Raw genomic sequence first — 55,606 nt, forward strand, 5'->3', positions numbered from 1 at the left:
CTGATCCGCAAGAACCACGGCTGCACCCATTTCATCGTCGGCCGCGACCATGCCGGCCCCGGCAAGAACTCAGCCGGCGAGGATTTCTACGGCCCCTATGACGCGCAGGAGCTGTTCAAGGAATACGAGGACGAGATCGGCCTCGAGATGGTGCCGTTCAAGCACATGGTCTTCGTCCAGGAGCGCGCCCAGTACGAGCCCGCCGACGAGATCGAAGAGGGCGTGACCGTTCTGAACATCTCGGGCACCGAGCTGCGCCGTCGCCTGGCCGAGGGGCTGGAGATCCCGGAATGGTTCTCCTTCCCCGAAGTGGTCTCCGAGCTGCGCCGGACCCGTCCGCCGCGGGCGAAACAGGGGTTCACCGTCTTCTTCACCGGGCTTTCGGGCTCGGGCAAGTCGACCATCGCCAATGCGCTCATGGTCAAGCTGATGGAGATGGGCGGGCGTCCGGTGACGCTTCTGGATGGCGACGTGGTGCGCAAGCATCTGTCTTCCGAGCTGGGCTTCTCGAAGGAGCATCGTGACATCAACATCCGCCGGATCGGCTATGTCGCCTCCGAGATCACCAAGAATGGCGGCATCGCCATCTGTGCGCCGATCGCGCCCTATTCGGCGACGAGACGGGCGGTGCGCGAGATGATCGAGGCCTATGGCGCCTTCTGCGAGGTGCATGTGGCCACGCCGCTGGAGGAATGCGAGAAGCGCGACCGCAAGGGGCTCTACAAGCTCGCCCGCGAAGGCAAGATCAAGGAATTCACCGGGATCTCGGACCCCTATGAGGCCCCGGCGGATCCCGAGGTCGCGGTCGACACGACCGGCATCGACGTCGACAACTGCGCCCAGCAGGTGATCCTCAAGCTCGAACAGATGGGCCTGATCGCCGGCCGCTGAGGACTTGCTGCTGAAGCCCGCGGGGAAAAGAGCCCGCAGGGACAGGACAGCGACGCGCCGCCCCGAAAGGGCGGCGCGTCTGCGTTTCGGGCCGGCGGGGCGCTGCCTCGCGGCCACCGTCCCGCGTGACATCTCGCCGGACCTGTCGGGTGCCGACGGGGCGACCGCGCCGCTTTCGCCTCCGGGCATGCGGCAAGCGCGTGTTGGGGGTATTTTCGCCAAGAAGAAGGGCCCACTTGACCCGCCCCGCCTGATCCGGGCTGCCCCGGGCCGGGCCGAAAGGCTGCTGTTCCATCCGCAGGGGCGGGGAGAGGCATCCGTTCTTTTCGGGCCGCTCTTGTTGCCCAGTTCCGGACGATGGCCTAATGCTTGGGCAGAACCGGGAACAAGGGAGTTCCGATCCGATGAGCGAAGACCGTCCGTACGGGTTCGATACGTTGCAGATCCATGCCGGGGCCAAGCCCGACCCGGCCACCGGCGCCCGCCAGGTGCCGATCTTCCAGACCACCTCCTATGTCTTCCGCAACGCCGAGCATGCGGCGGCGCTGTTCGGGCTGAAGGAAGTGGGCTTCATTTATTCGCGGCTGACAAACCCGACCGTGCAGGTTCTGGCCGAGCGGGTGGCGGCGCTGGAAGGCGGCGCGGGCGCGGTCTGCTGTTCCTCGGGCCATGCGGCGCAGATCATGGCGCTCTTCCCGCTGATGGCGCCGGGCCGCAACGTGGTCGCCTCGACCCGGCTTTACGGCGGCACGGTCACCCAGTTCAGCCAGACCATCAGGCGCTTCGGCTGGTCGGCCAGGTTCGTCGATTTCGACGATCTCGACGCGGTCGCGGCTGCCATCGACGACGATACCCGCGCGGTGTTCTGCGAGTCGGTCGCCAATCCGGGCGGCTATGTCACCGATCTCGACGCGATCTCGAAGATCGCGGACGCGGCCGGGCTGCCGCTGATCGTCGACAACACCTCGGCCACGCCCTATCTCTGCCGCCCGATCGAGCATGGCGCGACGCTGGTCGTGCATTCCGCCACCAAGTATCTGACCGGCAACGGCACGGTGACTGGGGGCGTGGTGGTCGATTCCGGCAAGTTCGACTGGTCGGCGAGCGACAAGTTCCCCTCGCTCTCCGAGCCCGAGCCCGCCTATCACGGGCTGAATTTCCACGCGACCTTCGGGCCCGCCGCCTTCACCTTCCATTCGATCGCCGTGGGGCTGCGCGATCTCGGGATGACGATGAACCCGCAGGGCGCCCATTACACGCTGATGGGCATCGAGACCCTCAGCCTGCGGATGGAGCGGCACTGCGCCAATGCGGTCAGGGTCGCAGGCTGGCTCGAGGCCCATCCCAAGGTGGCCCGCGTCACCTATGCCGGGCTGCCCTCCTCGCCCTATGCCGAGCGTGCGAAACGGATCTGCCCCAAGGGCACCGGCGGGCTGTTCACCTTCGCGCTGAAGGACGGCTATGACGCCTGCGTCAGGTTCGTCGATGCGGTGCAGCTGTTCAGCCATGTGGCGAACCTGGGCGATACCCGGTCGCTGGTGATCCATTCGGCCTCGACCACCCATGCCCAGCTGACCGAAGAGCAGCAGATCGCCGCGGGCGCCAATCCCGATGTGGTGCGGGTGTCGATCGGGATCGAGGATGCCGATGACCTGATCGCCGATCTCGAGCAGGCTCTGGCGCAGATCTGAGCCCGTAAGCCGACCGCGCCCGAACCCGGACGCGGTCGGCCTCCTGCGCCTTACTCGGCCGCGTCGCCGAGTTCGAAGACCATAGTCACCGTCGCATCGAGTGCAAGCTCGCCCTCGGCCATCGGCATCGAGTCGGCCATGGATTCGAACGACATCTTCATCCGCATCGGCATCGGCTGGCTCGCCCCCTGCTCGACGATCGAGACCAGCGAGCCGAGGCTCTGCCCCGAGGCGGAGGCGAACAGCTCTGCCTTGCGCCGTGCCTCGGCCACCGCGGCCCGACGCGCCTCGTCCAGGACCGGTCCGGGTTCCTGCAGGCCGAAGCTCAGACCGTCGAGCGTGTTGGCGCCGGTCCCGATCACCGTGTCGAGCAACGGCCCGAGCCCGTCCAGTTCCCGCACTCTCACGGTCACCCCGTTGGCAGCACTGTAGCCGGTGATCCGGGGACGCTTGCCATCTGCGCGGTCGCCCCAGACCGGCGACAGGTTCAGCCCCGATGTCTGGATGTCGCGCGCCTCGATACCCGCGGCCTGCAATTCGGCCATCACCCGGCCGAGATCGTCCGAAACCAGGGCCATGGCCTCGGCAGCGGTGTCGGCCTCATGACCGACGCCCAGCCTCAGCGTCGCCATGTCGGGCGTTGCGGTCGCGGTGCCGGTTCCGGTGACGCTCAGTTCGGGGGCGGCATCGGCCGCGATCGGCGCGACCAGCGCCGAAACGACAAGGGCAAGCGGGGCAAGAGGGACAAGACGCATGAAAACTTTCCTCGTTCTTTCTGTCATCCTTAATTGGTCTTCGAACAGACCGGGACAAGACGCCCCCGGCTCCGACATGCCGTGCCCCCTTCTTCCGGTCGGCGGTTTCCTGCTATAGTCCGCAGGATCGAGCTATGGGACCGGGGCATAACCGGTGTAGAGAGCCGCAATGAAACCAGATTTCGCGCTGACGCTCGCCGAGGACGGGATCGGCCTTCAGCACCGCGCCAAGGCGGGCTGGCGGTCTCTGGGCGAGGTGTCCCTGCACGACCCGGGCCTGGACCAAACGCTGCGCCTTCTGCGCGCGACCGCGGGCAACCTTGCCGAGGGCCGGCCCCTGGTCGCGCTGGTGATACCCGACAGCCAGATCCTTTACACGGAGCTTCCGGTCGAGGGCGAGAGCCGGGCCGAGAAACGTGCGAGCCTTCTGCGCGGGCTTGACGGGCTGACGCCCTATCCGGTCGAGGAGCTGGTCTTCGACTGGCAGGAGACCGGCGGCAGGGCCCGGCTGGCGGTGGTCGCACGCGAGACGCTGGCCGAGGCCGAGGCCTTCGCGCAGGCCCATCAGTTCGATCCGGTCAGTTTCGTGGCCCGGCCGCCCGCCGCACAATTCGAGGGCGAGGCATCCTTCGGCCCGACCGCCGCAGCCGCAACGCTGCTGGCAGCGGACGCACCGGCGGCCCCCAAGGCCAGACCGGACAAGGCCCCGCGCCCCGCCCCCGAAGCAAGGCCCGTGCCGGAGGCCAAAACAGCCCCCGAGGCCGCCCCCGCTTCCGGTGCAGAGGCCGCGCTCAAGACAAAGCCGGCAGCCAAGGCCGGCACCCCACCCAAGGCAGCCCCCACCCGGGAGGCAGAGCCTGCCCCAAAGGTCGTCTCCACCCAAAAGACAGGGCCCGCGCAAAGAACAGAAACCCGAGCGCAGGCCAAGCCCGCACCTGCCCCCGGGGCGCAGGACAAACAGGTTGCACCACCGCCTGCGCCTGCCGTCGATCCAGCCCCGGCGGCCGTCTCCGTGCCTGCACCCCCGGCTGCCAGTCCGACTCCATCGGCGCCAATCTCACCTGTTCCCGCCTCTCCTTCCGCCCCCCGCCCGCCACAAGCGGAGGCCCCCGCCGGGACGGAACAATCCGCAGCGCGCCCCGCTGCGGGGACCGGGCGCCGCCCTGCCGGGTCGGTCCGTCCGGAGCCGCAGCCGATGCGCGGGCTCGACCTGAGCGCCGCCGCGCGCCCCTCGGCCGGGCCGGAGCCGATGCAGATCGTCAAACTGGGCGGGGCGGGGATTGCGGTCGTTGCGGCCATCGCCCTGGGGGCGATCCTGCTGCCTCGGGACCCGACACCCGCTCCGGATACCGGCACCACCGCGGGTCTTGCCCCGCCCTCCGGGGCAGAGCGCTCGCAAGCCGGGGCACCGGACCGGCAACCGCCTGAAGACCGCTCCTCGGGGCGCGCGTCCGGTGACGCGCCGCACCAGCAGGCAAGCGGCAATGCACCGCGTGCCGATAGCGCCACTCCGGACTCGCCCGTGCCGGCCCCGCTGTCAGAAGCCGAAGCGCTCGAGGCCTATGCCAGTACCGGGATGTGGCAGCGCGCCCCGGACCCGATGAGCGCACCGGCGCAGGACCGGATCGGAGATCTGTATGTCTCCGACATCGATCGGGCGGTCCGGCCGCCCGAAGCCGGCATGCTGCCCGATCCGCAGATTGCCCGCAGAGACGACCAGCCGCTGCCGATGCAGGCCGACCCGCCCGGGCCCGACCAGACCTTCGAACTCGACGAACACGGTCTGGTCGAGGCCACGCCCGAAGGCGCGCTGACACCGGATGGCGTGACCGTGTTCCGCGGCAAGCCTGCGGCGGTGCCGCGGGCCCGTCCCGCCGATCTCGTGCCCGAACCCGAGCCGATTGCGGTGCCCGCTCCCGGCGATACCGCCGATGGTGCCGAGATTACCACCGATGGCGTACCGGTCTACGATGTCCGCCCCGAAACGACCCCCCCGGGCCGCCCCGGCGATCTGGGCCCGCCGGCCGGAACGGCCGCCGACGCGCCCGAAGATCCGCATGTCGACGCTCCAGACGACCGCGCCGAAGCCCTGGGCGACGACGCCCCAGCGGCCCAGAACGCGGCGCTCCCCGAGGAGAGCGCTCCGCGGCCATCGGCGCGCCCTGCGCCTCAGACGGCCGAGGCGCCGCCGCCTGCAGTGGTCGCGGCCGACCCCGCCTTGGCCGCCCGGATCGCAAGCTACTCGCCCCGCACCCGGCCCGCATCCGTTCTGGCCCGGGCCGAAAACCCGGCCACCGCTGTTCCCGGCACGCCTCCGCGGGCACGGCCAGAAGACCTGGCGCCCGCGCCAGCGCCCGACACCGATGCCGCTGTGACGGCCGCACTGGAAGACCTCGCCGACGGCGAGGACGAGGCTGCGGACTCCGACGAACTGCCCGACAACGCGCTCAGCGCCTCGCTCCGCCCGGCCTCGCGCCCTTCGGATTTCGAGGACAGGACGGTGCAGGCCGTTGCAGCCCCGGTGCAACCGGCCATTCCCACAGCCGCATCGGTCGCCCGGCAGGCCACCCTGCCCGATGCCATCAATCTTCGTAATCTAAACCTGATCGGCGTCTACGGAACCTCGGCCGACCGCCGCGCGCTGCTGCGGCTGCCCTCTGGCCGCTTCGTGAAGGTCAAGGTCGGCGACACCGTCGATGGCGGCCAGGTCGCGGCCATCGGCGAAACCCAGCTGCGCTATGTCAAGCGCGGCCGCAATATCGTACTGGACCTGCCGGGCGGCTGAGCGCGCGCTCCCGGCCCCAGCTTTCCTGCCTGCGCCCCCGCCGGGACGCCGCCCCCTTCCTCACTCATGCTTGACCGAGACGCTCTCGGACCCGAGGATTCCAGACGACATGGACAGCTTTCTGCTTCCCGCCCTGATCTGCCTTGCCGCAGCGGTGATCGCCGTTCCCCTCGCCGCGCGGCTGGGGCTCGGATCGGTTCTGGGCTATCTCGCGGCCGGCATCGCCATCGGCCCGTCGCTCGCCCTTCTCGATGCCGAGGTCGAGGACATCCGCCATGTCGCCGAATTCGGCGTGGTGCTGATGCTGTTCTTGATCGGCCTCGAGCTCGAGCCGAGAACGCTCTGGCGGATGCGCACCCGGCTGGTCGGGCTGGGCGGCCTTCAGGTGACGCTGACCACGCTGGCGATCATGGCCGCCGCGATCCCGGCGCTGGGGCTCGACTGGCGTCCGGCGCTGGCGGTGGGGCTGGTCTTCGCCCTGTCCTCGACCGCGATCGTGCTGCAGACCCTGTCCGAGAAGGGGCTGATGCCCACCAATGGCGGGCGGGCGAGCTTTTCGGTGCTGCTGGCGCAGGATATCGCGGTGATCCCGATGCTGGTGGCGCTGCCCTTGCTGGTCGCCGCGCCGAAGGCCAGGATCGCCCCCGACGGCTCGGTGATACGCCCGGCGATCGAGGCCGCACCGCATGGCGGCAGCTTCTCGCTGGTGGCGGGCCTGCCCGCCTGGGGCGTGGCGCTGGTGACGCTGGGCGCGGTGGCGGCGGTGATCCTCGCCGGGCATTACCTGATCCGTCCGGTCTTCCGCTTCGTCAACATGGCGCATCTGCGCGAGATGTATACCGCGCTGGCGCTGCTTCTGGTGATCGGCATCGCGGTCCTGATGGGGATGGTCGGGCTCTCGCCCGCGCTTGGTACCTTCCTCGCGGGCGTGGTGCTGGCCGATTCCGAATTCCGCCACGATCTGGAAAGCAATATCGAGCCGTTCAAGGGCCTGTTGCTGGGGTTGTTTTTCATCACCGTGGGCGCGGGCATCGACTTCAAGGTGCTGCTGGCCGACCCGGCCGGGATCTTCGCGCTGGCGCTTGGGGTGATGGTCGTCAAGGGGCTGGTGCTGGCGGTGCTGGGCCGGCTCTTCGGGCTGAAGGGGCGCGACCGCTGGCTGTTCACCCTGGGCCTGGCCCAGGCCGGTGAATTCGGCTTCGTGCTCCTCGGGCTTGCCGTCCAGCAGGACGTGCTGTCCCAGCGCCTGACCCAGACGCTCCTGCTGGTGATCGCGCTGACCATGCTGATGACGCCGCTTTTCTTCTTCGTCTACGAGATGCTGTCGAAGCGCTTCGCGGTGGCCGGGATCGGGACCGACCGCGCCCCCGACCGGATCGACGAGCGCAACCCGATCCTGATCGCCGGGATCGGCCGGTTCGGACAGGTGGTGCAGCGCATGCTGCAGATGTCGGGCTATCCCGCGACCATGCTCGACGACGACCTCCCCACCATCAACCTGATGCGCAAATTCGGCATCAAGGGCTTCTTCGGCAACCCGACCCGGCCCGAGACGCTGATGGCCGCGGGGCTGGGCACGGCGCGGGTCTTCGTGGTGGCCCTCGACGATCCGGCGGCCACGACGCGGGTGGTGCGCTATGCCCGGGGGGTGCGGCCCGATCTGACCATCATCGCCCGCGCCCGCGACCGCGCCCATGTCTACGAGCTTTACCGCGCCGGGGCCGACAAGATCGTGCGCGAACTGTTCGACAGCTCGCTCCGCGTCGCGCGCTATTCGCTCGAGGCGATGGGGCTGAGCGCGACCGAATCCCGCGAGCGCGAGAGCGCCTATTACGATTTCGACCGCCGGATGGTGCGCGAACTGGCCGATCTGTGGAAACCGGGCGTGCCGGCCGAACGCAACGAGCCCTATCTGCGCCGCGCCCGCGAGCTGAATGGCGAGCTCGACACCGCGCTGCTGTCGCGGCGGGCAAGGCGGCGCGCGGCAGAAGAGGCGACCGCAGAGGGGATTGCGACGGAGAAGGCGGCAGCCGAAGGGGCTGCTGCAGAGGCGGCGGCCGAATCCCGGGACTGAACCGGCACAGCCTCGGCCATCATGATCGGGATGGGTCGGCCCGATCCGGGTGGGGCCCCTGCAGCCGGTCGGCCGCTCCCGTGCCCGGCAGGAGCGCCCGGTTTTCCGTCAGTTCGCCCCGGGGCTCCGGGACAGGGACCGGGACCGGGACCGGGACCGGGACCGGGAACGCATCGGGCCCCGCGCCCCGGCCTGGCAATCGCCGCGCCGAATCCGATCGACCGCGATCCTGCCCGGGGACAGCCTTTCGGACCAACACATGAGGCAATGCAGGCAGGGGGGGCGCGCACATTTCCCGCAACTCGGCCCAGCTTCAGTGAAAAGCGATACCGGAGATCATCAGCCGGTGCAGCGAGCCTGGCTAAGAGAGCCGCCCGCCCCTCGAGGCGACGCTGTGGCGGATGAGCTCAAGTCCCCCCGGCCAGCGCCGGATCTTCCGCCGCCAGCCGTCGGGGGGCTCACGTTCATGTGGCCGTCAGGCTCAGACGCGGCCCGGGGCGTAGAGGCCCTCATAGATCGGGGCCAGCGTCGCGTGCTCGAAGAGCGAGGAGACGCTGGTGCCTTGCCAGATGTTCATGATCGCCTGCGCGAACAGCGGCGCGGTCGGCACGATGCGGATATTGGGCGTGGCAAGGACGGCCTCGGTCGGCTGGATCGAATCGGTCACCACCACCGATTTCAGCTGCGAATTGCGGATACGTTCGACCGCGGGGCCGGACAGCACGCCATGGGTGATATAGGCATGCACCTCCTTGGCGCCGGCCTCGATCAGCTTGTCGGCAGCCTTGCAGAGCGTCCCGGCGGTGTCGCAGATGTCGTCGACGATGAAGCAGATCTGCCCCTCGACATCGCCGATCACGGTCATCTCGGCCACCTCGCCCGGGCGTACCCGGCGCTTGTCGACGATGGCCAGCCCCGACCCGATCCGCTGCGCCAGTTCGCGGGCGCGGGTCACGCCGCCCACATCGGGCGAAACCACGGTCGTCTGGGGGGCGAGCCCGTTGAATTCATGCGCGATGTCGAGCGCGAAGATCGGCGAGGCATAGAGGTTGTCGACCGGGATGTCGAAGAAGCCCTGGATCTGGGCAGCGTGCAGATCCATCGTCAGCACCCGCTCGATGCCGGATTCGGTGAGCAGGTTCGCGACCAGCTTGGCGCTGATCGGCGTGCGGGCCTTGGTGCGACGGTCCTGACGGGCATAGCCGAAATAGGGGATCACGGCGGTGATCCGCGCGGCCGAGGAGCGACGCAGCGCATCGGCCATGATCATCAGTTCCATCAGGTTGTCATTGGCCGGGTTCGAGGTTGGTTGGATCACGAACATGTCCTCGCCGCGGACATTCTCGTAGACCTCGACGAAGATCTCCTGGTCGTTGAACCGTTCGACCCGGGCGTCGACCAGGTCGACATTGATGCCCCGATGCATCGACATCCGCCGGGCAATGGCAGAGGCAAGCGGACGGTTGGCGTTGCCCGAAATCAGTTTCGGTTCGTGAATATTGTGCATGGGGAGTGTCTCCGGCGGCGGCCGATTCGCGCGTGTAACGATACGTTGACAGCGCTTAACACCGAGCTACGGTCTTGAAAACCTTATGAGGGAAGGGGCGTCACGATGGCCCATATCGACTATTACTTCACTGTGATCTCGCCATACGTGTATCTGGCAGGCAACCGGCTGGAAGAGATCGCGGCCCGCCATGGCGCGACACTCACCTACAAGCCCGTTGATATAATAACGCTTTTTTCCCGTACCGGCGGCACGCCCCTGCCCCAGAGGTCCGACGCGCGCAAAGCCTACAGATTGCAGGAGCTGCGCCGGCAATCGGCGAAAGCCGGGTTGAAACTGTCCCTCGAGCCCGCGCATTTTCCCACCAATCCGGCGCCCGCCGCCTATGCCATCATTGCCGCGCAGGCAGCCGGTGGCGGCGATCTCGGGCAATTGGTTCATGTGCTAGCCCGCGCCTGCTGGGCCGAGGACCGCGACCTGGCCCAGGACGAGGTCATTCGCGACTGCCTGCAGGCGGCGGGGTTCGATCCGGGGCTTGCCGACCGGGGGCTGCTAGCAGGGGCCGAGACCTATGCCGCCAATCTGGAAGAAGCGACCGCCCGGGGTGTCTTCGGCTCGCCCTTCTACATCACCGATGACGACGAGCGGTTCTGGGGCCAGGACAGGCTCGACGATCTCGACCTGCATCTCGCGGGAAAGCTCTAGCGCGCCCCGGGTCCGGCCCCGGATCAGACCTCAAACCGGGGCGCGCGCGGCTCAGTCGCCCCGGACGATGGCCAGAAGCGCGTCGACCTCTTCGTCGGTCGTGCACCAAGAACAGACCAGCCGCGCCGGCAGGGGGACATCGCCCGGGCCGTCCAGCGAATGGTCCATCGGCCAGAAGTAATACTGCGCCCCGGCCGCATGGGCGCGGCGATGTGCCTCACGCGGGAAGGCGGCGAAGACGGCATTGGCCTCGGTCGGGTGCAGCAGCGTCGCGCGGTCAAGCGCGGCAAGCCCCTCCGACAGCCGGGCAGCCGCATCATTGGCCCGCGCCGCCAGCTTCAGCCAGAGCCCGTCCTTGAGATAGGCGGCCATCTGCGCCGACAGATAGCGGTGCTTCGAGAAGAGATGCCCGCCCCGCTTGCGCCGGAGCTCGAATTCCCAGGCATGGGCCGGATCGAACAGCACCACCGCCTCGACCCCCATGCAGCCATTCTTGGTGCCACCGAAGGACAGGACGTCGATGCCCGCTTTCCAGGTCATCTCGGCCGGGCTGGCGCCGGTCGAGACCAGCGCATTGGCAAAGCGCGCCCCGTCCATGTGGACCGGCAGGTCGTATTCTGCCGCGACCGCAGTCAGGGCGGCGACCTCGGCGGCGGAATAGACCGTGCCGAGCTCGGTCGCATTGGTGAGCGAGACCGCGCCGCGCTGGACATTGTGCACACCCGCCCGGGCGGCATGGGCGATGGCCCCGTGCAGCGCCTCGGGGGTCAGCTTCGCATCGGCGCCCTCGACCAGCGTCAGCTTGGCACCGCCGGTATAGAATTCCGGCGCGCCGCATTCGTCTTCCTCGATATGCGCGTTGCGATGGCAGAAGACCGTGGCCCAGGACGGACAAAGCAGCGCCAGCGACAGCGCATTGGCGGCAGAGCCGGTCGCGACCAGATAGACCTCGGCCTCGGGCGCCTCGAAGGTCTCGCGGATCATCGCGCGGACATCGGCCATGATCGCGTCACTGCCATAGGACATGGCATAGCCGTGATTGGCCCCGATCAGGGCATCCAGGATCTGCGGCGGCACCGGCGACGTGTTATCCGAGGCAAAATGCATGGCTGTTACAGCTCCTCTTCGATGAGGTGATCTTCCCAGTCCTCGAGCGGAACATCGAATTCGGGAATGGTCCAGCCCTGAACCGACTTCCCGGCCTCGTGCACGCTTTCGGGATCGCCCGAGACCAGAGGATGCCAGTCGGCCAGCCCGCGCCCCTCCCAGAGCCGCCGATAGGCACAGCTCGCGGGCATCCAGTAGACGACCTCGCCCAGCGTCTTCGGCGACAGCACCACGCATTCGGGCACGATGCTCTTGCGGATCGCGTAATTGGCGCAGCGGCAGGTGCTGTCATCCAGCAAGCGGCAGGCGATGCGGGTGAAGACGACCTCGCCGGTATCGGCATCCTCGAGCTTGTTCAGACAGCATTTGCCGCAGCCGTCGCAGAGCGCCTCCCATTCGGCGGGCGTCATCTCCTTCAGCGCCACGCGCTCCCAGAATCGCGGGCGCAGCTTTTGCGGATCGGTCTTGCGGGGCCGGCGCGCCACCGGCTCAGTCCCGCGCGAAGGGCAAGGGACGATCACCGGTCAGGATCGCCCGGGCCCGGCTGCAATCGGCATCCATCTGCGCGACCAGCGCATTCAGGCTGTCGAATTTGGCCTCGTCGCGCAGGAATTCGACCAGCGCGACCGACAGGTGGGTGCCGTAGAGATCGCCCTCGAAATCGAAGAGATAGCTTTCGCAATTCGGGACATTCTCGCCGAACATCGGTCGGATCCCGATCGAGGCGGCGCCGTCATAACAGCCCTGATGCGGCCCCGAGAGCACGTCGACCCTGACCGCATAGACGCCGAAGCGGGGCCGGTGCAGGCCCCGGATCGACATGTTTGCCGTCGGGAAGCCCAGATCTCGGCCGCGCGCATCGCCATGCAGCACCTCGCCTTCGATCCGGTGCCAGTGGCCCAGCATCGCGGCGGCATCGCCCGGGCGTCCCTCGCTCAGCGCGTGGCGGATCGAGGTCGAGGAGACCTCGCCCACATGGTTCGACAGAAGCGGCACGGCGGTGACGCCGAACCCCATCCCGGCGCCGAACCGCGTCAGGTCCGCGACGGTGCCGGCGCGCCCCTTGCCAAAGCAGAAATCCGCGCCGACGACGACATGGGACAGCCCCAGACCGTCGACGATGACCTGCTGCGCGAAGGCTTCGGGCGAGAGCCCCGCGAGACGCGCGTCGAAGGGCAGTTCGTACAGGTGATCGACCCCCAGCTTGGCCAGCCGGTTGGCACGGGCCTCGGCATTCATCAGCCGGAACGGGGGCGCGTCGGGGGCGAAGAACTCGCGCGGATGCGGCTCGAAGGTCAGGATGCCCAGCGGCACGCCCAGGCGCTCTGCCTCGGTCCGGGCCGCCTCGATCACCACCCGGTGGCCGAGATGAACGCCGTCGAAATTGCCGATAGCGACCGCGGCGCCGCGGTCGCCCGTGGCGTTTCCGGTCCAGGAGGCAAAGGTCTGCATGGCCCCCGATTGCACCGGAGGCCGGGCCGCGTCAATCGAATTTCTTGCTGGGCGCCAGCACCACGGCCTCGCCCTTCAGAACCGGCTTGCCGTCGACCAGGCAGCGACAATCCAGCGTCACCCGACGGCGCGCATGGTCGATGCTCTTGACCTCGACCTCGGCCAGCACCATGTCGCCGGGACGCACGGGCGCCATGAATTTCAGGGTCTGGCCCAGATAGATCGTGCCATGGCCCGGAAGCTGTTCGCCGATCACCGCCGAGATCAGACTGGCGGTCAGCATGCCATGGGCGATCCGGCCCTCGAAGATCGTCTCCATCGCGTAATCGTCGTCCAGATGCACCGGGTTGCAGTCGGTCGAGACCTCGGCAAACATCTCGATATCGCGGTCGGTCACCTGCTTGCGCAGATGGCGGCACATACCGATCTCGAGTTCCTCGATACAAATCGTTCCGCGTGGCATGTTGTCGAGCATTCCCGGCCCCCGGTGGATCATGTTGCACCGCAGCATAGCGAAGATATCACCCTGCCGCAATGCGGGAGGGTAATTTTTCGCCACAAAGCGGAACCAGAAAGCAACTTTCTTGCGCCGGGAGTTCCATCATTTCACCCGGCCAAGGCCCGACCTGCAGGGGCATGCTGGGCCGGAATGCCGGGCAAGGCAAGGGCCATGTCAGGAAAAGGCCAGGGCGCGCAAGCTCTTGCGCGCCCCGGACAGGGCCGGGCACAAGGACCCGAGCGAACGGGACCGGGATCAGCGCAGGAAGCCGATGGCGTAGGTCGGGCTGGCCATGTGCTGTTTCAGGAAGGCGTCAAGCCGTTCGGGGTCAGGCTGGTGCCGGGTCTCGGTCTCGGCCGCGGCGAGCCCGCCCGAGATGAAGAGCGAATCGAGATCCTCGCCGATGGCACCCGCGATGTCGGTACGGATGCCATCGCCGATGCACAGGATCTCGGAATCGGACACATTGGCGAATTCGGCCAGCCGTTGCCGGGCCAGATCGTAGATCGGCGGCTGGGGCTTGCCGAAATAGAGGCTCTCGCCGCCCATCCTGGTATAAAGCTCGGCGATGGCGCCTGCGCACCATTCGCGGGTCTCGCCCCGGTCGACCACCAGATCGGGGTTGGCGCAAAGCAGCTTGAGCCCCTTCTGCTTGGCATACAGCAGTTGCGGGCGCAGCACGTCCGGATCGGCATGCGAATCGAACGGGCCGGTGCAGACGATGCCCTCGGCCTCTTCCAACGGGACCCGCTCGATCTCGACCGGGTCGCGGACGATGCCGATCGGGTCGAAGAAGGTCAGGTCGAAATCGATGCCGATGAAATAGACCCGCTTGCCGACAATGCCGCGGAACAGCGCGGCCCGGGCACTGTCGCCAGAGGTGGCGATGGTGTCCCAGCTGTCGCGGGCGACGCCGATCTCCTCGAGCTGGCCCTCGACCGCTTTGCGGTGGCGCGGCGCATTGGTCAGCAGCACCACCTTGCCGCCCTGGGCACGGTAGCGCTGAAGCGCTGCGACGGCCTCGGCGAAGGGCTCGCGCCCGTTATGCAGGCAGCCCCAGAGATCGACGAAGAGAGCCTTGTAGCGGGAGGAGACCTCGTCGAGGCTCTCGATGATCGGTGTCATGGGCGCATTTCCTTGAAAGCAGGGAGGCGCCGGATGCGGCGCCTCCGAAACTCGTATCAGCGGTCAGAGTTGCAGATTCGGGATGATCTGCTTCTTGCGGCTGACGATGCCCGGCAGCACCACGGTGTCGCCCGCGACAGTGGCGGCAAAGCTCTTCTCGGCCACCGCCCTGACCAGATCGTTCGGCACCAGAAGCGTGGCCTCCTGCCGGAGAATATCGACGACGAAGAGCAGAACCTGATCGGCGCCATCCTCTTCGGCCACGCCGGTCATCGCCTGCATCAGGCTGTCCTTGCGGTCGAGCACGGTCTTGGGCGAGGTGGTTTCCAGCACCGAGACGCGGAATTTCTTGCCCGCGACCTCGTATTGCTTGGAATCCATCCGCAGCAGTTCGGCATCCGAGAAGGCCGAGACGTCGGATTTGGCCGCGAACATCTCGGCAGCATAGTCCGGGATCGAGATGTCGAGCTCGGCGGCGAGCCGTCCGGCGACGGCGGTATCGGCAGGCGTCGTCGTCGGCGAGCGGAATTCCAGCGTGTCGGACAGGATGCAGGACAGCATCGCGCCCTTGATATTGTCTGGCATCTTCGCCGCGTCCTCGCCCATCAGATCGAACATGATGGTGGCGGTGCAGGCGACGGGGCGCACGGTGATCTCGATCGGCGAGCGGGTCTTCAGCCCACCCTGCAGCAGGTGGTGGTCGATGATCGCGAGCACGTTGGCCTCGTTGATCCTCGAGGGCAGCTCGGCGACGTTGTTGGTATCGACGATCACCACATCCTCGCCCGGGGCGACATCGGCGATGATCTCGGGCTGCTCGAAGCCCCAGCGCTCCAGAACGAACCGGGCTTCGGTATTGGGCGTGCCCAGCAGCTTGGCCTCGGCAGCCATGCCCTTGATTTCGGAAAGGTACCAGGCCCAGATCAGCGGCGAGCCGGTGGAGTCGGTGTCGGGGGCCTTGTGGCCGATAACCTTGATCGTCATGTCATGTGCCCAATTTGCGGATGTCTGAGGTCGGCGCCCTTATAGAAGCGGCGCGCGCAGTTGTCACCCGGGCCCGCACACTCTTTCTGCGCTGCAGCATGAGCGGACGGCGCCTTCCCGCGCCGAGCCTCTGCCATCCTGGCGTCGTGGCGCCAAGGAAGCGTTCGGACTTTGTTCGTGCCCGGTTCGCTGCCCGTTCGCGGTATCTCCGCGCAGGTGCCAAGCGGCCTCGGGCAGGCGTTTTTTTCGCAATTTTTTCGCCGGGCCGATGCTTGACAGCCAGTCGCGGCTTTCCTATCTCCGCCTCATTAGCACTCACCGGGTGCGAGTGATAAAACCTCGGCACCCAGAACCAAGGAGCGTTCGAACATGGCATTCAAACCTTTGCACGACCGGGTTCTCGTTCGCCGCGTCGAAAGCGATGAGAAGACCAAGGGCGGCCTGATCATCCCCGACAGCGCCAAGGAAAAACCGGCGGAAGGCGAAGTGATCGCCTGTGGCGAAGGCGCCCGCAAGGATTCGGGCGAGCTGATCGAAATGGCGGTCAAGGCCGGCGACCGCGTTCTCTTCGGCAAATGGTCGGGCACGGAAGTGACGATCGAGGGCGAAGAGCTGCTGATCATGAAGGAAAGCGACATCCTCGGCATCATCGCCTGAGCGGTTCGCCCTTAGAAACAACCAGATAACCAGGAGCAAGCGATATGGCTGCCAAGGACGTCAAGTTCGATACCGATGCGCGCAACCGCATGCTGAAAGGCGTGAACATCCTCGCCGATGCGGTCAAGGTCACCCTGGGCCCGAAAGGCCGCAACGTGGTGATCGAGAAATCCTTCGGGGCGCCCCGGATCACCAAGGACGGCGTGACCGTCGCCAAGGAAATCGAGCTGGAAGACAAGTTCGAGAACATGGGCGCGCAGATGGTGAAGGAAGTCGCTTCCCGCACCAATGACGAGGCCGGCGACGGCACCACCACCGCGACCGTGCTGGCTCAGGCCATCGTCAAGGAAGGCACCAAGGCCGTGGCCGCGGGCATGAACCCGATGGATCTGAAGCGCGGCATCGACATGGCCACCGCCAAGGTCGTCGAGGCGATCAAGGCCGCTGCCCGTCCCGTCAACGATTCCGACGAAGTCGCCCAGGTCGGCACCATCTCGGCCAACGGCGAAGCCAATATCGGCCGCTTCATCGCCGATGCGATGCAGAAGGTCGGCAATGACGGCGTGATCACCGTCGAAGAAAACAAGGGCATGGAAACCGAAGTCGAAGTCGTCGAAGGGATGCAGTTCGACCGCGGCTACCTCTCGCCCTACTTCGTGACCAACCCCGACAAGATGGTCGCCGAGCTGGACGACTGCATGATCCTGCTGCACGAGAAGAAACTCTCGTCGCTGCAGCCGATGGTTCCGCTGCTGGAATCGGTCATCCAATCGCAAAAGCCGCTGCTGATCATCGCCGAGGATGTCGAAGGTGAAGCGCTGGCGACCCTCGTCGTCAACAAGCTGCGCGGCGGCCTTAAGATCGCTGCCGTGAAAGCCCCCGGCTTCGGCGACCGCCGCAAGGCCATGCTGCAGGACATCGCGATCCTGACCGGTGGCCAGGTGATCTCGGAAGATCTCGGCATGAAGCTCGAGAACGTCACGATGGACATGCTTGGCCAGGCCAAGAAGGTCACTATCACCAAGGACGAGACCACCATCATCGACGGCCATGGCGACAAGGCCGAGATCGAAGCCCGCGTTTCGCAGATCCGTCAGAACATCGAGGAAACCTCCTCGGACTATGACCGCGAAAAACTGCAGGAACGTGTTGCCAAGCTGGCCGGCGGCGTTGCCGTCATCCGCGTCGGCGGCATGACCGAAGTCGAGGTGAAAGAGCGCAAGGACCGCGTCGACGACGCCCTGAACGCGACCCGCGCCGCGGTGCAGGAAGGCGTGATCGTCGGCGGCGGCGTGGCCCTGGTGCAAGGCGCCAAGGTGCTTGACGGCCTGACCGGCGACAACAGCGACCAGAATGCCGGTATCGCCATCGTGCGCCGCGCGCTCGAGGCCCCGCTGCGTCAGATCGCCGAAAACGCCGGTGTCGACGGTGCCGTCGTTGCGGGCAAGATCCGCGAAAGCGGCGACACCCATTTCGGCTTCAACGCCCAGACCGAAGAATATGGCGACATGTTCAAGTTCGGCGTGATCGACCCGGCCAAGGTGACCCGGACCGCTCTGGAAGACGCGGCCTCGGTCGCGGGCCTGCTGATCACCACCGAGGCGATGGTGGCCGACAAGCCCGAGCCGAAAGGCGCTTCCGCCGGCGGCGGCATGCCCGACATGGGCGGCATGGGCGGCATGATGTAATCTGCCCTTGCGAATATCGGGAAGGGGTCGCTGCGGCGGCCCCTTTCTCTTTCTTGCGCCAGGCGCCCGCGATGCCCGCTGCACCAGCATCCGCGACAGCCCGGCCCCTTCCCTCTCCGCCCGAATTTGCTAGGCTCGCCCCATGACCATCCGCCCAGCGACCGCCTCCGATTACGGCCCCATTTCCCGGCTGCTCGATGCTGCATTCGGCCGCGCCGACGAATCCCGCCTGGTCGAGACGCTGCGGGCGCAGAAGGCCATGGCGCGCGAATGGCTGCTGGCCAATGACAAGGAAGAGATCCGGGCCTATCTGGCGCTGGTCCATATGGTCGCGCCGCGCGGCTGGTACGCGCTGGCGCCGGTCGCGGTGGCGCCGGGATCGCAGGGGCTGGGCCTCGGCGGACGTCTGATCCATGCCGCGCTCGAAGTGGTCGAAGGGCCGGTGGTGGCACTGGGCGACCCCGGCTATTACACGCGCTTCGGCTTTTCCGTGGGCCGTGCCGCCAATCTGGTCTCGCCCTACCCTCTCGACGTGACCGCCATTTACGAACCGGATCCGAGCGGCCCGCCGCCTCTGGACCGACTGGTCTATGCACCGGCCTTCGGGGCCTGAGCGCAGCGGCGCCGCAACGCATCCTGCCCTCGCGCGAGACCGCATCTCCAAACGACCTCCCGCCGCCCTGCGCGCGCCCGTTCATCTGCATGTCCGATTGTCCGTTTTTCAAAAGCGTAAGAACAATTAAATTGTTCATGAAGATTAACAGACAAAGCGAAATCGGCCCTCATATCTCCGGCCACACGCCGCATATTGACTTGCATCTGCAAAAGGCGCTTAATTAAATTAAATTAAAAAAGTATTTATCAACGAGTCGCCTTTCTTTCCAGCCGTCTTTTTGCGCGCTCCGGAAAATTTGCCGTGCGGGGACCACGTCATTTTTGATGGCGCGCATTTCAGGTTTATGGGGGTCATCCGATGTTCACGAATGGGAACGACCAAAAAACAATCCTGCCGTCCGGCAATGCGCATACCTTTGATGCGCCGGGCGGCTTCGATACCGTCGCGACAGATGCCACCTCCACTCCCGGCAGACTGAGCGGCACTCTGCCGGGCGCGGCCCGGTCCCCGAGCCACAATTCGGTCAGCCTGAGCATCGCGAATGTCGAACAGGCAATGGTGATCGGAAGCGCGGGCAATGACGCGATCACCGGCGAAGACGGCAACGACACGCTGCTTGGCGGCGCAGGCAATGACAAGACCCTGGCCCGGAGCGACGGCACGGGCATGGGTGGTACGGGCTTGGGCGGCACGGGCAGCGACACGTCCTATCTCGTTTCGGTACCGGACAGCAGCCAGAGCATCGACCTCGCCACCGGAACCGGCGTCACCACCTGGAGTGGTTTCGAGCCGACCGGCGCCGTCCTCTCGGCCCGCGGGAACGATGTCCTTGCGGGCTTTCTGCTGACCGATATCGACGGGGACGGCTGCCTTCATCTCGACTATTCCGGAACCGATCCCAGCAGCCGGACGGCGCTTTCCGTCAATCTCGACGTCTATGGCGGGACCGTCCATCTCAGCGATTCCAGCAGCGAAAGCTACGGCATCTACGGCTTCAACGAATTCGACATCATGGGCTCTGCTGGCAATGACCTGATTGATATCTCGGAATCCGACGGAGGGACGGTCGACGGCGGGGCCGGGAACGACACGATCTGGGGCGGTTACGAGCCATCGATCCTTTATGGCGGTGACGGGCACGACCAGATCCACAGTTGTTCCGATTACGATATCCTGCATGGCGGCAACGGAAATGACAGCCTTTACGGATATCTCTATTCGGACTCGGAACTCTGGGGCGACGATGGCGACGACTATCTCGACTCGGGCGACAGCGATGGCGAGCTGCATGGCGGGGCCGGCAATGACACGCTGATCGCCGGCGAAGGCGCCCCCTTGCTCGATGGCGGCCCCGGCGATGACTATATCTACACAGAGCTTGGGCAAGACGACATAGACGGCGGCACAGGGAATGACACTCTGGTCATAGCGGCGCCGTATTACCCCATCGACTACGATCTCGACATCAGCCAGGGCGGGGGCATCCGGGGCATCGAATACGCCGATATCACGCTTGCCGACGGCAACGATACCATCCGGCTCGGCATCGCCTCGGCCTATATCGCCGAGACCGACGGCACCGATCATCTGATCCTCGACTATTCCGAGACGGATGAAAGGGGCCGTACGGCAACATCGGTCCATTTCGATCTCGCGGCAAATGAAAGCACGGCGACGCTGAGCGACAGCAGTACCATCTCCTGCAATCTCGACCTCGACATCTTCACCGTGACCGGCTCCGGCGGCCATGACCGGATCGACGGCAGCATCGCGACGCAGGCCTGCACCTTCGCGGGCGGCTCCGGCGCCGACACCCTTCTGGGCGGCAGCGGCGCCGACACCATCACCGGCGGCGGCGGCAACGACACGATCGAAGGCGGGGCCGGCAATGACCGGCTCGAGGGCGGCTATGGCAATGACAAGATCGACGCGGGCACGGGCAACGACATTCTCATCGGCGGGGCCTGGGACGACACCCTGAACGGCGGGGCCGGCAACGACACCTTCCTCTATGGCGCCGGGGCGAACGGCTATGACATGGTCGATGGCGGCACGGGCACCGACAGCCTCCTCGCCACGGCCGATAATGTCACCATCGGCCTCGGCGGGCTTGTCGGCGTCGAGATCGTCGATGCCGGCGGGCATGCCGGCGTCGTGCTGCAGGGCTCTGCCGGGCACAACCTGCTGGACCTCTCCGCGACCACCCTGAGCGGGATCGAAAGCATCGACGGCGGATCGGGCCGCGACACCATCATCGGCAGCGCCGGGGCCGATGTGATCATCGGGGGCGCGGGCGGCGACATCCTGACCGGCATGGCCGGAGCCGACATCTTCGAGTTCAATGAAGCAAGCCACAGCAAAGGCAGCAATACCGACCACATCACCGATTTCACGACGGGAGAGGACCTGCTCGACCTTTCGGGGATCGACGCGAATTCGGGGCTGGCCGGAGACCAGGATTTCGATTTCATCGGCACGGCGGCATTCAGCGGCACCGCGGGCGAGTTGCGGGTGGATCTGACCTCGCTGCCCGGCATGACGGTGATCCTGGCCGATATCACCGGCAACGGGGCTGTCGATCTCGAGATCCGTCTCGACGGGCTGCACAGCCTCGCGGCCACCGATTTCCTGCTGTGAGCCTTCCGCGCGCGGAAGGCACGGCAACCGGAGCGGCGCGCGGGAAAACAGTCCTGGGACTGCTATCCCCGGCGCGCCGCTCTGCCGAGGGTCGAGCCCGGTCGGGCACTGTTCTTTCCCCCACCGCCGGTCGCCTTGCGATCCCCGGCCCCGCCCGCGTGCTGACCGCCGCAGTCACGACGCGGCCCCGGCGAGGCGCACCGCCCATGACCCTGCCGGTCCCGGGATCCCGGCTTTCGGGTTTCGCCTGGGCGACCGGCTGATCTCGTGACGGACGTCTGGTCATCCGCAGGTGAACGGCAGGGCCCGGCCGATGGCCGGAGACGATGCCGCCGCCGCATCCCTGCCCCGGCGCTTTCCCGATCGCGGCCGCCCGGCGACGTTCTCCGGATCTGGCCTGTCGGGCCGGGTCCGGCGGCTGTGCCTTGCCGATACGCGGCTCAGTCACCTGCAGGCACTGGAATGGCGGCGGTTTTCCATCTACGATCCCCGCAACGAGGCCGGGCGCGCCATCGGGCCCGTCGCGGAGATGGCCGCCTCGGGCACAGTGTCGACGCCCGATCCGGATCGGCCCTGAAACCCCTGGACGGGAGCCCGCTTGCACTGGCCCGTTGACATGCCCCCAGATCAGATCCCGTTCCGGCCCCGGTCAGTATCGGCATCACGGCCCTCATGCCGGGCCAGTTATCTTTCCTCGGCGGATAGGCCTCCGGCCCCGCCCGTTGTCTGTCATCTTGTGAAAAAGGAACATTTCGAATGCAGAACCGGCAAGTAACGAAGGCGGTTTTTCCCGTGGCGGGTCTTGGGACGCGTTTTCTTCCCGCGACGAAATCGATTCCGAAGGAGATCATGACGCTGGTGGACCGTCCGCTGATCCAATACGCGATCGATGAGGCGCGGGCGGCCGGGATCACCGATTTCATCTTCGTGACGTCGCGCGGCAAAAGCGCGCTCGAGGATTATTTCGACCACGCCCCGCATCTGGAGGACTCGCTGCGCTCGAGGGGCAAGGACGACCTGCTGGAGATCCTGCGCAGCACCGACATGGAAAGCGGCGCGATCGCCTATATCCGCCAGAAGATGGCGATGGGGCTGGGCCATGCCGTGTGGTGTGCGCGGCGGCTGATCGGCAACGAGCCCTTCGCGGTGATCCTGCCCGATGACGTGATCGCGGCCGAGACGCCCTGCCTGCAGCAGATGACCGAGGCCTATCGCGAGACCGGCGCGAACATGGTGGCGGCGATGGAAGTGCCGCCCGAGAAGGCCTCGGCCTATGGCATTCTCGATGTCGCGCGGGACATGGGCGACAGGGTGCTGGTCAAGGGGATGGTCGAGAAGCCGAGCCTCGAGGAGGCGCCCTCGAACCTGGCGGTGATCGGGCGCTATATCCTGACGCCGAAGGTGCTGCACAATCTCGACCAGAACCTGCGCCACGAGCGGTTCGGGGCCGGGGGAGAGCTGCAGCTGACCGACGCCATTGCAGAGGAGATCGACGGGCAGGGGGTGTATGGCTACCGCTTCACGGGGCAGCGCTTCGATTGCGGCTCGAAGGCCGGGTTCCTGCAGGCGACGGTATCCTTCGCGCTGGCGCGGCCCGAGCTGAAGGGTGAGTTCGAGGACTACCTGCGCGCCCGGTTCGCCCGGCCGGAGGCGGCGGAATAGGGCGATGGCGCATGTTCTGGTGACGGGCGGGGCGGGCTATATCGGCGCCCATGCCTGCAAGGCGCTCGCGCGCTCTGTGGCGCCCGGGACGGGGTGACGCCGGGCGAGGCCAGCGCCCTGTCGGGACCTGTGTCCGGCCGGAACCGGGATCGGCCGGCCGGCGCCCCGCCCGGAGCTTCCGCCCATGATCGGGGACGCCCGGGCTGGATCCCGGTCGTAAGCATGTCGCAGGGGGCCACAGGGGGCCGGATCGGCGGAGGGGCCGGGCCGCGCCCTCAGACGGGCGGCAGGGCGACATCCGCCGCCAGCCGTTCGATCCGGTCGGGGCTTTCCAGAAGATCGGCCAGCGTCAGCGACTCGATCAGCAGCAGATAGGCGTAGAAGACCTGTCCGAACAGCCTGCGGATCCGGCAGCTTTCCTCGTCCTCGCAATCGTCGCAGGGCTGATAGGCCCGACGCGAGAGGCAAGGTAGCGGCGCGATCGGCCCGTCGACCTCGCGCAGCAACTCGCCGATCGAGACCTGGCGCGGTTCCTTGATCAGCAGATACCCGCCCGACCGGCCCCGGCGCGATCCGAGATAGCCCGTACGCTTGAGATCGAGCAGGATATGTTCCAGAAACCGCTTGGGCGCGCCCGAGCGCTGCGAGATCTGTTCGATGGTCAGCGCCTCACCCGCCCCGGCAGCCTCTTCCGCAAGCGCGATCAGAGCCTTCAGGGCATATTTTGTCTTCTGGGTGATCATTTGTCACGAATACGGGCGAAACCGGCGCCGATCAAGCGAAGGAATCTTCTGCCCTCCGCAGGTCCCCTGTTCTGAAAGGCGGAATAATCCCCATCAATTCAATACCCTGAACGGTAGCCGGCGAGCCTCTTCCAGCGCTGGCGGCAAGGCTTTTGTGGCCTCCGGCGGACAGCGCGCTGACCCGCCGGGGAATTCTCTTCTCGGAAACCACGAAGGACAGGAGGATTTATCACGACATCCCCTGTAGACTTGACGGGCCACAATGGGGGATTCGCACCATGCAGCCAACTCGGCGCTTGGGTTTCGGCGGGCTTGTGACGATGAGGCGGCGCAACGCGGGTGCGTTGTTCATCTTTCTGCTCGCCTATCTGGCCCTCTTCGCGTTCATCCTGACGCCGGAAAGCCTTTGGATCATGCCGCCCTCTGCCGCCGGCCAAAGCCAGAGCGCCGGACATTAGCACCAACAGACCGAGCCGCCGCGCGCCATGCGCGTAAGGAGGCCGGTTAAAATGGCGGGACGAAATCGGCGGCCTGTCGGGCGGGTCCCGCCGGATCTTCGGGTTTTCGCGCGGTATCGAGCCCGAGAGCGGGGTCGGTGCCCTTTTCCCCTCTTTCGGCGGCCGTCCCGTTTCCGCGCGCAATCGGACGGAGCAAGTGGCGCTTCTGGCAATATCCCATCGCAGACAGGACTGATGCCGAAGCGAACCCTGCTGCGGCTCTCGCCCGGAGCACCGGTCTTTCTCCGCGACCCTGGGCCCCGCGATGCCGGCAAGGCCCGGGCCTACGCGATGTGCGCCCGGAATGACCCGGCTTCTGCCCCGGATCTTACGCAGCTCACGCCGCTGCCCATGCGGTGGCGGTCCGGGCTGACCCGCCGGGCACAGCGGATGACCGGCGCCATACCGAAGGGCGCTCCGGCACCCGGCCGGACGTCGCGGGGCAACGGCCGCGGGCTTCGAGCTGCCGGCCCGACAGAGCCTCGTGCATGACCGGCTGTCAGGTCACGACAGGGAGGCAAAAGCGCGCCCGGACCTGCGCGCGCCGGTCAGACGCATCGCCAAGGAACCGCTTCCACAGAAACCCGATCTAACCTATCGTATTTAACCTGAATAAATGCGCCCATCGGAAGGTCCGTCCGGATGTCGCTCGACCAGATCGTCGTTCTTGCCCTGCTTGCCATTGTCTTTCTCAGTTTCGTCAAGGAAACATATCCGCCCGAAGTGACCGCGCTCGCGGCCTCGGCCGCATTGCTCGCCACCGGGATCATCGAGACCGGCGATTTCCTGACCGTGTTCGGGTCGAGCGCGCCGATCACCATCGCGATGATGTTCATCATCTCGGCAGCACTTGAACGCACCGGCGTGCTGGCCACGCTTGGCGATTTCATGACCGCGCGGGCCGGAGGCTCGTATCTTCGCGCGCTGTTCCTGATGATGATCGTGACGGTGCTGGCCTCGGCCTTCATGAACAACACCCCGGTCGTGATCCTGCTGACGCCGGTAATGATCTCGGTCGCGGCCAGCCTGGGCGTCGCGCCCTCTCGCCTGCTGATGCCGCTGTCCTTCGCGGCGATCTTCGGCGGAACGCTGACCCTGGTCGGCACCTCGACCAACATCCTGATGAGCGGGGTCGCGAAAGAGACCGGCCAGCCGCCGATATCGATGTTCGAAATGACCCTGCCCGGGCTCATCTTCGCCGTGGTGGGCATGACCTACATGGCCCTCGCCGGACGCTTCCTGCTGCCCGACCGGCAATCCCTGGCGCATGTGATGGGCCGCGAATCCAGGCGCCGCTTCCTTGCCCGGCTGCTGATCCCGGCCGGATCGCGCTATATCGGCAAGCGGCTCGACGACCTGCCCTTCAACACCGCCGAAACCCGTATCCTCGACGTGATCCGGGGCGAGGTCTCGATGCGGCGCAGCCTCGACAAGCTGGTGCTGGAGCCCGGCGACCGGCTGGTCCTGAAAACGGGCACCGGCGAGATCCTCGGACTGAAGGAAAACGGCCAGGTGGCGTTCCGCGACCTCTCGGACCGGGGGGTCGAGCCCGTGACCGCCGACCAGACCGTGACGCTCGAGGCCAGCATCGGTCCGAATTCGATGCTGCGCGGCCGGCCGCTGAGCGAGTTGCGGCTGCGCCGCCGCTATGGCGTCTATGTCATGGCCGTGCATCGCGCGGACCGCAACCTGTCGGAGCGGGCCGACAACATCCGCCTGCAATTCGCCGACACGCTGCTGCTGGAGGGCCCGCCCGAAGGGCTTCGCCGGCTGGTCGAGGATGGCGGCGTGATCAATCTATCGGCGCCCACCGAACGGCCGATGCGGCGATCCAGGGCGCCCATCGCCATCGCCACGATGGTGGCGGTCGTCGGGCTTGCCGCCCTGGAGGTGATGCCCATTGCCGGGCTTGCGGTGATCGGCGCGGTTGCGGTGATGCTGACCCGCTGCGTCGATCCCGAAGAGGCGTTCAACGCCATCGACTGGCGGATCCTGTTCCTGATCTTCGGCATGCTGGGGCTCAGCAAGGGCATGGAGGAGACCGGCACCGCACAGCTGATCGTCGACTGGGTGGTTGGGCTCATGGGCGGGTTCGGGCCGCTGGCGATCCTGGCGGCGGTCTATGTGCTGACCAGCGCGCTGACCGAGATGATCAGCAACAACGCGGTGGCGGTGCTGGTCGGTCCCATCGTGATCGGGCTGGCAACCCAGCTGGGGGTCGATCCGCGCCCCTTCATCATGGCGGTGATGTTCGCGGCCTCGGCCAGTTTCGCCACGCCCATCGGCTATCAGACCAACACCTTCGTCTATGGCGCGGGCGGCTACCGGTTCCGCGATTTCCTGAAGGTCGGCCTGCCGCTGAACATCATCTTCGCCGTGCTCGCGGTCGGGGTGATCCCGCTGTTCTTCCCGTTCTGAACGGGAACCAGACGGGGCGGCTCAGACCGCCTCGACCTCGATCGTGACATGCGAGAGGCGGCCCAGATGCGCCAGCCGCCCGCGATATTCTGCCACCGGGCGCGGATGCTCGTCCGAGATCGCGACGATGGCGCCGCGATGGCCGGGACCGAGCTGCCAGACATGCAGGTCGACCACCCGGGCGCCGTCGGTCTCGATGGCCTCGCGGATCTTCTGCGGCAGCGTCTCCGAACGCGGCACGAAATCGACCAGCACGCCGCCGGCATCGCGCATCAGTCCGAAGGACCAGCGCGCGATCAGGATCGCCCCCAGCATGCCGATGATCGGGTCGAGCCAGACCCAGCCGAAGGCCCGCCCCGCGACCAGCGCGGCAATGGCAAGGACCGAGGTCAGCGCATCGGCCAGCACATGCAGATAGGCCGCGCGCAGGTTGTGGTCGACCTCGTGGTGGTGGTCGTGCGAGTGATGCCCGGCCTGCGCCCCATGGTCGTGGGCGTGGTCGTGGGCGTGGTGGTGATCGTGGCCATGCCCATGGCTGTGCGCATGCGGCCCCTGATGCAGCAGCACCGCGCTGCCGATATTGACCAGAAGGCCGATGACCGCGACGAAGATCGCCTCGCCGAAATGGATGCCGACCGGATGCACCAGCCGAACGAGGCTTTCCCAGCCGATCATCAGCGAGACCACGCCCAGCACCACCGCACTGCCGAAGGCCGCCAGATCGCCCAGCTTGCCGGTGCCGAAGGTGAAGCGCGGGTCATGGGCGTGACGACGCGCGAACATGTAGGACAATGCGGCAATGGACAGCGCCGCGGCATGGGTCGCCATGTGCCAGCCATCGGCCAGCAGCGCCATCGAGCCGAATACCGTGCCCGCCGCGATCTCGATCACCATCATCGTCGCGGTGATGGCGATCACCAGCCAGGTGCGCCGCGCATTGCGGTCGTGATCGCTGCCCAGAAAGACATGGTCGGGACCGCCGGGGCCGCGCGGATGGCAGAGCGCCGCGCCGCCCTCCGCGTCATGGGAATGATGGTGCGAGTTCTCGGAAGGGGCGTGGTCATGCATGATCCGGCCTATTTCAGATAGGTGCGAAGGACCGAGGCAAGCTCCGCGCCACCCTGTTCGCGGCCGGTCTCGTCCTCGACCAGAATGACGTGATGGCGCAGGTGATCCTCGATCAGTTCCTGGGTCAGCCCGGCAGTGGCGCCGCGCACAGAGGCCACGAGCTGCAGAATCGCGCCGCATTCCTTCTCGGCCTCGATGGCCCGCTCGATCGCCTCGATCTGCCCTTTCAGTCGGCGCACCCGCGCCAGAAGCTTTGGCTTGTCCTTGGTAAGATGCGACATTCATCCGCCTCGATAGATATAGGGGGTATACCTATCAGAGCCAGCCTCGAAAATCAATCCGGGCCCCGCAATTTTCACATTCCATTTCTTGAATTATTGGGCGCCAGCCCCTAGCTTGGGTCCATCCGGGCCGAACAGCCCCTGCCCCGAAAGGAGACCCGCCATGACCCTCGACCGCGCCGTGATGATGTTCGCGGGCGCGATGATCCTTCTGTCGCTTGCCCTCGGCAGCTGGCTGTCGCCCCTCTGGTACCTGCTGACCGCCTTTGTCGGGCTGAACCTGATGCAGGCCTCGGTCACGGGCTTCTGTCCCGCCGCGATGCTGTTCAAAAAGCTCGGGATCCGACCCGGAACCGCATTTCGCTGAGCCCCTGCTGCGGCACCTCGTCCGGGCCCTGCGGGCTGTGCCCGGCCCTCCGGCGCGCTAGATAGGCGCGGCAGACGGGGGAGACGGCCCATGCTCTTATCACTTTCCGGCATCGGCAAGGCCTACGAGACCGGGGGAACCCGGATCGAGGTGCTGTGCGGTGTCGATCTCGCGCTGGCCCGGGGCGAGACGGTCGCGCTGACCGGCGAATCCGGGTCCGGCAAAAGCACGCTTCTGCATCTCTGCGCCGGGCTCGACCGCGCCGATCGCGGCCGGATCGCCGTTGACGGGCAGGATCTGACCGACGCTTCCGAACCCCGCCTCGCCGCGCTCAGGCGCGAGACGGTGGGGCTGGTCTTCCAGCAGTTCAACCTGATCCCCTCGCTCGACGTGGCCGCCAATCTCGCCTTCCAGGCCCGGCTGGCGGGGCGCCACGATCCGGATCGGGTCGCGACACTGGCCGACCGGCTGGGTCTGTCGGAGCTTCTGTCGCGCTATCCAGAACAGCTTTCGGGCGGCCAGCAGCAACGCGTGGCCATCGGCCGGGCGCTGGCGATCCGGCCCGCGCTGCTGCTGGCCGACGAGCCCACCGGCAATCTCGACGCGGCCACCGGCGACGCGGTCATGGACCTGATGCTCGAACTGGTGACCGAGGCGGGTGCGGGGCTTCTGATGGTCACCCATTCGCCCCGGCTCGCCGCGCGGCTGGGACGGCGCGCGCATCTTGCGGGCGGGCGGCTCGCGGCATGATCCGGACCGCCATTACCGCGCTTCTGTCGCATTGGCGACGCCACCCGCTGCAACTGGCCGGGCTCTTCCTCGGGCTCGCGCTGGCGACCGCGCTCTGGTCGGGGGTGCAGGCGATCAATGCCGAGGCGCGGCAAAGCTATGACCGCGCGGCGGCAGTGCTGGCGCAGGACCGGCTCGACAGCCTCGTCGCCCGCGACGGTCAGCCGATCGGCCAGCAGGTGTTTGCGGATCTGCGCCGCGCGGGCTGGCTGGTCTCGCCGGTGCTGGAAGGGCGCTGGTCAGAGCGCGGCCGGTCCCTCCGTATCCTCGGGGTCGACCCCTTCACCCTGCCTGCGGACAGCCTGCCCGAAACCGTCGCCGATGAAAGCCGCTCGGGGGCCTTCCTCTCGGCCGAGGGCCTTGCCTTCGCCGCCCCCGAAACCGTGGCCGGGCTGACGGAAGGCGGCGCCCGGGGCCTGCCGCCGCTGGCCGCGGCCCCGGGGATGGCGCCCGGCCTTCTGCTGGTCGATATCGGCACCGCCCAGCGCCTCGTGCGGGCCGAGGGCAAGATCAGCCGCCTGCTGATTGCGCCCGAGCAGCCCTTGCGCCAGAGCCCGCTGGACGAGGTCGCACCCGGGCTGATCCGCCAGAGCCCGGCCGAGCAGGCCGATATGGGCGCGCTGACCGGCAGCTTTCATCTCAACCTGACCGCCTTCGGCTTCCTGTCCTTCGCGGTCGGGCTGTTCATCGTCCATTCCGCCATCGGCCTCGCCTTCGAGCAGCGCCGCCCGGTCTTCCGCACGCTCCGCGCCCTCGGCCTGCCGCTGCGGGCGCTGGTGGGCCTGCTCGCGGCCGAGGTGATGGGCTTTGCCCTGGTCGCCGGGCTGGCGGGCATCGCGCTGGGCTATGTCATCGCAGCAGCACTCCTGCCCGATGTGGCGGCGACACTGCGCGGCCTTTACGGCGCAAGCGTCTCGGGCAGCCTGTCGCTGCGCCCCGAATGGGCCGTCGCGGGTCTGGCCATGGCACTGGCGGGCGCGGGGATCGCGGCGGCGCAAAGCCTCTGGCGGCTGGCGCGGATGCCGGTTCTCGCCCCCGCCCAGCCCCGCGCCTGGAGCCGCGCCTCGGCCCGCGCCCTCGCCTGGCAGACCGGACTTGCCGGGATGCTTGCGCTGATCGCGCTGGGAGCTGCCGTCAGGGGCGAGGGGCTGGTGGGCGGTTTCGTCCTGCTCGGGGCGCTTCTGCTGGCCGCGGCGCTGGCCCTTCCGGGCGCTCTGGCGGTGGCGCTGGCTTTCGGCGAACGGCTCTCGAAGGGCGTCATCGCACAATGGTTCTGGGCCGATACCCGCCAGCAGCTTCCGGGCCTGTCGCTGGCGCTGATGGCGCTGCTGCTGGCGCTTTCGGCCAATATCGGCGTCGGCACCATGGTCTCGAGCTTCCGGCTGGCCTTCACCGCCTGGCTCGACCAGCGCCTGCCATCGGAACTTTACGTCACCGCCCGGACCGAGGACGAGGCCCTGCGCCTGGCCGAATGGCTGACCCCGCGCAGCGACGCGCTGCTGCCGATCTGGAAGATCGACGGCGCCCTGCTCGGCCGTCCGGGCGAGGTCTACGGCGTTGCCGATCACCGCACCTATCCCGATCACTGGCCGATGATCCTTGGCGACGCCTCGGTATGGCAGGCCCTCGCGCGCGGCGACGGCGTCATCGTCAATGAACAGCTCTGGCGCCGTGCAGGTCTGCGCCTCGGCGATCCGGTGACGCTTCCGGGCGGCGCGATCCGGCCGCTGATCGGGGTCTATGCCGATTACGGCAACACCAGGGGCCAGGCGATCCTGGGCATCGCCGATCTGCTGGCGCTGTATCCCGGGATCGACCGCCGCCGCTATGCGATCCGCACCGATCCGGCCAATGTGCCCGCGCTCCGCAGCGCCATCGAGGAGGATTTCGGCCTGCCCCCCGACAGCATGATCTCGCAACAGGAGGTCAAGCAGGTCTCGCTGATTGTGTTCGAACGCACCTTCGCCGTCACCGCCGCGCTGAACGTGCTGACCATGGGCGTGGCGGGCTTTGCCATGTTCATGAGCCTGCTGACGCTCTCGACCATGCGCCTGCCGCAGCTGGCCCCGGTCTGGGCGCTGGGGCTGACCCGCGGCCGCCTCGCCCGGCTGGAACTGCTCCGCGCGGTGCTCCTGGCGCTTCTGACCATGGCGCTGGCGGTGCCGGTCGGGCTGCTTCTGGCCTGGGTGCTGCTGGCGGTGATCAATGTCGAGGCCTTCGGCTGGCGTCTGCCGATGCATCTCTTCCCGCAGGACTGGCTCTGGCTCGGCGCGCTGGCGCTGATCGCGGCGGGGCTGGCCGCCGCCTGGCCCGCCTGGAAGCTCGCGCGCCTCGCCCCGGTCCATCTGCTGAAGGTATTCGCCGATGAACGTTAAGGTCCTGATCTGCGCGCTGTTCCTGCCCTTGCCCGCTCTGGCGCAGGGCTTTGCCGGGCTCGGCGGCGCGGCCGATGGCTATGCCCTGCCCGACCCGGCCGCCCGGTTCGAGTTTCCCCGCGATCATGGTGCCCATCCCGGGTTCCGCATCGAATGGTGGTATGTGACCGCCAATCTCGAGGGCGAGGACGGCAGGCAATACGGCATCCAGTGGACGCTGTTTCGCAGCGCGCTGGCGCCCGGCGAGCCCGGCACCGGCTGGCAGACCCGGACCGCCTGGATGGGCCATGCCGCCGTCACCTCGGCCGACACCCATAAAAGCGCCGAGCGGCTGGCCCGGGGCGGCATCGGGCAGGCCGGGGTGACCCTTGCCCCCTTCCGCGCCGAGATCGACGACTGGCATCTGCTCAGCACAGCCGGACCCGGCGCCGATCCGCTATCGGCCGCCCGGCTCGGCGCCAGTGGCACGGGCTTTGCCTATGATCTCGACCTCGTCGCGACCGGGCCGCTGGTCCTGCAGGGCGCGCACGGCTATTCGGTCAAGTCGCGCGACGGGCAGGCCAGCCATTACTATTCGCAGCCCTTCTACCGCGCCGAGGGCCGCCTGATCTTCCCCGACCGCACAGTCCGCGTCACCGGCCGGGCCTGGCTCGACCGCGAATGGTCGAGCCAGCCGCTCGCAGCCGACCAGACCGGCTGGGACTGGCTGTCGCTGCATCTCGACGGCGGCGCCAAGCTGATGGCCTTCCGGCTGCGGGGCGCACGCGACGACTTTCTCACCGGCACCTGGATCGCGCCCGACGGCACCCCCACGCCGCTGACCCCTGGCGCGGTCGAGATGGTCCCGGAGGCCGAAACCGAGGTTGCCGGGCACAGTATCCCGACGCTCTGGCGTGTTCGCCTGCCCGCACGCGGGCTCGACATCACCGTCACCGCGCTGCAGCCAAAGGCCTGGAACGAAACCCGGGTGCCCTATTGGGAAGGCCCGGTCACGGCGCGCGGCAGCCATCCGGGCGAGGGCTATCTGGAAATGACCGGGTACTGAGCCGATGAGTACCCGCGCCCATCTGGTGCTGATCGGCGGTGGCCATGCCCATGCGCTGGTGCTGCGCGGGATGAGGCAGCGCCCCGACCTCTCGGTGACGCTGATCGACCCGGCGCCGAGGGCCGCCTATTCGGGCATGCTGCCGGGCTTCATCGCGGGCCATTATCCGCGCGCGGCACTCGAGATCGACCTCGCGCGGCTGGCCCGCGCCGCCGGGGCGCGCTTCGTCATCGGCCGCGCCGAGGGGCTCGACCGGGCCCGCCGCCATGTGCTTGTCGCCGGGCAGGCGCCGGTGCCCTATGACATCCTCTCGCTCGATATCGGCATCACCTCCGATCTGCCCGACCTGCCGGGCTTTGCCGATCACGCGGTCCCGGCCAAGCCGCTCGGGCACTTCGCCGATCGCTGGGCCGGGTTCCTTGCCGGGGTCGCGGCGGGTCATGCCGCGCCCCGCGTCGTGGTGATCGGCGCGGGCGTGGCCGGGGTCGAGCTGGCGCTGGCCGCCCGCCACAGGCTGGCAAAAGGCGGCGCCGCGCCCGAGCTGACACTGATCGAGGCCTCGGACGAGATCCTGCACGACCTGCGCCCCGGTGCCCGCACGGCCCTTCTCGAGGCCCTTGCCCGGGCCGGGATCGCGCTCCGGACCGGAAGCCGGGTTGCACGGATCGGCCCCGGGGGCGTGACGCTTGCCGACGGCGAGAGCCTGCCCGCCGCCTTCGTCATCGGCGCGGCAGGCGCCCGGCCGCAGGGCTGGCTGGGCGAAACCGGGCTCGCCCTGACGGAGGGCTTCGTGACGGTCGACAGGACCCTGCGCTCGGTCTCGGATCCGAGGGTCTTTGCCGCGGGCGATTGCGCCCATCTCTCGCATGCACCACGGCCCAAGGCGGGCGTCTTCGCGGTGCGCGAGGCGCCGATCCTGGCCCGAAACCTGATCGCGGGGCTGACCGGCGGCCCGATGCGCGCCTACCGGCCGCAGCGGCGATATCTCAAGCTGATCTCGATGGGCGAAAAGCGCGCCGCCGCCGACCGGCTGGCGCTGCGGATCGAGGGCCGCTGGGTCTGGCACTGGAAGGACCGGATCGACCGCGGCTTCATGCGCCGGTTCCAAGACCTGCCGCCCACCGGGTGCCCCTGAGCCCGCCCCGGCCCTCCCGATTACTGCAAGACCTCCCGACAGCGCGCTCCGGCAAAGCGCCCGGTGCGCCATCGGCCTGCCCCCCCGCGAAGCCGCGCGATATGCCGCGCGGGTCCGGCTCTCGGGTCATGCCGGACGGGAAAAATCACCCGGCAAGGCAGCCTTCGGGAAGCGGATCGGCGGCAAGGCCGCTGGCGCGGTAAACCGCAAGCCCCAGCACTTCGTGCAAGAAGAGGGTCAAGAGACCGAGGTTTTCCGGCAGGCCCGGGCTGGCGCGAAATCCGGGCGCAGTGCGGAAATCGACCGGATAGGGCAGGATGCCGCGCCAGCCCGCGGCGCAGAATGTGGCAACGGCACGGCGCATGTGAAAGGCCGAGGTGACCAGCACCCGGTTGCCCGGCCGGTCGGGCACCAGCTCCACCGCCAGCCGCGCGTTCTCGGCTGTGGTGCGCGAGGCGTCCTCAAGGCTCGACCGCGACGGGTCGAAGCCAGCCCGCAGCAGCAGAGCCGCCGCCACATTCGCCTCGGGGATCGCGGCCAGGAAACAGCACCGGCGCCTCGGGAAGACCACGGGCCAGCGCAACTGCGACGAGGAAGGGGTCTCTGGCCGCGTTGAACCTGGGCGCGCGACCGAACTCTCCGGAGCCTCACCGCCGCCGAAAACGGCCATGCCCGCAACCGGGCGTCGGGCTCAGACACCGGATGGGCGGCCTCCAGCCGCGCCATGGCGCGGGGCGACAGCGCGACAGGCCGGGAACCGCGCCCCCAATAGCCCGGGGCCATCCGACATCAGCGTATGGGGGCGCCGCAGCGCCCGGCCGAGCTTTGAGGCGACGAGGAAGACGTCGCCTCAAAGGTCTTACCCGTCGAGCCCGAAACCCCGGCGGCCGACCGCCACATAGGCCTCGAACCCGGCCTGCCGCACATCCTCGGGCGGGTAGATGTTGCGCAGATCGGCCAGCCGCGGCACCGCCATGAGCCTGGACATCTGGCCGAGATCGAGCGCGCGGAACTCGTTCCATTCGGTCAGGATGACCAGTGCATCGGCCCCTGTCGCCGCGGCATAGGGATCCTCGACCCAGTCGACGCCGGGCAGCAGCTTCTCGCCTTCGCGCCGCCCCTGCGGATCGACCACGCGGACCTTCGCGCCGCCGCCCACCAGGGCGGGCACGATGGTCAGCGAGGGCGCCTCGCGCATGTCGTCGGTATTGGGCTTGAAGGTCACCCCCAGCACCGCCACGGTCTTGCCGTTGACGCTGCCGCCACAAAGATCGACCAGCTTGTCGACCATCCGCCGCTTGACCCGGTCATTGACCTCGATCACCGTCTCGGTGATGGCGCAGGGCGAGGCATGATCCTGCCCGATCCGGGCCAGTGCGTTGGTATCCTTGGGGAAACACGAGCCGCCATAGCCCGGCCCCGCATGCAGGAACTTGTTGCCGATCCGGCCGTCCAGCCCCATGCCCTTGGAGACCGCCTTGATGTCGGCGCCGACCTTCTCGCAGAGCATCGCCATCTCGTTGATGAAGGTGATCTTGGCCGCAAGGAAGGCGTTGGCGGCATATTTGATCATCTCGGCCGATTCCAGATCGGTATAGACGACCGGGAATTCGCGCAGGAAGAGCGGCCGGTAGATATCGGCCATCACGGCGCGGGCGCGTTCGGCCTCGACCCCCACCACGACCCGGTCGGGCCGCATGAAATCGTCGATGGCGGCGCCTTCGCGCAGGAATTCGGGGTTCGAGGCGACGTCGAACTCGGCCGCCGGATTGGCCTTCGCCACCACCTCGGCCACCTGCCGGTTGGTGCCGACCGGCACCGTCGACTTGGTGACGATGACGCAATAGCCCGTCAGCGCCATGGCGATCTCTTCGGCGGCGGCCATCACATAGCTCAGATCGGCATGACCGTCGCCGCGCCGGGTGGGCGTGCCGACCGCGATGAAGACGGCATCGGCGCCGGCCACCGCCGCCGCCAGATCGCCGCTGAAGGACAGCCGCCCCGCCGCCACGTTGCGCGCCATCACCGCCTCGAGCCCGGGCTCGTAGATCGGCACCTCGCCCCGCATCAGCATCTCGATCTTGCGCGGATCCTTGTCGATACAGACGACCTCATGCCCGAAATCGGAAAAACAGACACCCGACACCAGCCCGACATAGCCCGTGCCCACCATCGCGATCTTCATGCGCAGCCTCCTCGAAAACCGTTGCAAAGGCGCATGCGACGGCGCGGAGCGCAAGTCAACATCGCTTTGCCGCGCGGATCTCCGCTTGTGGACAGGGCGGACGCAACCCCTTCACGGAATTGACAAACGGCGGCGGGGACGGTTTCTGGGCCCGGCAGGCGGACGACGCCTGCGGAAACGCGCATGACATCGACAGACCCACCGCTGGGCCCTGCCCTTCTGACCCTTGCCACCGGCGCCACCGGCGCGGCGCTTGCCGCGCTGCTGCATATGCCTGCGCCATTCATCACCGGCCCCGCGCTGAGCGTGACCCTCGCCGCGCTTGCGGGGCTGCGCGCCGATCTGCCCCGCGTCTTCCGCGATACCTGCTTCGTGGTCCTCGGCGTCAATCTCGGCGCCAGCGTCACCCCCCAGGCGATCGACACCGCGATCCACTGGCCGCTGAGCCTCCTCGTGCTGGCGATCTCGGTGCTGACGATCATCGGGCTTGGCGCGCGGCTCCTGCGTCGCCTGTTCGGCTTCGACCGGATGAGCGCGCTGCTGACCGCAACCCCCGGACATCTGAGCTTCGTGCTGAGCCTGTCGACCGACCTGCGCGCCGATCTGCCGCGGGTGACGATGATCCAGACCGTCCGCGTGCTGGCACTGATCCTGCTGGTGCCGTTCCTCGCGCCGCTTCTGGGCCAGGGCGATCTGCCGGTCGTGCCGCCGCAGACGGCGCCGCCGATGCCGCTCCGGGGGCTGCTGGCATTGCTCGCCCTGTCGGGCGCGGCCGGGCTCGCGCTCGACCGGCTGCGGGTTCCGGCCGGGCTTTTGCTGGGCGGGATGGGGCTTTCGGCGCTTGGCCATGCCACCGGGACGATCCAGGGCACGGTTCCCGTCTGGCTGTCGGTGCCGGCCTTCATCGCCATGGGCACGCTGATCGGCACGCGGTTCTCGGGCGTGACCCCGCGCATGCTGCTGCAGTCCCTGGGCGCGGCAAGCCTGCTGACCGGTTTCGCCGCGCTGGTCTCGCTGGTCGCGGCGGCGCTGGTGGCCAAGCTTCTGGGCCTGCCGATGCTGAGTGCGCTTATCGCCTTCGCCCCGGGCGGGCTCGAGACGATGATGGCGATGTCGCTGCTTCTGAACGCCGATCCGGCCTATGTGACCACGCATCACGTGTTCCGCCTGCTGATGCTGACGGTCGCGCTGCCGCTGCTGGTGGCCCGGACCCGGGCCGTCATCGCCCGCGAGGCCGCCGCCGCGCCAACGGACAAGGCCCCGGATTAGAGCCTCGGGCTGTCGCCTCTGGCCTGCGCAAGGGGTAAGGCCCGACTGGCTATTCGCGCGCGCGCAGTACCCGGGCCGGCCGTGCCGCCAGCGGCCGCCAGGCGAAGGCAAGCCCCGCCAGCAGCGTCGCCAGCGCACCACCCAGGACGATGGCCAGCGCCGAGACCGGCTCGAAGCGGTAATCGCCCTCCATCACGAAGCGCATCACCGCCCAGCCCGCGACCCCGCCCGCGAAGATCGCGACGGTCCCCGCCGCCGCCCCCAGCATCGCCGAACGCAGCGCGAAATAGGCCAGGATCTGGCCCCGCACCGCGCCCACCGTCTTCAGCACCGCCGCCTCGAAGATCCGCGCCCGCTGACCGGCCGCGGCCGCGCCGATCAGCACGATCACCCCGGTCACCAGCGTCGCCGAGGCGCCATAGGCGATGGCGGCGGCAAGGCCCGACAGCACCTCGGCCACCCGGTCGAGCGCATCCTTGATCCGGATCGCGGTGATGTTGGGATAGGCCGAGGCAAGATCGCGCAGGATCGCCGCCTCGGCCGATGGCTCGGCATAGATCGTGGCGATATGGGTATGCGGCGCCCCTGCGACGGCGGCCGGATCCATCGTCATCACGAAGCCGATGCCCGCGGTCGAGAAATCGACCTCGCGGAAGCTCGTCACCGTCGCGGTGATGTCGCGGCCGAGGATGTTGACGGTGATCTCGTCACCAAGCTTCAGCCCGATCTCGCCGGCCTCCTCGCGGGCAAAGCTGACCTGCGGCGGCCCGTCATAGCCGGGAGGCCACCAGAGCCCGTCGGTGACGACGGTGTTTTCCGGCGGCCGGTCGGCATAGGTCACGCCCCGGTCACCCCGCACCACCCAGTGATCGCCCGCCACCTCGCGCGCGGGACGGCCGTTGATCCGGGTCAGAACGCCGCGCAGCATCGGCGCGGTCTCGACCCGGCTGACACCAGGATCGCGCCCGAGCCGGGCCAGGAACCCGTCAAGCTGGCCGGGCTGGATGTCGACCACGAAATAGGAGGGGGCACGTTCGGGAAGCTCCTGCCGGATCGCGCTCCGGAGGTTCGAATCGATCTGACCGATGGCGGCAAGGATCGACAGCCCAAGCCCCAGCGACAGTACCACCGAGGCGGTCTCGCCCCCCGGCCCGCCGACCGCGCCCAGCGCCAGCCGCAGCGCAGTGCGCCCGCGCAAAACCCGCGCCCGGGCCGCGACACGCGCGATCCGGCGAAGCCCCGCCGCGGCCAGCACCAGAAGGCCCAGCGCGCCGAGAATGCCCGCCGCTGCCCAGAACGCCAGTTTCGGCACGCCCGAGAACCAGGCCGCTATCCCGATCAGCGCCAGCGCCAGAAACACCGTCGCCGCGATATAGCGCGGCCGCGGCCAGGCCCGGATCCGCCCCGAGGCATCGCGAAACAGCGCCGCCGCCCGCACCTCCTCGGTCCGGGCCAGCGGCCAGAGCGTGAAGAGGAGCGCGGTCAGAACGCCGTAAAGCGCGGCCTCTGCCAGCGGCCCGGCATGGACCGTGAACTCGGCCGGAACCGGCAGCTGCGCGGCGAGGAAAGGCCCGGCCGCCAAGGGCAGCAGCGCGCCCAGCCCGAGTCCAAGAAGGATGCCAAGCCCGGCCAGCGCGCCGATCTGCATGAGATAGGCCGCGAGGATCGTGCCGCCCTCGGCGCCCAGCGTCTTCAGGATCGCCACCACCTCGGTCTTGCCGTCGATATAGGAGCGCACCGCCGCCGAGACGCCGACACCGCCCACCGCCAGCCCGGCCAGCCCGACCAGCACCAGGAACGAGGCCATGCGGTCGACGAAGCGGGTCATGCCGGGCGCGCCGTTCCGGGCATCCCGCCAGCGCACGCCCCGATCGGCAAAGCGGCTCTCGGCCGCGCGCTCGAGCGCGGCGATGTCATGGCCGGGCGGCAGTTTCAGCCGGTACTTGACCTCGTAAAGCGTGCCCGGCGCCAGCAGCCCCGAGGGCTCGAGCGCGGCCTTGCGCAGGATCAGCCGCGGCCCCAGCCCGAAGCCCGCGCCCGCCCCGTCGGGCTCGCGCAGCAAGACCGCGGACAGCCTGTAATCGGCGGTTCCCAGCCGGAAGCTGTCACCCGGCACAAGGCCCAGCCGGTCGGCCAGCACCCGCTCCATCACCGCGCCATTGCCCGCGATCGCCTCATCCAGCGGTATCGGCGGGTCCAGCACGACCTGCCCGTAAAGCGGATAGGCCCCGTCGACCGCCTTGACCTGGGTCAGCCCGCGTTCGGTCTCGCCATCGCGCACGACCGCCACCATCGAGCGGAAATCGACCACTTCCGACAACGCCGCCGACACGCCCTCCATCCAGGCGCGTTCCTCCTCCGAAGCAAAGCGGTAGGTCAGCGTCATCTCGGCATCGCCGCCCAGAAGCGCCGCGCCCTCGCGGGTCAGCCCGGCCTCGATGCTTTCGCGGACCGAGCCCACCGCGGCGATGGCCGCGACGCCCAGCGCAAGACAGGCGAGAAAGACATAGAAGCCGCGCAGCCCGCCGCGCAGCTCGCGCCGGGCGATCCGGACCGCGACCGCAAGGCTCATTCCGCCGCCCTCTGCGCGGCTTCGCCCGCGATCCGCCCGTCGGCCAGCTCGATCACCCGGTCGCAGCGCGCGGCCAGATCCGCGGCATGGGTCACCAGCACCAGCGTCGCGCCATGACGGTCGCGCAGCCCGAACAGAAGCTCCATGATCGCAGCGCCATTGGCGCCGTCGAGATTGCCGGTGGGCTCGTCGGCCAGAAGCAGATGCGGGCGCGGCGCGGCGGCGCGGGCCAGCGCCACGCGCTGCTGCTCGCCGCCGGACATCTGGCTGGGATAATGGTCGACCCGGGCGCCGAGCCCGACCGCGCGCAGCTCGTCGCGGGCCCGCTCGAAGGCGTCGCGATGACCGGCCAGCTCCAGCGGCGTCGCCACGTTTTCCAACGCGGTCATGGTCGGGATCAGGTGGAAAGACTGGAACACCACGCCCATATGTTCCCTGCGGAACCGGGCGAGCTGGTCCTCGTTCATCGCCGTAAGATCGCGGCCCAGCGCCGTCACCCGACCCGCGCTGGCCCGTTCGAGCCCGCCCATCAGCATGAGGAGAGACGACTTGCCCGATCCAGACGGACCGACCAGCCCCAGGGTCTCGCCCGGCGCCACGTCGAGCGAGATGCCATGCAGGATCTCGACCGGGCCGGCATTGCCGGCGAGCGTCAGCGTCACGTCGCTGAGCGAAAGAATCGGGTCTGCCATCGCGCGGTGCCTCCATTGCCTGCCCTCCCCCCGATATGGGGCGGCCGCGCGCGCCCTCAACCTGAGCGTGGCATTGATGCTGGCACTGGGCCTCTCTGCCGGCGCCGGACCCGCCCGCGCCGAAATCACTCTCGCCGCCCTCGGCGACAGCCTGACCCAGGGCTACGGCCTGCCGCAGGAAGAGGGCTTCGTGCCCCAGCTTCAGGCCTGGCTGAGAGCGCAGGGCGCCGATGTCACGGTTCTGAATGCCGGGGTCTCGGGCGACACCACGGCGGGCGGGCTGTCCCGGATCGGCTGGACGCTCACGCCCGAGGTCGACGGGCTGATCGTGGCGCTTGGCGGCAACGATCTGTTGCGCGGCATCGACCCGGCCGCCTCGCGGGCCAATCTCGACGCGATCCTGACCCGGGCCGAGGCCGCGGATGTGCCGGTCCTGCTGGTCGGGCTCGATGCGCCGGGCAATTACGGGCCTGAATTCAAGGCCGCCTTCGACGCCATGTATCCCGAACTCGCCAGGGCCCATGACACGCTTTATTTCCCGAATTTCCTCAAGGGCCTGACCGATCTGCCCGACCGCGGCACGGCGATGGCGCGCTACATGCAGGATGACGGCATCCACCCCTCGGCCGCAGGCGTGAAACTGATCGTCGAGGCGATGGGGCCGAGCGTGCTCGAACTGGTCGACCGCGCCGGGGCCGGCGCCGGGGGCTGAGTCTGGGCCAAAGACGGGATCTGAGCGGACCGGGACCGCGATCCTGCACCGAAAGGCGCGGCTTTTGACAGGTCTGCCCTGCCCCGTCCGGCTTCAGCCCTCTGGCCAAGCCCGCCCGCTTGGCGTTAGGTGAAGGCCGATTGACGGAGGCGCATTTGGACCCGATCCCCTATCTCACCGACCTTCTCGGCCCCGCCCATGTGCTGACCGGCGAGGATACAAGACGTCACGCCCATGACTGGACCGGCAAATACAAGGGCACGCCCGCCGCGCTGCTGCGCCCGGCCGACCGCGACCAGCTTGCCGCCATCGTGACCTTCGCCGCCCGGAACCGGCTGCCGCTGGTGCCGGTCGCGGGCAATACCGGGCTTGCGGGCGGGGCCTATTGCGATGGCGCGCTGATGGTCTCGGTCGAACGGCTGAACCGGATCCGCGAGATCAACCCGCGCGCCCGGACCGCAACGGTCGAGGCGGGCGTGATCCTGTCGCAGCTCCATGACGCGGCCGAGGCCCGGGACATGGTCTTTCCGCTGACATTTGGCGCCCGCGGCTCGGCGCTCATCGGCGGCGTGCTCTCGACCAATGCCGGCGGCTCGAACGTGCTACGCTATGGCAGCACGCGCGGGCTCTGCCTCGGGCTCGAGGCGGTGCTGCCCGACGGTCGGGTGATGGATGTGATGAGCCCGCTGCACAAGGACAATACCGGGCTCGACCTCAAGGATCTGATGATCGGCGCCGAGGGCACGCTGGGGATCATCACGGCGGCCGTACTGAAGCTTTTCCCGCGCCCCCGCGCCTATGCCACCGCCATGGTCGCGGTCAGCGATCTGGATGCCGCGCTCGATCTCCTGAACCGGCTGCAGGAGGCCACGGGCGGCGCCGTCGAGGCCTTCGAATACATGCCCGACGACTACATGCGCCAGCTGTTCCGGCTGCGCCCCGAGATGCGCCCGCCCTTCGACCGCACCTATCCGGTCAGCCTCATGGTCGAGATCGGCGCCACCGCGCCGCGCGATGCCACGCCCGGGCCCGATGGCAGGCTGCCGGTGGTGCAGCTTCTGGAAGACACGCTGGCAGAAGGCTTCGAGCGCGGCGAGGTGCTGGACGCCGTCGTCGCCCAGAACGAGACCCAGCGTCAGGAGATCTGGGCCCGGCGCGAGATCTCGGCCGAGATCTGTTTCTCTGCCCCGCATGTGGTCGACAACGACATCGCGCTGCCGCTCGACCGGGTCGGCTCCTTCCTCGGGCGGATGGCCGCGCGCCTGCCGCAGATCGATCCGGGCGCCGAAAGCGTCACCGTGGGCCATCTGGGCGATGGCAACCTGCATTACACGGTCTGGGCCAGTTCGGGCAGCGCCGATCTCAAGGAAGCGCTCCGCGAGGCGGTCGAGGACGAGGTCGCGGCGCTCGATGGCAGCTTCTCGGCCGAACACGGGATCGGGCTGTCGAAACTCTCGACCATGGCGCGACGCAAGAACCCGGTGGCGCTGGACGCCATGCGCCGGATCAAGGCCGCGCTCGACCCCGAGGGCATCATGAATCCCGGCAAGCTGGTGCCGCCCGCCCGGGACTGACGGCGCGGCCTTGAAACGGAAAACGCCCGGCCTTGCGGCCGGGCGCTGCTATCGTCCCGATGGCTCCTGCCGGGGCTCAGTCCCAGTCGAAGAAGCCCTCGCCCGCCTCTTCGCGCAGCTTCTTGCCAAGCGCAAAGCCCATCTCGGCCGCATCCTCGATGGGGGCGCGATCCTCGCCCGCGATCCGCTCCGAGCCGTCGGGACGCAGGATCTCGCCCCGAAGCCAGAGATTGCCGCCCTCGTGCAACGCAAGCCCGCCGATCGGCGTCTCGCAGGAGCCGTCCAGCGCGTCGAGGAAGGCGCGTTCGCAGGCCATCATCTCGCCCGTCGCCTTGTCATGCAGCGCCTCCAGCAGGTGACCGGCCAGCGCGTCGTCGACACGCCGTTCGATCCCGATAGCGCCCTGCGCCACGGCCGGCAGCATCTCTTCGGGTTCGATGGTCGAGCTTGCGACCTCTTCCATGCCCAGACGGTTCAGCCCGGCCATCGCGAGGAAGGTCGCCTCGGCCACGCCATCTTCCAGCTTCTTCAGCCGGGTCTGCACATTGCCGCGGAATTCCACCACCTTCAGGTCGGGCCGGTAGTTCAGCAGCTGCGAGCGGCGCCGCAGCGACGAGGTGCCGACGACAGCGCCCTCTGCCAGATCCTTCAGCGATCCGGCGGTCTTCGAGATGAAGGCGTCGCGGTAATTCTCGCGCGGCAGGAAGGTGTCCAGCACCAGCCCCTCGGGCTGCTCGACCGCCATGTCCTTGGTCGAATGGACCGCGATGTCGATCTTGCCGCCCAGCATGGCGTCCTCAATCTCCTTGGTGAAGAGACCCTTGCCGCCGATCTCCTTCAGCGCCCTGTCGAGCACCCGGTCGGCAATGGTGTTGATCACCACGATCTCGAAGGCATCCTCCGGCAGATCGAAGGCCTTCATCAGCCGTTCGCGGGTTTCATATGCCTGGGCCAGCGCCAGCGGCGAGCCGCGCGTGCCGATCTTCAGGGGTGAAGCGGGGGAAGGAAGTGTGATAGCCATGCCCAAACCTCTAATCGCGTCACGTCGTCCTGACAACTCGGCCTGTCTTGACATGCTGACGCAAGCAGGGGACGACGGGCCGCACACATAAACGGGGACGACGATGGCGGAAACTAAAAAACTGCTGCGGGCACTTTCCGGAGAGACGATGGACGTGCCCCCGGTCTGGCTCATGCGCCAAGCGGGGCGCTATCTTCCTGAATACAAGGCCACCCGCGCCGAAGCGGGCGACTTTCTGTCGCTGTGCTACAACTCGGAGCTTGCGGCCGAGGTGACGCTGCAGCCGATCCGCCGCTACGGCTTCGATGCCGCCATCCTGTTCGCCGACATCCTGCTGCTGCCGCAGGCGCTGGGCGCCGAGCTGTGGTTCGAAACCGGCGAAGGCCCGCGCATGTCGACGATCACCGGTCCCGAGGGGCTGAAGGCGCTGAAGGGCAAGGACGACATCCACGACCACATGGCCCCGGTCTACGAGACCTGCCGGATCCTGTCGCGCGAGCTGCCGAAAGAGACCACGCTGATCGGCTTTGCCGGCGCGCCCTGGACGGTGGCGACCTACATGATCGCCGGTCGCGGCACCAAGGACCAGGCGCCGGCCCATGCGCTGCGTCAGGAGGACGAGGCGACCTTCGCGGCGCTGATCGAGCTGTTGACCGAGGCCACCATCGAATACCTGTCGAAACAGGTCGAGGCGGGCTGCGAAGTGGTCAAGATCTTCGACAGCTGGGCCGGATCGCTGAAGGGCGAGGCCTTCGACAAATACGCGCTGGAACCCGCCAGGCGGATCATCGTCGAGATGAAGGCGCGGCATCCGGGCCTGCCCTGCATCGCCTTCCCGCGCGAAGCAGGCGACAAATATGTCGGATTCGCCAGGGCCACCGGCGCCGATTGCGTCGCGCTTGACAATTCGGTCTCGGCCGAATGGGCGGTCGAGAACGTGCAGAAGGACGGCTGCGTCCAGGGCAACATGGACCCGAAACTGATGGTCACGGGCGGTCAGCAGCTGATCGACGAGACCAAGCGCATCAAGGAGGCCTTCTCGAAAGGCCCGCATATCTTCAACCTGGGCCATGGCATCACCCCCGATGCCGATCCCGAGAATGTGACGATGATGCTGGAGGCTCTGCGCGGCTGACGCGCAGTCCATTGAGACTCCGGGGAAACCTGGTAAACGCCCGCGCGGAATTCTCCTGTGCGGGCGTTTCCCAAAAGATGCTTCTCCTCCGTCCGGATTGAAGCGCAGGGGCCGGACCGCTAGCTATAGCGCAATTGCGCTCCCAGTTTGCCCGGGGATCCATGGCCCTGCCCTCGAGAGATCACTCCGTTTCCGATGCGCGCCTGCGCGCGGTCGACGCGGCCATCGCGCTGATGCAGGCGCGGGGAGAGGCCGATTTCACCATGGCCGAGCTGGCCGCTGCGGCAGGCCTGACCGAGGCCCGGCTTGCGGCGGAGTTTCCCGATCGCGACGCGCTGCTTGCCGAGCTGCGCCGGGTCTCCTACGACCGGCTTGCCGACCGCCGCTCCGCGCTTTACGCGGCACCTGGCGGCGATCCGGCGGCACGGCTGATGCGGGGCGGGCAGGATTATCTCGACTTCGCCCGCGCCAACCCTGCGCTTTACCGGCTGATGTTCTGCTCCCCCGGCAGCGGCGGCATCTCCCGGATCATTGCCGAGGCCATGCCCGCCGAGGCGCTGGACGCGCTGACCGAAGGGGTGCGGCGCTGCCAGCGGCAGCGCGGCCGACGCACCGACAAGGCCCATGAACTGGCCTTCCTGTACTGGACCACGCTGCATGGGGTGGTGGTGCTGGCCCTCGACGCCGGCGACACGGTCGAAGGCTCCGCCGAGGCAGACAGGCATTGGGCGAAGGCTGCGGCCAGCTTTGCCAGGCTGACCGAGCTGATCTGCGCCTCGAGCGACGGCTGAGCCCGCGGCTCAGTCACGCCTTTTCCACGGGGGCCCGCCCGCTCAGGGCCAGCTGGCAAGCGGCGGCATGCTCATCAGCACCGCTTCCGGATCATGCCCGGTCTCGAGCCCGAATCGCGTGCCTCGGTCGTAAAGCAGATTGTATTCGGCATAGAGCCCGCGATGGGCAAGCTGGGCGGCGCGGTCCGCCTCGGTCCAGGGCGTCCGGGCGCGGCGTTCGACCAGCGGCAGGAAGGCGGGCAGGAAGGCGCGGCCGACATCCTGGGTGAAGGCGAAATCCGCGGCCCAGTCGCCCGAATTCAGATCGTCGAAGAAGATCCCGCCGACGCCGCGGGCGCGGCCGCGATGCGGAACGTGGAAATACTCGTCGGCCCAGGCCTTGAAGCGCGGGTAATGGGCCAGGTCGTGACGGTCGCAATGCGCCCTCAGCACACCGTGAAAGGCGGCCGTGTCCTCGTCGCGCGGAAGGCAGGGGTTCAGATCGGTGCCGCCGCCGAACCACCAGCCATGCGGGGTCCAGAACATCCGGGTATTGAGATGCACGGCCGGAGCATGCGGGTTCTGCATATGCGCGACGAGGCTGATGCCCGAGGCCCAGAAGCGCGGATCCTCCCGCATGTCCTCCAGCCCCTTGCGCGCCGCCATCGCCGCCTGCGCCTTCGGGTTCAGCGTGCCATGGACGGTCGAGACATTGACCCCCACCTTCTCGAAGATCCGGCCGCCGCGCATCACGCTCATCAGACCGCCGCCGGCATCCGAACCGTCCTCGGACTTCCGGCGGGTCTCGGTCACCTCGAAACGGCCCGGCTCGCGCCCGGCCATCGCTTCGGGCGCGAGGCCCTGCTCCAGCGCCTCGAAGGCGGCAACGATCTCGTCTCGCAGGTTACGGAACCAGGCGGCAGCCTGCGCTTTGCGGTCATCGAACAGTTCGGTCATCGCGCCTCTCTCCCTGTGGTGGCAATCAGCTATCAGCTTATCTCCGTCCGCGCCACCATGCCGCATGGTTCCGTTATCGCGCCGGGCGACGTAAGATGGGCCATCCCTCCAGGAGAGTTTCCATGCGTGCGCTTGCCCTCTTGTTCCTTCTCCCTCTGGCCGCCTGTGCGACCCCGCGCCAATCCTGCGAGAACGCGGCGCTTTACGATCTGCGCGTGCTCGACAAGCTGATCCGGCAGTCCGAGCAGACCATCGCCCGCGGCTTCGGCTATCGCCGCGAGCCCTATGAGCGCAGCCGGCTGGATTTCTGCTATGGATCGCGGCTGGGGCGGAATCCGGCAGCGGGCTTCACCTTCTGCGACTGGCCCGAGCTCGGCGTGCGCGAGGTTCCGGTGGCGGTCGATCTGGCCGCGGAGCGGCGCAATCTGGCCGAACTGAAGGCCAAGAGGGCCGAGACCGAGCGGCGCGCGGCCCGCGCGCTTGCCGATTGCGCCGCGCGCTATCCGGCCCATCCGAAGGACTGACCTTGCCCGCGGGCTGCGGCGGGACCGAAGATCAGTCTCGGGGCGATCAGTGCGCGGGGCTGCCCACCGGGTCGATCAGCGTGCGCCCGCCATCGACGGCAAGGATCTGCCCGGTCATGAACTGCGCCGCGTCGGAAGACAGGAACTGCACCGTCTCGCTCAGCTCGGAGGCCTTGGCGATTCGCCCCAGCGGCGTATGGTTGCGGATCTCGTTGCGATAATCCGGCTGATCCTTGAGGATGTTCTGAAGGCTGGCCGACATCACCGAGCCGAAGGCCACGCCATTGACCCGAATCCGGTGCGGCGCCAGCGCCACCGCCATCGAGCGGGTCAACTGTTCCAGCGCCGCGCAGCTGACCGAATAGGCCAGAAGCTCGCCATGGGTCCGGGTGGCGGCGATCGAGGACATGTTGACGATGGCCCCGGCCTGGCCCTCGGTCTGGCCCGCCTCGCCGGCCTGACGGATCATCCGCCGCGACACGATCTGGCTGAGCCGCAGCGAGGTCATCACGTTCTGCTCCATCATCACGTCGAACCCGTCATTGTCGGGGTCGAGCGGATCCGACAGCACCATCTGCCGGCTGGCATTGACCAGGATGTCGATCCGGTCGAAGGCGTCGATGGTGGCCGAGAGCAGGTTGGCGATGGTCAGCCGCTCGCGCAGATCGCCCGCGAAATAGCGCACCTTGCTTTCGGTCTCGGCATTCTTGCCGCATTCATCGACGAGCCGGGGCTCGTCGCGGTCGGCGAACATAACATTCGCACCGCGATCGGCGAAATGCCGGGCGATGGCCAGCCCCAACCCGTTGGCCGCGCCGGTGACGATCGCAGTCTTTCCCTGGATGGAAAAGGACATGAGAGGAGCCTCCTGATTCGGGGCGCAACACTATGCGATTTCAGCGGGGCCGACGAGACGGCCGCCGCGCAAGCAGCAATTTGAACCCGGCCTCGGCCCCGATTTCACGGGTTTCTCCGAAAAGCCCGGCCAGATCGCGTTCATAGGGCAGATGCCGGTTGGCAACGATCAGCGCCTGCCCATGCGGCGCCAGCAACCGCGCCGCCGCCGCCAGGAACGCCCGGCCAAGCCCCGGATCGGCGGCACGCGAGACATGGAAGGGCGGGTTCGTCAGCACCGTGTCGAAGCCGCGCTCGGCCTTGAAGGCCGTCGCATCGGCCCAGTGGAACCGGGCGCGCGGATCGGTGACATTCCCGCGCGCGCAGCTCAGCGCGGCATGATCGGCCTCGATCAGATGCATCTCGGCAATGCCCGGATGCGCGGCCAGCGCCTCGGCCGCGACATAGCCCCAACCCGCGCCCAGATCGGCGACCCGTCCCTTGAGCGGCGCCTGCAGCGCCCCCACCAGAAGTGCCGAGCCGCGATCGATGCCATCGGCCGAGAAGACGCCGGGCAGGGTCCGGTAGCGCCCGACGATCAGCCCGCCCTCGCCCGGCAGCCAATGGGCAAAGGCCGCAGGCTCGGCCGCGACGGCAAAGGTCTTGCCATGCGCCTTGGCGAAGGGGGCCGAGGGCTCGGCCCCGCCCTTGCGCAGCGCCTTCAGCAGGCTGTCGACCCCGTCGGTCTTGGCGCCGTCGACCAGCACCGGCCCGCCCCCTGTCAGCGCCAGCGCCTCGGCCAGCCGGGCCTGCGCCGCGGCCTTGGCGCGCGGCAGCACCACCAGCGCGGCCGCGAAAGCGCCCTCGGGCGCCACCGCCACATCCCAGCCGCGCGCGGCCCAGGCATCGTGATCGGGGGCAAAGCCCTGCACGATCTGCACGCGGTCCTTCGGCAGGGCCGAAAGGTCGGCATCGGCCGGGGCGTCGAACACGGCGATCCGCCCGTCGGGCGGCACGGAAACGGCGCCGCTCTGCAGCGCCAGGGTCAGTCTCGAGACGGTCATGGGCGGGCTCTGGCCCTACTCCTTTTCCATCGTGCATTGCAGGGGGTGCTGGTGGCGGCGGGCGAAATCCATCACCTGCGCGACCTTGGTCTCGGCCACCTCGAAGCTGAACACGCCCACCACGGCGACCCCTTTCTTGTGCACGACCAGCATGATTTCGAAAGCCTGGGCGTGGCTCATTCCGAAGAACCGCTCGAGCACATGCACGACGAATTCCATCGGGGTGTAGTCGTCGTTCAAAAGCAGCACCTTGTAAAGCGGTGGCCGCTTGGTCCTGGGTTTGGCCTTGGTGATGACCCCGGTCTCGCCTTCGGGGTCGCCACTGTTGTCGGCCATCATGAGAAGATCGCTCGTCACGGGGTCCGGGCTCCGGCGAAGGTGATGGTATTCGGTTCAGATCACTTTATATATGCGGGCAACCCGTCCTGAAAAGGGGCGCAGGGACGCGCGGGACAACGCGAATGACCGGACGGATCACGACAATCGGTTTCGATGCCGACGACACGCTCTGGCAGAATGAACGGTTCTTCCGGCTGACACAGGCGCGATTCGCCGAGCTGCTTGCCGATTACGCACCGCCCGAGCCCCTGATGGCGCGGCTGCTCGAGGCCGAGCGGCGCAATGTCGGACATTACGGATTCGGCATCAAGGGCTTCGTGCTGTCGATGATCGAGACCGCCATCGAGGTCACCGAAGAGCGGGTTCCCGCCACCGTGATCCGCGAGCTTCTCGCCGCCGGGCAAGAGATGCTGCGCCATCCGATCGAACTCGTGCCCGAGGCCCGCGAAGCCATTCTCGCGCTGTCGGCAAGCCACCGTATCCTTTTGATCACGAAGGGAGACCTGCTCGATCAGGAACGCAAGCTGGCACAGTCGGGGCTGGGCGATCTGTTCGACGGCGTCGAGATCGTCAGCAACAAGACCGCGCCCCGCTACGGTGCCATCTTCGCCCGCCACGGTGAGGGCGCCGCACAGGCGATGATGGTCGGCAATTCGCTGAAATCCGACGTGATTCCCGCCATCGAGGCCGGCGCCTGGGGCGTTTTCGTGCCGCATGACCTGACCTGGGAGCTGGAACATGCCGAGCCGCCCCGGAGCCATGCACGCTTTGCCGAACTGACTCATCTGGGCGAATTGCCGGACCTGATCGCCCGGCTGGGCTGACATGTTGTGCCTGCGCCGGGCCAGACCGCGACATGTTGCAATGCCGCAGAAGCGGCGCCGATACCTTTGAAACACGGGTGTTTTCCCCCTTTCCTCAACGTGGTAGGGTTGGTGCGGAACGGGACCGCCCATAATAAAAATCCGGGCGGCGAGAGGCAGTGAAAAGGCAGACACACGTGAGACGAGCGAGTCTGTGCGTTCGGCGCGCGCTTCTATTTGCAATCCTTGCAATCGGCATGGCGATGACCGCGTCCGGGCTCCGGGCTGCGCCCTCGGCCGCCTTCGTGGTCGATGCGCGCACCGGCGAGGTCCTGCATGCAAAGAACGCCGATACCCGGCTGCATCCGGCCTCTCTGACCAAGATGATGACGCTCTATATCGCCTTCGAAGCGATCGAGCATGGCGAGATCTCGCCCGAGACCCTGGTCAAGATCTCGTCCCATGCCGCCTCCGAACCGCCCTCCAAGCTCGGGCTGCGGGCCGGCCAGAGGATCAAGTTCAAATACCTGATCCGCGCCGCCGCGATCAAATCGGCCAATGATGCCGCCACCGCCATCGGCGAGGCGCTGGAAGGCTCCGAGGCCGCCTTCGCCCGGCGCATGAACCGCACCGCCCGGGCGATGGGCATGAACCGGACCACCTTCCGCAATGCCAATGGGCTGACCGAAGAGGGCCATCTGTCGACCGCCCGCGACATGACCATCCTGGCCCGGCATATCGTGTATGACTACCCCGGCTACTACAACATCTTCTCGCGCACCAATGACGACGCCGGTATCCGGCAGGTCTACAGCACCAATCGCCGCTTCCTTGGCAGCTATTCGGGCGCCGATGGCATCAAGACCGGCTATACCAATGCGGCGGGCTACAACCTCGTTGGCTCCGCCCGGCGCGGACAGGAACGCATCATCGCCACCGTGATGGGCGGGCGCAGCACCGCGGCCCGCAATGCCGAAGTCGCCAAGCTGCTCGATCTCGGGTTCCGCAAGGCGCCCACACGCGTCGCGATGCGGATGCCGCAAAAACCGCCCTATCTCACCGGCCCCGCCCGGCTCGCGCCGGTGCCCCCGGTCGGCAACGCCCCGGCCGTGGCGCTGCTGGCCCGCTCGCTGCGCCCGCAGGCCCGGCCCGGCATTCCGGCCCCGAGCGACGAGATGATCGCCGCCCTCGCCGCCGATGTCAGCACCGCAGTCTCGGCCGCGAAGGCCGAACTGACCGTGCCCGCCGCCGCACCCGCAGCCCCGGAAGCCTCTCCTGCCGCGCTGGCCGCCTCGCTCCTTCCCCGTGCCCGCCCCGGCCGCGCGCAGCCGCCCGCGACACCCGAAAACGCCCCGGCCGGCGCCCCGTCACAGATCGCCGCCGCTGCGGCCGACACGCCGCCGACGCTCGAACTGGCCTCGGCCGATGCCACCCTCCAGACCGAGATCGTCTCGCGGCTGTCCTCGTCGGGCGGGCGCTACTGGGGCATCAATGTCGGCAATTACGGCTCGCGCTATCAGGCCGAACGGGTGCTGCTGCGCACCGCCCTGCAGGAAATGGGCATTCTCGACAATGCGCTGCGCAAGGTGGTGCAGGGCCGCCGCGGCTTCGAGGCCAATTTCGTCGGCATGACCGAGGCCGAAGCCGATCAGGCCTGCCGGCGGCTGCAATCGCATGGCGCGGCCTGCAACACCTTCGGCCCGCCCTCCTGAGCCGCCGCATGACCGCCTATGCGCTGCCGCCGCCCCCCGTGCCATCGCTGACCATCGCGGGAGATAGCGCCCGCTTCCCGGTACGGCGGATCTTCTGTGTCGGCCGCAACTATGCCGAACATGCCCGCGAGATGGGCGCCGACACACGCGAACCGCCCTTCTTCTTCACCAAACCCGCCGATGCGCTGGTCGAAGACGGCGCCGACTGCCCCTACCCGCCCGCCACGACCGCGCTGCATCACGAGGCAGAACTGGTGATCGCGCTGGGACAGGGCGGCGCCGACATCCCCGCCGAGACCGCCCTGTCGCATGTCTGGGGATATGCCCCCGGCAACGACCTGACCCGGCGCGACCTGCAGGACGCCGCCAAGGCCGCCCGCCGACCTTGGGACATGGCCAAGGGCTTCGATGGCTCGGCGGTCTGCGGCGCGCTCGTCCCCGCCATCCGGATCGGCCACCCCGGCCGCGGCCGGATCCTCTGCCATGTCGAGGGCCAGCTCCGCCAGGAGGGCAATCTGGCCGACATGATCTGGTCCGTCCCCGAGATCGTCTCGCACCTGTCGCGGCTGGTCGCGCTGGCCCCCGGCGATCTGATCTATACCGGCACGCCCGCGGGCGTCGGACCCGTCGGACGAGGCCAGAGCTGCTCGGTCGAGATCGAGGGGCTCGGCCGGATCACGACCCGTTTCTCCTGAGCCGGCTTCTTCTTGGAAAAATACCCCCGGGGGTCCGGGGGCAGGCGGCCCCCGGCGCCGCGCGCTGTCCTCAGACCTCAGGGCCTCGGATGCTCGTCCCAGTCGTCGTTCAGGATGCGACGGGAATCGCCTTCCGGGTCCTCGAACTGATGCGACCTGAGCGCCCAGAAGAAGGCGCCCAGCCCGAGCCCGCCGAGGAACAGCGATACAGGAATGAGATAGGCGATGATCTGCACGGGTCTCTACCTCAGCCGCAGGGCGTTCAGCGATACGGTGATCGACGAGGCCGACATTGCCAGCGCCGCCGCCAGCGGCGTTGCCAGCCCGACCAGCGCAACCGGGACCGCGATCAGGTTGTAAAGCGCCGATATCCCGAAATTCTCGCGGATCCGCCGCGTGGCCCTGCGCGCCGTCGTGACCGCACCCCCGAGCGGCGCCAGATCGCGGCCCAGAAGCACGATGTCAGAGGCCACCCGCGCCGCATCGAGTGCGCTCGCGGGCGATATCGAGACATGCGCTGCTGCAAGCGCGGCGGTGTCGTTCAGCCCGTCCCCCACCATCAGCACGCGCCGGCCCTCTTCGCTGAGCGCCTGAACCGCGGCGGCCTTGTCCTCGGGCAGCGCCTCGGCCTGCCAGTCCGGGATCCCGAGCCGCGCCGCCAGATCCGCGACCGGTCCCGGCGCATCGCCCGAGACCAGCCGGACCTTCAGGCCCAGGGCCACCAACTCGGCCACCGCCGTCTCGGCGCCGGGACGCAGCCGGTCGGCGAAGGTGAAGGCCAGGGGCGGCCGTCCCCCGACCCGCAACCAGGAGGCGGTCTCGGCGCCCGATGCGGCTTCGGCGCCGACCCAGTCGGCGCGGCCGAAACGCACCGTCTCGCCCCCGAGCGTCCCCTCGACCCCGTAGCCCGGCACCTCGCGGATATCGCTTACGTGCGCCGGATTCAGCCCCGCCTTGAGCGCCGCCTCGGCCAGCGCGCGCGCCAGCGGATGGGCCGAGCCCTCGGCCAGCGCCAGCGCGATTTCCAGATCGCGGCGGGCGTGATCGCCCATATTGGTCGGCTCGGGCGCGCCAAGGGTCAGCGTGCCGGTCTTGTCGAAGACCACGGCATCGACCTCGGCCAGACGTTCCAACGCGGTGCCATCCTTGATCAGCAGCCCGCGCCGGAACAGCCGCCCCGAAGCGGCCGTCGTGACCGCGGGCACGGCAAGCCCAAGGGCACAGGGGCAGGTGATGATCAGCACCGCGACCGCGATATTCAGGGCCAGGCGGATATCGCCGCCCGAGATCCACAGCCAGGCCAGAAAGGCCAGCAGCGACAGCAGATGCACGCCCGGCGCATAGACCCGTGCCGCACGGTCGGCGAGCGAGGTATAGCGGTTGCGCGAACTTTCGGCGACGGCAACAAGATCGGCCATGCGATGCAGCGAGCTGTCCTGCCCGGCCGCGGTCACGCTCACGGCTAGCGGGCCGGTCAGGTTCACCTCGCCCGCGCTCAGCGCAGTGCCCGGCCCGGCAAAGGCAGGCAGGGTCTCGCCGGTCAGAAGCGAGCGGTCGATCTCGGACCGTCCCTCGGAAACGACCCCGTCGACAGGAACCCGCGCGCCCGGACGCACCAGAACCACATCGCCGACCGCAATCTCGGCAATAGGCACCGTCTCTTCGCCCGCTTCGGTTCGGCGCTGCGCCCGCGGCACCTCGAGCGCAGCCAGCTCCTCGGCGGCCGAGCGCGCCACGGCACGGGTGCGATGGTCGAGATAGCGCCCCGCCAGGAGGAAGAAGGTCAGAGACAGCGCCGCGTCGAAATAGGCATGCTGGCCATGCTGCGCGGTCTCGTAAAGCGACATCCCGGCCGCCAGCAGGATGGCCAGCGAGATCGGCACATCCATGTTGAGCCGCCCGTGCCGCAGCACGGCAAAGGCGTTCCGGAAGAAGGGTTGGGCAGCGAAGACGATGGTCGGCAGAGCGATCATCGCCGAGACCCAGTGGAAGAGATCGCGCGTGGCACCTGCGGCGCCCGACCAGACCGCCACCGACAAGAGCATCACGTTCATCATCGCAAAGCCCGAGACGGCAAGCCGCATCAGGATGTCGCGCCCCGCCTTGTCGGTCGCGGTTGCCGAGATCACGCCGGGATCAAGCTCATGCGCCTCGTAGCCGATGGCCGCCAGCACCGCGATCAGCCGGTCGGCAGTGACCTCGGGCCCGGCCTCGACGGCGACGCGTTTCAGCGTCAGGTTCACCCGGGCGTTCAGAACGCCCGCGGTGCCGTTCAGCGCCCGCTCGACCGCCGAGATGCAGGCCGCGCAATGGATCGTCGGCAGCGACAGGAAAAGGCGTGCCTCCTTCGGAGCTGCGGCCGCAGCATCGGCCAGCGTTTCGGCCGAGGGCGCGACCGCGCAGGCCGGGCAGGCCGCCGGACGCATCTGCATCTCGGCGCTCATGTCCTAGCCGTCCACGTGCAGTTGCAGACGCTGCCGGAAGGGCGTGCCATCCTCCGCCGTGGCGGAGACACGAACCGTCCAGAAGCCCCCGTCCAGATCTATCGGCGCCGAGAAGGCGCCGTTGTAATAGACCATCCTGGGCGTCCTGTCGTCGCGCACGCTGGTTGCGCGCCCGATCAGAATATCGAGACCGTGGACCTCGACCGGATTGCCGGCCTCGTCCTCGAAGCGCAACGCCAGCACCTTCTCGGCCTCGTCATAGTCGATGCTGGTGGTCCAGCCCAATGCCTGCTGCTCGTGCAGATGGGTGTTGAACTCCTGGCTCGCGACATAGGAATTGGCAACTTCCAGACCGGGGAAGGTATGCACCGCCTGATAGGCCAGCGTCAGGTTGACGCCCACCACCACCGCGAAGGCGGCAACGGTAAAGATGAGGACCTTCCGCCCGGTCAGTTCCTTGCCCTTCATTTCATCCCTCTCCCGTTGAACACAGTGTCGTCATAGGTCCGCTCCGCCTCCGCGAGCCCCTCGAGCCAGATCCGGACATCGGAGGTCGCGGCATTGGCGGCGGCGCTGCCCGCCGGGGCGACGATATAGACCCGCTTCAGAAGCGTCTCGTCGGCCGGCACCGTGAAGGTTGCGTCCTCGGCGCCCTCGACCGAGATCGAGAAGCCCTCGACCGGGGTCATGCTCAGCTGGAAGGCGCGATCCTCGCCATGCATGTTGCGCACCCGGACGTCATAGGTATTGC

52 protein-coding genes (2 of these 52 only partly in view) are annotated in these 55,606 nt (G+C 68.0%); 28 read left to right on the forward strand and 24 right to left on the reverse strand.

The window, feature by feature from the left end:
• Both ACK8CO_RS06730 and ACK8CO_RS06735 read left to right on the forward strand, forming a co-directional pair.
• Positions 1-891: the 3' portion of a bifunctional sulfate adenylyltransferase/adenylylsulfate kinase gene (locus tag ACK8CO_RS06730; RefSeq protein WP_414898617.1), read on the forward strand. It extends 819 nt beyond the left edge of the window; 891 of the gene's 1,710 nt are visible here — the last part of the coding sequence; its start codon lies off the left edge, out of view; its stop codon occupies positions 889-891.
• 404 nt (positions 892-1,295) lie between these two features.
• Entirely contained in the window at positions 1,296-2,582 is a 1,287-nt protein-coding gene (locus ACK8CO_RS06735; RefSeq protein WP_414898618.1) for an O-acetylhomoserine aminocarboxypropyltransferase/cysteine synthase family protein, read from the forward strand.
• Positions 2,583-2,632: 50 nt separating this feature from the next.
• On the opposite strand, the gene ACK8CO_RS06740 is transcribed toward ACK8CO_RS06735, so the two are convergent.
• Entirely contained in the window at positions 2,633-3,337 is a 705-nt protein-coding gene (locus ACK8CO_RS06740; RefSeq protein WP_080615208.1) for an SIMPL domain-containing protein, read from the reverse strand.
• A 169-nt stretch (positions 3,338-3,506) separates the two neighbouring features.
• Between ACK8CO_RS06740 and ACK8CO_RS06745 the strand changes: the two genes are divergently transcribed.
• Together ACK8CO_RS06745 and ACK8CO_RS06750 are read left to right on the forward strand one after the other, a co-directional pair.
• On the forward strand, positions 3,507-6,122 hold the full coding sequence (locus tag ACK8CO_RS06745) for a hypothetical protein (protein ID WP_414898619.1): 2,616 nt from the start codon (positions 3,507-3,509) through the stop codon (positions 6,120-6,122).
• A gap of 109 nt (positions 6,123-6,231) precedes the next feature.
• A complete protein-coding gene (locus ACK8CO_RS06750) occupies positions 6,232-8,196 on the forward strand; it encodes a cation:proton antiporter (RefSeq protein ID WP_080615203.1) in 1,965 nt (654 codons plus the stop codon).
• 481 nt (positions 8,197-8,677) lie between these two features.
• Here the strand turns inward: ACK8CO_RS06750 and ACK8CO_RS06755 are convergent, their stop codons facing one another.
• Positions 8,678-9,703 (reverse strand): ribose-phosphate pyrophosphokinase, encoded by a 1,026-nt coding sequence (locus ACK8CO_RS06755; protein ID WP_080615202.1) that lies wholly within the window; start codon positions 9,701-9,703, stop codon positions 8,678-8,680.
• 105 nt (positions 9,704-9,808) lie between these two features.
• On the opposite strand from ACK8CO_RS06755, the gene ACK8CO_RS06760 reads away from it, so the two are divergent.
• Complete coding sequence (locus ACK8CO_RS06760; RefSeq protein ID WP_414898620.1) at positions 9,809-10,408, forward strand: 2-hydroxychromene-2-carboxylate isomerase; 600 nt, start codon at positions 9,809-9,811, stop codon at positions 10,406-10,408.
• Between the two features lie 51 nt (positions 10,409-10,459).
• Here the strand turns inward: ACK8CO_RS06760 and ACK8CO_RS06765 are convergent, their stop codons facing one another.
• From ACK8CO_RS06765 to ACK8CO_RS06790, 6 genes are all read right to left on the reverse strand, one after another.
• The gene (locus ACK8CO_RS06765; RefSeq protein WP_414898621.1) at positions 10,460-11,515 is read right to left on the reverse strand and encodes a threonine aldolase family protein; all 1,056 of its coding nucleotides are present in this window, start codon (positions 11,513-11,515) and stop codon (positions 10,460-10,462) included.
• Between the two features lie 5 nt (positions 11,516-11,520).
• Complete coding sequence (locus tag ACK8CO_RS06770) at positions 11,521-12,000, reverse strand: YcgN family cysteine cluster protein (RefSeq protein ID WP_414898622.1); 480 nt, start codon at positions 11,998-12,000, stop codon at positions 11,521-11,523.
• Between the two features lie 4 nt (positions 12,001-12,004).
• Positions 12,005-12,967, reverse strand: coding sequence for a bifunctional riboflavin kinase/FAD synthetase (locus tag ACK8CO_RS06775; protein WP_414898623.1), 963 nt, complete (start codon positions 12,965-12,967; stop codon positions 12,005-12,007).
• A 31-nt stretch (positions 12,968-12,998) separates the two neighbouring features.
• Entirely contained in the window at positions 12,999-13,442 is a 444-nt protein-coding gene (locus ACK8CO_RS06780) for a MaoC family dehydratase (protein WP_080615199.1), read from the reverse strand.
• Positions 13,443-13,721: 279 nt separating this feature from the next.
• On the reverse strand, positions 13,722-14,591 hold the full coding sequence (locus tag ACK8CO_RS06785) for a TIGR01459 family HAD-type hydrolase (RefSeq protein WP_414898624.1): 870 nt from the start codon (positions 14,589-14,591) through the stop codon (positions 13,722-13,724).
• Between the two features lie 63 nt (positions 14,592-14,654).
• Positions 14,655-15,575: a manganese-dependent inorganic pyrophosphatase gene (locus tag ACK8CO_RS06790; RefSeq protein ID WP_414898625.1), complete on the reverse strand. Its 921-nt coding sequence runs from the start codon at positions 15,573-15,575 to the stop codon at positions 14,655-14,657.
• A gap of 369 nt (positions 15,576-15,944) precedes the next feature.
• Here ACK8CO_RS06790 and groES point away from each other — a divergent pair, with 369 nt between their 5' ends.
• The 7 genes from groES (at position 15,945) to ACK8CO_RS06825 (ending at position 22,932) form a co-directional block, all read left to right on the forward strand.
• Positions 15,945-16,232, forward strand: a complete 288-nt coding sequence (gene groES / locus ACK8CO_RS06795) for a co-chaperone GroES (protein WP_042459131.1) — start codon at positions 15,945-15,947, stop codon at positions 16,230-16,232.
• A 44-nt stretch (positions 16,233-16,276) separates the two neighbouring features.
• Complete coding sequence (gene groL / locus ACK8CO_RS06800) at positions 16,277-17,920, forward strand: chaperonin GroEL (RefSeq protein ID WP_080615196.1); 1,644 nt, start codon at positions 16,277-16,279, stop codon at positions 17,918-17,920.
• A gap of 142 nt (positions 17,921-18,062) precedes the next feature.
• Entirely contained in the window at positions 18,063-18,533 is a 471-nt protein-coding gene (locus tag ACK8CO_RS06805) for a GNAT family N-acetyltransferase (RefSeq protein WP_414898626.1), read from the forward strand.
• Positions 18,534-18,893: 360 nt separating this feature from the next.
• Entirely contained in the window at positions 18,894-21,173 is a 2,280-nt protein-coding gene (locus tag ACK8CO_RS06810; protein WP_414898627.1) for a calcium-binding protein, read from the forward strand.
• Positions 21,174-21,486: 313 nt separating this feature from the next.
• Positions 21,487-21,750, forward strand: a complete 264-nt coding sequence (locus ACK8CO_RS06815) for a hypothetical protein (RefSeq protein ID WP_414898628.1) — start codon at positions 21,487-21,489, stop codon at positions 21,748-21,750.
• Positions 21,751-21,929: 179 nt separating this feature from the next.
• Positions 21,930-22,835 (forward strand): UTP--glucose-1-phosphate uridylyltransferase GalU, encoded by a 906-nt coding sequence (gene galU, locus ACK8CO_RS06820; RefSeq protein WP_080615192.1) that lies wholly within the window; start codon positions 21,930-21,932, stop codon positions 22,833-22,835.
• A gap of 4 nt (positions 22,836-22,839) precedes the next feature.
• On the forward strand, positions 22,840-22,932 hold the full coding sequence (locus ACK8CO_RS06825; protein ID WP_369822805.1) for an NAD-dependent epimerase/dehydratase family protein: 93 nt from the start codon (positions 22,840-22,842) through the stop codon (positions 22,930-22,932).
• Positions 22,933-23,110: 178 nt separating this feature from the next.
• On the opposite strand, the gene ACK8CO_RS06830 is transcribed toward ACK8CO_RS06825, so the two are convergent.
• The gene (locus ACK8CO_RS06830; protein WP_414898629.1) at positions 23,111-23,578 is read right to left on the reverse strand and encodes an RrF2 family transcriptional regulator; all 468 of its coding nucleotides are present in this window, start codon (positions 23,576-23,578) and stop codon (positions 23,111-23,113) included.
• Positions 23,579-23,856: 278 nt separating this feature from the next.
• On the opposite strand from ACK8CO_RS06830, the gene ACK8CO_RS06835 reads away from it, so the two are divergent.
• A complete protein-coding gene (locus ACK8CO_RS06835) occupies positions 23,857-24,036 on the forward strand; it encodes a hypothetical protein (RefSeq protein WP_414898630.1) in 180 nt (59 codons plus the stop codon).
• A 681-nt stretch (positions 24,037-24,717) separates the two neighbouring features.
• Positions 24,718-26,493, forward strand: a complete 1,776-nt coding sequence (locus ACK8CO_RS06840) for an SLC13 family permease (RefSeq protein WP_414898631.1) — start codon at positions 24,718-24,720, stop codon at positions 26,491-26,493.
• 21 nt (positions 26,494-26,514) lie between these two features.
• On the opposite strand, the gene dmeF is transcribed toward ACK8CO_RS06840, so the two are convergent.
• Positions 26,515-27,561, reverse strand: a complete 1,047-nt coding sequence (gene dmeF / locus ACK8CO_RS06845) for a CDF family Co(II)/Ni(II) efflux transporter DmeF (protein WP_414898632.1) — start codon at positions 27,559-27,561, stop codon at positions 26,515-26,517.
• A gap of 8 nt (positions 27,562-27,569) precedes the next feature.
• Complete coding sequence (locus ACK8CO_RS06850; RefSeq protein ID WP_080615188.1) at positions 27,570-27,842, reverse strand: metal/formaldehyde-sensitive transcriptional repressor; 273 nt, start codon at positions 27,840-27,842, stop codon at positions 27,570-27,572.
• Positions 27,843-28,005: 163 nt separating this feature from the next.
• On the opposite strand from ACK8CO_RS06850, the gene ACK8CO_RS06855 reads away from it, so the two are divergent.
• The 5 genes from ACK8CO_RS06855 (at position 28,006) to ACK8CO_RS06875 (ending at position 33,553) form a co-directional block, all read left to right on the forward strand.
• A complete protein-coding gene (locus tag ACK8CO_RS06855) occupies positions 28,006-28,209 on the forward strand; it encodes a DUF2892 domain-containing protein (RefSeq protein ID WP_414898633.1) in 204 nt (67 codons plus the stop codon).
• 90 nt (positions 28,210-28,299) lie between these two features.
• On the forward strand, positions 28,300-28,959 hold the full coding sequence (locus ACK8CO_RS06860; protein WP_414898634.1) for an ABC transporter ATP-binding protein: 660 nt from the start codon (positions 28,300-28,302) through the stop codon (positions 28,957-28,959).
• Positions 28,956-31,373, forward strand: a complete 2,418-nt coding sequence (locus ACK8CO_RS06865) for an FtsX-like permease family protein (RefSeq protein ID WP_414898635.1) — start codon at positions 28,956-28,958, stop codon at positions 31,371-31,373. Before ACK8CO_RS06860 ends, ACK8CO_RS06865 begins: the two co-directional genes overlap by 4 nt.
• On the forward strand, positions 31,363-32,418 hold the full coding sequence (locus ACK8CO_RS06870) for a lipocalin-like domain-containing protein (protein ID WP_414898636.1): 1,056 nt from the start codon (positions 31,363-31,365) through the stop codon (positions 32,416-32,418). Before ACK8CO_RS06865 ends, ACK8CO_RS06870 begins: the two co-directional genes overlap by 11 nt.
• Positions 32,419-32,422: 4 nt before the next feature.
• Positions 32,423-33,553, forward strand: coding sequence for an FAD-dependent oxidoreductase (locus tag ACK8CO_RS06875; protein ID WP_414898637.1), 1,131 nt, complete (start codon positions 32,423-32,425; stop codon positions 33,551-33,553).
• A gap of 145 nt (positions 33,554-33,698) precedes the next feature.
• Here ACK8CO_RS06875 and ACK8CO_RS06880 read toward each other — a convergent pair whose 3' ends face one another.
• Together ACK8CO_RS06880 and ACK8CO_RS06885 are read right to left on the reverse strand one after the other, a co-directional pair.
• Positions 33,699-34,124, reverse strand: coding sequence for a YdcF family protein (locus ACK8CO_RS06880; RefSeq protein WP_414898638.1), 426 nt, complete (start codon positions 34,122-34,124; stop codon positions 33,699-33,701).
• A 288-nt stretch (positions 34,125-34,412) separates the two neighbouring features.
• On the reverse strand, positions 34,413-35,738 hold the full coding sequence (locus ACK8CO_RS06885; RefSeq protein WP_414898639.1) for a UDP-glucose dehydrogenase family protein: 1,326 nt from the start codon (positions 35,736-35,738) through the stop codon (positions 34,413-34,415).
• Positions 35,739-35,921: 183 nt separating this feature from the next.
• Here ACK8CO_RS06885 and ACK8CO_RS06890 point away from each other — a divergent pair, with 183 nt between their 5' ends.
• Positions 35,922-37,007, forward strand: a complete 1,086-nt coding sequence (locus ACK8CO_RS06890; RefSeq protein WP_414898640.1) for an AbrB family transcriptional regulator — start codon at positions 35,922-35,924, stop codon at positions 37,005-37,007.
• 49 nt (positions 37,008-37,056) lie between these two features.
• Here the strand turns inward: ACK8CO_RS06890 and ACK8CO_RS06895 are convergent, their stop codons facing one another.
• Both ACK8CO_RS06895 and ACK8CO_RS06900 read right to left on the reverse strand, forming a co-directional pair.
• Entirely contained in the window at positions 37,057-39,579 is a 2,523-nt protein-coding gene (locus tag ACK8CO_RS06895; protein WP_414898641.1) for an ABC transporter permease, read from the reverse strand.
• Positions 39,576-40,271, reverse strand: coding sequence for an ABC transporter ATP-binding protein (locus tag ACK8CO_RS06900; protein ID WP_414898642.1), 696 nt, complete (start codon positions 40,269-40,271; stop codon positions 39,576-39,578). Before ACK8CO_RS06900 ends, ACK8CO_RS06895 begins: the two co-directional genes overlap by 4 nt.
• A gap of 76 nt (positions 40,272-40,347) precedes the next feature.
• On the opposite strand from ACK8CO_RS06900, the gene ACK8CO_RS06905 reads away from it, so the two are divergent.
• Complete coding sequence (locus ACK8CO_RS06905; RefSeq protein WP_231119205.1) at positions 40,348-40,983, forward strand: arylesterase; 636 nt, start codon at positions 40,348-40,350, stop codon at positions 40,981-40,983.
• A gap of 155 nt (positions 40,984-41,138) precedes the next feature.
• A complete protein-coding gene (locus ACK8CO_RS06910) occupies positions 41,139-42,557 on the forward strand; it encodes an FAD-binding oxidoreductase (RefSeq protein WP_414898643.1) in 1,419 nt (472 codons plus the stop codon).
• Positions 42,558-42,633: 76 nt separating this feature from the next.
• Here the strand turns inward: ACK8CO_RS06910 and hemC are convergent, their stop codons facing one another.
• On the reverse strand, positions 42,634-43,578 hold the full coding sequence (gene hemC / locus ACK8CO_RS06915; protein ID WP_080615177.1) for a hydroxymethylbilane synthase: 945 nt from the start codon (positions 43,576-43,578) through the stop codon (positions 42,634-42,636).
• Between the two features lie 103 nt (positions 43,579-43,681).
• Between hemC and hemE the strand changes: the two genes are divergently transcribed.
• Together hemE and ACK8CO_RS06925 are read left to right on the forward strand one after the other, a co-directional pair.
• The gene (hemE, locus tag ACK8CO_RS06920) at positions 43,682-44,713 is read left to right on the forward strand and encodes a uroporphyrinogen decarboxylase (protein WP_414898644.1); all 1,032 of its coding nucleotides are present in this window, start codon (positions 43,682-43,684) and stop codon (positions 44,711-44,713) included.
• Between the two features lie 161 nt (positions 44,714-44,874).
• Entirely contained in the window at positions 44,875-45,504 is a 630-nt protein-coding gene (locus ACK8CO_RS06925) for a TetR/AcrR family transcriptional regulator (protein ID WP_414898645.1), read from the forward strand.
• A gap of 42 nt (positions 45,505-45,546) precedes the next feature.
• Here ACK8CO_RS06925 and hemF read toward each other — a convergent pair whose 3' ends face one another.
• Positions 45,547-46,440 carry an oxygen-dependent coproporphyrinogen oxidase gene (gene hemF / locus ACK8CO_RS06930; RefSeq protein ID WP_414898646.1) on the reverse strand — a complete coding sequence of 298 codons (894 nt, stop codon included), beginning with the start codon at positions 46,438-46,440 and terminating at the stop codon, positions 45,547-45,549.
• 122 nt (positions 46,441-46,562) lie between these two features.
• On the opposite strand from hemF, the gene ACK8CO_RS06935 reads away from it, so the two are divergent.
• On the forward strand, positions 46,563-46,964 hold the full coding sequence (locus ACK8CO_RS06935; RefSeq protein WP_080615173.1) for a hypothetical protein: 402 nt from the start codon (positions 46,563-46,565) through the stop codon (positions 46,962-46,964).
• A gap of 46 nt (positions 46,965-47,010) precedes the next feature.
• Here the strand turns inward: ACK8CO_RS06935 and ACK8CO_RS06940 are convergent, their stop codons facing one another.
• Genes ACK8CO_RS06940 through clpS form a run of 3 tightly spaced genes read right to left on the reverse strand, consistent with a single transcriptional unit; the run spans position 47,011 to position 49,201 of the window.
• Positions 47,011-47,820 carry an SDR family NAD(P)-dependent oxidoreductase gene (locus tag ACK8CO_RS06940; RefSeq protein ID WP_080615172.1) on the reverse strand — a complete coding sequence of 270 codons (810 nt, stop codon included), beginning with the start codon at positions 47,818-47,820 and terminating at the stop codon, positions 47,011-47,013.
• Positions 47,821-47,860: 40 nt separating this feature from the next.
• Positions 47,861-48,862, reverse strand: coding sequence for a class I SAM-dependent methyltransferase (locus ACK8CO_RS06945; RefSeq protein WP_414898647.1), 1,002 nt, complete (start codon positions 48,860-48,862; stop codon positions 47,861-47,863).
• A gap of 15 nt (positions 48,863-48,877) precedes the next feature.
• A complete protein-coding gene (clpS, locus tag ACK8CO_RS06950) occupies positions 48,878-49,201 on the reverse strand; it encodes an ATP-dependent Clp protease adapter ClpS (RefSeq protein ID WP_369822828.1) in 324 nt (107 codons plus the stop codon).
• Positions 49,202-49,323: 122 nt separating this feature from the next.
• Here clpS and ACK8CO_RS06955 point away from each other — a divergent pair, with 122 nt between their 5' ends.
• From ACK8CO_RS06955 to ACK8CO_RS06965, 3 genes are all read left to right on the forward strand, one after another.
• Positions 49,324-50,025, forward strand: coding sequence for an HAD family hydrolase (locus ACK8CO_RS06955; RefSeq protein WP_414898648.1), 702 nt, complete (start codon positions 49,324-49,326; stop codon positions 50,023-50,025).
• 236 nt (positions 50,026-50,261) lie between these two features.
• Positions 50,262-51,716 (forward strand): D-alanyl-D-alanine carboxypeptidase family protein, encoded by a 1,455-nt coding sequence (locus tag ACK8CO_RS06960; RefSeq protein ID WP_414898649.1) that lies wholly within the window; start codon positions 50,262-50,264, stop codon positions 51,714-51,716.
• 8 nt (positions 51,717-51,724) lie between these two features.
• Positions 51,725-52,411, forward strand: coding sequence for a fumarylacetoacetate hydrolase family protein (locus ACK8CO_RS06965; protein ID WP_414898650.1), 687 nt, complete (start codon positions 51,725-51,727; stop codon positions 52,409-52,411).
• A gap of 77 nt (positions 52,412-52,488) precedes the next feature.
• Here the strand turns inward: ACK8CO_RS06965 and ccoS are convergent, their stop codons facing one another.
• The 4 genes in view from ccoS to ccoG are tightly spaced (at most 6 nt apart) and all read right to left on the reverse strand, a layout consistent with a single transcriptional unit that may run on beyond the window.
• A complete protein-coding gene (gene ccoS / locus ACK8CO_RS06970; protein WP_080615167.1) occupies positions 52,489-52,647 on the reverse strand; it encodes a cbb3-type cytochrome oxidase assembly protein CcoS in 159 nt (52 codons plus the stop codon).
• Between the two features lie 6 nt (positions 52,648-52,653).
• On the reverse strand, positions 52,654-54,855 hold the full coding sequence (locus ACK8CO_RS06975; RefSeq protein WP_414898651.1) for a heavy metal translocating P-type ATPase: 2,202 nt from the start codon (positions 54,853-54,855) through the stop codon (positions 52,654-52,656).
• Positions 54,856-54,858: 3 nt separating this feature from the next.
• Entirely contained in the window at positions 54,859-55,323 is a 465-nt protein-coding gene (locus ACK8CO_RS06980; protein WP_414898652.1) for a FixH family protein, read from the reverse strand.
• Positions 55,320-55,606: the final stretch of a cytochrome c oxidase accessory protein CcoG gene (ccoG, locus tag ACK8CO_RS06985; protein ID WP_414898653.1), read on the reverse strand. 1,147 nt of this gene lie beyond the right edge of the window; 287 of the gene's 1,434 nt are visible here — the last part of the coding sequence; the start codon falls outside the window, past its right edge; its stop codon occupies positions 55,320-55,322. Before ccoG ends, ACK8CO_RS06980 begins: the two co-directional genes overlap by 4 nt.

It is taken from the genome of Rhodovulum sp. HP10, from assembly GCF_047553435.1.
Taxonomy (GTDB): Bacteria; Pseudomonadota; Alphaproteobacteria; order Rhodobacterales; family Rhodobacteraceae; genus Rhodovulum.

Excerpts from the sequence above, each read along its gene's own strand:
- ACK8CO_RS06735 (WP_414898618.1), top strand. The coding sequence starts at position 1,296 with ATGAGCGAAGACCGTCCGTACGGGTTCGATACGTTGCAGATCCATGCC.
- ACK8CO_RS06740 (WP_080615208.1), bottom strand. The coding sequence starts at position 3,337 with ATGCGTCTTGTCCCTCTTGCCCCGCTTGCCCTTGTCGTTTCGGCGCTG.
- ACK8CO_RS06745 (WP_414898619.1), top strand. The coding sequence starts at position 3,507 with ATGAAACCAGATTTCGCGCTGACGCTCGCCGAGGACGGGATCGGCCTT.
- ACK8CO_RS06750 (WP_080615203.1), top strand. The coding sequence starts at position 6,232 with ATGGACAGCTTTCTGCTTCCCGCCCTGATCTGCCTTGCCGCAGCGGTG.
- ACK8CO_RS06755 (WP_080615202.1), bottom strand. The coding sequence starts at position 9,703 with ATGCACAATATTCACGAACCGAAACTGATTTCGGGCAACGCCAACCGT.
- ACK8CO_RS06760 (WP_414898620.1), top strand. The coding sequence starts at position 9,809 with ATGGCCCATATCGACTATTACTTCACTGTGATCTCGCCATACGTGTAT.
- ACK8CO_RS06765 (WP_414898621.1), bottom strand. The coding sequence starts at position 11,515 with ATGCATTTTGCCTCGGATAACACGTCGCCGGTGCCGCCGCAGATCCTG.
- ACK8CO_RS06775 (WP_414898623.1), bottom strand. The coding sequence starts at position 12,967 with ATGCAGACCTTTGCCTCCTGGACCGGAAACGCCACGGGCGACCGCGGC.
- ACK8CO_RS06780 (WP_080615199.1), bottom strand. The coding sequence starts at position 13,442 with ATGCTCGACAACATGCCACGCGGAACGATTTGTATCGAGGAACTCGAG.
- ACK8CO_RS06785 (WP_414898624.1), bottom strand. The coding sequence starts at position 14,591 with ATGACACCGATCATCGAGAGCCTCGACGAGGTCTCCTCCCGCTACAAG.
- ACK8CO_RS06790 (WP_414898625.1), bottom strand. The coding sequence starts at position 15,575 with ATGACGATCAAGGTTATCGGCCACAAGGCCCCCGACACCGACTCCACC.
- groES (WP_042459131.1), top strand. The coding sequence starts at position 15,945 with ATGGCATTCAAACCTTTGCACGACCGGGTTCTCGTTCGCCGCGTCGAA.
- groL (WP_080615196.1), top strand. The coding sequence starts at position 16,277 with ATGGCTGCCAAGGACGTCAAGTTCGATACCGATGCGCGCAACCGCATG.
- ACK8CO_RS06805 (WP_414898626.1), top strand. The coding sequence starts at position 18,063 with ATGACCATCCGCCCAGCGACCGCCTCCGATTACGGCCCCATTTCCCGG.
- ACK8CO_RS06810 (WP_414898627.1), top strand. The coding sequence starts at position 18,894 with ATGTTCACGAATGGGAACGACCAAAAAACAATCCTGCCGTCCGGCAAT.
- ACK8CO_RS06815 (WP_414898628.1), top strand. The coding sequence starts at position 21,487 with ATGGCCGGAGACGATGCCGCCGCCGCATCCCTGCCCCGGCGCTTTCCC.
- galU (WP_080615192.1), top strand. The coding sequence starts at position 21,930 with ATGCAGAACCGGCAAGTAACGAAGGCGGTTTTTCCCGTGGCGGGTCTT.
- ACK8CO_RS06825 (WP_369822805.1), top strand. The coding sequence starts at position 22,840 with ATGGCGCATGTTCTGGTGACGGGCGGGGCGGGCTATATCGGCGCCCAT.
- ACK8CO_RS06830 (WP_414898629.1), bottom strand. The coding sequence starts at position 23,578 with ATGATCACCCAGAAGACAAAATATGCCCTGAAGGCTCTGATCGCGCTT.
- ACK8CO_RS06835 (WP_414898630.1), top strand. The coding sequence starts at position 23,857 with ATGCAGCCAACTCGGCGCTTGGGTTTCGGCGGGCTTGTGACGATGAGG.
- ACK8CO_RS06840 (WP_414898631.1), top strand. The coding sequence starts at position 24,718 with ATGTCGCTCGACCAGATCGTCGTTCTTGCCCTGCTTGCCATTGTCTTT.
- dmeF (WP_414898632.1), bottom strand. The coding sequence starts at position 27,561 with ATGCATGACCACGCCCCTTCCGAGAACTCGCACCATCATTCCCATGAC.
- ACK8CO_RS06850 (WP_080615188.1), bottom strand. The coding sequence starts at position 27,842 with ATGTCGCATCTTACCAAGGACAAGCCAAAGCTTCTGGCGCGGGTGCGC.
- ACK8CO_RS06855 (WP_414898633.1), top strand. The coding sequence starts at position 28,006 with ATGACCCTCGACCGCGCCGTGATGATGTTCGCGGGCGCGATGATCCTT.
- ACK8CO_RS06860 (WP_414898634.1), top strand. The coding sequence starts at position 28,300 with ATGCTCTTATCACTTTCCGGCATCGGCAAGGCCTACGAGACCGGGGGA.
- ACK8CO_RS06865 (WP_414898635.1), top strand. The coding sequence starts at position 28,956 with ATGATCCGGACCGCCATTACCGCGCTTCTGTCGCATTGGCGACGCCAC.
- ACK8CO_RS06870 (WP_414898636.1), top strand. The coding sequence starts at position 31,363 with ATGAACGTTAAGGTCCTGATCTGCGCGCTGTTCCTGCCCTTGCCCGCT.
- ACK8CO_RS06875 (WP_414898637.1), top strand. The coding sequence starts at position 32,423 with ATGAGTACCCGCGCCCATCTGGTGCTGATCGGCGGTGGCCATGCCCAT.
- ACK8CO_RS06885 (WP_414898639.1), bottom strand. The coding sequence starts at position 35,738 with ATGAAGATCGCGATGGTGGGCACGGGCTATGTCGGGCTGGTGTCGGGT.
- ACK8CO_RS06890 (WP_414898640.1), top strand. The coding sequence starts at position 35,922 with ATGACATCGACAGACCCACCGCTGGGCCCTGCCCTTCTGACCCTTGCC.
- ACK8CO_RS06895 (WP_414898641.1), bottom strand. The coding sequence starts at position 39,579 with ATGAGCCTTGCGGTCGCGGTCCGGATCGCCCGGCGCGAGCTGCGCGGC.
- ACK8CO_RS06900 (WP_414898642.1), bottom strand. The coding sequence starts at position 40,271 with ATGGCAGACCCGATTCTTTCGCTCAGCGACGTGACGCTGACGCTCGCC.
- ACK8CO_RS06905 (WP_231119205.1), top strand. The coding sequence starts at position 40,348 with ATGCTGGCACTGGGCCTCTCTGCCGGCGCCGGACCCGCCCGCGCCGAA.
- hemC (WP_080615177.1), bottom strand. The coding sequence starts at position 43,578 with ATGGCTATCACACTTCCTTCCCCCGCTTCACCCCTGAAGATCGGCACG.
- hemE (WP_414898644.1), top strand. The coding sequence starts at position 43,682 with ATGGCGGAAACTAAAAAACTGCTGCGGGCACTTTCCGGAGAGACGATG.
- ACK8CO_RS06925 (WP_414898645.1), top strand. The coding sequence starts at position 44,875 with ATGGCCCTGCCCTCGAGAGATCACTCCGTTTCCGATGCGCGCCTGCGC.
- hemF (WP_414898646.1), bottom strand. The coding sequence starts at position 46,440 with ATGACCGAACTGTTCGATGACCGCAAAGCGCAGGCTGCCGCCTGGTTC.
- ACK8CO_RS06935 (WP_080615173.1), top strand. The coding sequence starts at position 46,563 with ATGCGTGCGCTTGCCCTCTTGTTCCTTCTCCCTCTGGCCGCCTGTGCG.
- ACK8CO_RS06940 (WP_080615172.1), bottom strand. The coding sequence starts at position 47,820 with ATGTCCTTTTCCATCCAGGGAAAGACTGCGATCGTCACCGGCGCGGCC.
- ACK8CO_RS06945 (WP_414898647.1), bottom strand. The coding sequence starts at position 48,862 with ATGACCGTCTCGAGACTGACCCTGGCGCTGCAGAGCGGCGCCGTTTCC.
- clpS (WP_369822828.1), bottom strand. The coding sequence starts at position 49,201 with ATGATGGCCGACAACAGTGGCGACCCCGAAGGCGAGACCGGGGTCATC.
- ACK8CO_RS06955 (WP_414898648.1), top strand. The coding sequence starts at position 49,324 with ATGACCGGACGGATCACGACAATCGGTTTCGATGCCGACGACACGCTC.
- ACK8CO_RS06960 (WP_414898649.1), top strand. The coding sequence starts at position 50,262 with ATGGCGATGACCGCGTCCGGGCTCCGGGCTGCGCCCTCGGCCGCCTTC.
- ACK8CO_RS06965 (WP_414898650.1), top strand. The coding sequence starts at position 51,725 with ATGACCGCCTATGCGCTGCCGCCGCCCCCCGTGCCATCGCTGACCATC.
- ACK8CO_RS06975 (WP_414898651.1), bottom strand. The coding sequence starts at position 54,855 with ATGAGCGCCGAGATGCAGATGCGTCCGGCGGCCTGCCCGGCCTGCGCG.
- ACK8CO_RS06980 (WP_414898652.1), bottom strand. The coding sequence starts at position 55,323 with ATGAAGGGCAAGGAACTGACCGGGCGGAAGGTCCTCATCTTTACCGTT.